Source organism: Rhodococcus sp. SJ-2, from assembly GCF_053750035.1.
Map to the genome: position 1 here is coordinate 2,462,178 of NZ_CM132340.1, position 56,710 is coordinate 2,518,887.

Consider the following 56,710-nt stretch of genomic DNA (forward strand, 5'->3'; position numbering starts at 1 on the left):
GTTCATGGCGGTCATGTCGATGACGAGCCCACCCGCGTTCTGCGCGGGATCGCCGTAGGAGCGGCCGAGACCGCGCGCGATGACACCGCGGCGCAGGTGCGTCGGCTTCGACTCGTTCTGCTCCGCGACCTGCGCCACGGCCTTGGCAATCAGCTCGACGTCGGGTGTGGAGAGCACCTCGGCGGTGGTCGGCGCGGTGCGCCCCCATCCGGTCAGGGTGCGTGTCTGGGTGGGGAGAGGCTCGCTCGCCTGCTCTTCAGCTGTCGTAGACATCGAGGTAGAGGCTACCTGCGTCAGCTCACTACCCGGCAAGATGCCGTAGGTCACTCGTTGCGTTTCGGTGAGAATCTCCATGTAGTGGCGGTGCGGATTGTGGCGCGCCGGACGCTACCCTCGACTCCGTGCCCGAACCCCACGACCACGTTCAGCCGCTGCCGGAACACCACGCTCCGCTCGCTCCCGAGCTGCCGCTGACCGACTCGACCGCCGACGAAGCGCTCGATCTGAAGACGCAGCTGGTGCGGTTCGTGATCACCGGAGGGCTGTCGGCCATCGTCGACTACGGCCTGTATGTGCTGCTCATGGCGCTCGGTGTCACCCGTGATCTTGCGAAGGCGCTGTCCTTCATCGCGGGTACCACCACCGCATACCTCATCAATCGGCGCTGGACCTTCCAGGCGCCGCCGAGCCGGTTGCGGTTCGCCGCTGTTGTGATCTTGTACGCGGTGACGTTCGCAGCCCAGGTCGGGATCAACAGGGTGCTCAACGAGTCGCTCGGTGACGATTGGTGGGTCACCCCGTTTGCCTTCGTCGTCGCCCAGGGCGTGGCGACGGTGATCAACTTCGTCGTGCAGAGGGTCGTGATCTTCCGGATCCGCTGAACATTTGGTGTTCTCGACGGCGTATATCGCTGTTGAGAACACCAAAGCTTCGGTGCGGTGGAACCGGGTGGGGCCGGGCTGCGTCGAACCGGGTATGCCACGTCAACGAATTCACGTGCTCATGGCCCGACAGGACGGCGTCATCATCCGCGACCAGGCGGTCGGGTGCGGGCTGAGCATCGCGACAATCGACCACTATGTACGGGCCGGAGAGTGGCGGTCACTTGCGCCCGGTGTGTATCTGCGCGCGGACCGGGAACAGACGCCGGCCGCCTGCCTGTGCGCAGCGGTGTACGGCGCCGGCGAGGGAGCGACGGCATGGGGGCCGAGCGCTGCGTGGTGGCACGGACTCCTCGATCGCGCACCGAAACGGCAGTACGTCACCGTGCCGCACCGTCGTGCGATCAAAGCGCCTCACGGCGTGAAGTTGCGACGACGAGACCTACTGCCTGAGGACGTGACGTCGGTGCGTCGTCTCCAGGTCACGGGGTTGCCGCTCGCCGTGGTCGAGGCAGCTGTCGAACTGGACAACGGATCGGTCTTCATGGACAGGGCGCTGCAACGGCACACCACACTGGGGTTGTTGGAGCGTGCCCATCGACGTAACCCCGGGCGACATGGGTCGCGGGCCGCCGAGCGTCTCCTCTGTACTGCGCGCAGCGGCGGACACTCCGAGGCAGAGCGAATCCTCTACAGCCTCTTGAAGGCCGCAGGTCTCACCGGATGGCGACCGCACGTGAAGAGTCATGGTTTCGAGATCGACGTGGCGTTCGAGGCGCAGCGCGTCGCCATCGAGATCGACGGATGGGCATGGCACCGAGACGCCGCGCGACACCGGCGTGATGCAGAGCGCCAGAACATACTGGTCAACGCAGGCTGGCACGTACTTCGCTTCACATGGCACGCGCTCGCCCACGACCCGGACGAGGTGATTTGCCATATCCGTCGGGCACTGGCCCGCTGAACTTTGGTGTTCTCGACGGCGTATATCGCTGTTGAGAACACCAAAGTTCGGGTCACACCCGCGGCAACCGTCCCGCAGCATGCGCTTCGGCGAGTGAGGGCGCTGCCCGGTCCTTGGGAGAGAGTTCGTACTCGAGCACACGCCCGCCCGGCCCGACCGTCGGCCATTCGATCCCGATGGCCGGATCCAGCGGGTGAACCTCGTGCTCACGTTCGGGGGCATAGCCCGTCGAGCACAGATACATCACCGTCGAATGGTCCTCCAACGCCAGGAACCCGTGCCCCAACCCCTCTGACAAGAAGATCGCACGACGATCGACGGTGTCGAGCAGCACCGAATCCCACTGCCCGAACGTCGGCGACCCCACACGAAGGTCGACGACGACGTCGAGCACCGACCCCGACGCGCACGTCACGTATTTTGCTTGCCCCGGCGGCGCATCCGCGTAATGGATTCCGCGCAGCACTCCCGCGGCCGACACCGAGCAATTGGCCTGCGCGAGATCGAGTTCCCGGTCGGTCGCTTCGATAAAGCTGGACTGCTTGAACCATTCGAGGAACACGCCGCGGTCGTCGCCGAACTGCTTCGGGGTGATCTCCCATGCGCCCGCGATCTTCAGTTCTCGGTACTGCATTTCCTCAGGAGTCCTTTCCCCTTGCGACCAGATCCAGCAGGTAGGTGCCGTAACCCGACTTCACCAGAGGGTGTGCCAAGGCTGCCAATTCGTCGTCGGTGATGAATCCGCGTCGCCACGCAACCTCCTCGGGCACTCCGATCTTCAAGCCCTGACGCTGTTCGATGGTGCGCACGAAGTTCGACGCGTCGAGCAGGGAATCGAAGGTGCCGGTATCGAGCCACGCGGTGCCGCGGGGCAGCACCTCGACCTGAAGTCTGCCGGTCTCGAGATATGCGCGGTTGATGTCGGTGATTTCGTATTCGCCTCGCGCGGAAGGTTTCAGCGACCGCGCGATCTCGACGACGTCGTTGTCGTAGAAATACAGTCCCGGTACCGCGTAGTGCGATTTGGGATCGGCCGGTTTCTCCTCCAGCGACAGTGCGCGACCATCGGAATCGAACTCGATCACCCCGTAGGCCGACGGGTCCGAGACCCGGTACGCGAAGACGGCACCGCCGTCGAGATCGTCGAACCGTTTGAGCTGTGTGCCGAGCCGCGGCCCGTAGAACATGTTGTCGCCCAATACCAGAGACACGGTCTCACCGCCGATGTGATCGGCGCCCAGAACGAACGCTTGTGCCAGTCCGTCGGGCTCGTCCTGGACCGCGTAGGTGATGTCGATGCCGAACTGCGACCCGTCTCCGAGTAGATGCCGGAATTGGCCGGCGTCGTGCGGGGTGGTGATCAGAAGGATGTCGCGGATTCCAGCGAGCATCAAGGTCGAAAGCGGGTAGTAGATCATCGGCTTGTCGTAGACGGGAGTGAGCTGCTTGCTGATCCCCAGGGTGATGGGGTGCAGCCGCGAACCGGTCCCGCCGGCAAGGATGATTCCGCGCATGCCGGTCAGTGTCCCATGGGTAGGGTTGGCGTAATGAAGCTGCTCGTCACCGGCGGCGCCGGATTCATCGGCGCGAACTTCGTCCACCAGACCGTGGCCGACCGACCCGACGTCGAGATCACCGTCCTCGACAAGCTCACCTACGCGGGCAACCTCGAGTCCCTCGAACCCGTGACAGACGCGATCACCTTCGTCCACGGCGACGTCGCCGACACCGGGCTGGTCGACAAACTCGTCACCGACACCGACCTCGTGGTGCACTTCGCCGCCGAATCCCACAACGACAACTCGCTGGCCGACCCCTCGCCGTTCGTGCAGACCAACCTCCTCGGCACATTCGCCCTGCTCGAAGCCGTCCGCAAGCACGACGTGCGCTATCACCACATCTCCACCGACGAGGTGTACGGCGACCTCGCACTCGATGATCCGGCGAAGTTCACCGAGGACACGCCCTACAACCCGTCGAGTCCGTACTCGTCGACCAAGGCAGGCTCCGACCTGCTCGTCCGCGCCTGGGTGCGTTCGTTCGGTATTCGCGCGACCCTCTCGAACTGCTCGAACAACTACGGGCCGTACCAGCATGTGGAGAAGTTCATTCCCCGTCAGATCACCAACGTGCTCACCGGGGTGCGGCCCAAGCTGTACGGCACCGGCACGAATGTGCGCGACTGGATCCACGTCGACGACCACAACCGTGCGGTGTGGACGATCATCGACAAGGGTGTCATCGGTGAGACCTATCTCATAGGCGCAGATGGTGAAACGGACAATCGCACGGTCGTCGAGACCGTCCTCGAACTGTGCGGGAAAGACCCTGCCGGCTTCGATTTCGTTCCCGACCGCCCTGGCCACGACCTGCGTTACGCGATCGACGCGACCCGGCTGAAGACCGAACTCGGGTGGGAGCCTGTGTACAGGGATTTCCGATCCGGCCTGCACGCGACCATCGAGTGGTACCGCGCGAACGAGAAGTGGTGGCGTCCGCACAAGAGCGCGACCGAGGCCGTCTACCGCCGAACGGAACGCGCACTCGACGAGTGAGGGCGGTGCCCGTCAGGACGCAAAAGGTGCATTTCCCGCGATCCTCACCAATCGGTCGCAACTCTCACGTGATCGGCGAATGGCAGCGTTCCCGCTGATAATGTCGCATCCGGACCAACAGGATCGAGGAGATCGGGGAGTTACTCGATGGAGCAGGCACCTGCCGGCGACACGACAACTGACGGAAGCAACGTCGACGCGCTGGAGGAGGCCCTCATCGAGCCCGCACGTCGTGATCGGCTGATCGTTCAACGCGGACTGTTCGGGTCGCTCTCGCCGCGCGTACCCGAGAAGATGTACGTGGTCACCAAGGGCGACGCAGCCGCCGACCGGCACGGGCTCCAGCTCGCCGAGGGCGCGACCGCCCACACCAACACCTACTTCGGCCGGTTCGCCGCGACCTTCTGGCAACGGTGGACCGATGTGAAGACGGTGAACCTGCAGCTCACCTATGCCTCCTCGGGCAGTGCGACCTTCACGGTGTCGGCATCCGACGCTCGCGGTCGCGAGCGCGTCGTCACCACCTCGAAAGTATCGGGTTCGGGCGACCTCGATCTCGAACTTCCCATCGAGCGGTTCGTCGACGGCGGCGCGATGTGGTTCTCCGTGGAGTCCGGCAACGGCTCGCTGCTCATCTCCGACGCGCGCTGGACCGTCGCCGCTCCCGAGCACCTGCGACCGGCCGCCGTCGTCATCTGCACATTCAACCGCGCCGACGACTGCACCGTCACCGTCGGCACTCTCGCTTCCGACGACGACGCGATGTCCGATATCGACGCGGTATGCATCGTCGACCAGGGCACCGACCAGGTGCGTTCGCGTCCCTCGTTCGCGGAGGTCGAAGAGAAGCTCGGCAAGAAGCTGATCTACCTCACGCAGCCGAACCTCGGTGGCGCGGGCGGATTCTCCCGCGGCATGTACGAGATCACCGGCTCTCCGAACTCGGCGCACGCCAACGTGATCGTCATGGACGACGACATTCTGTGCGAGCCGGAATCCGTGCTGCGACTCAACGCGTTCGCGAACATGACGGTGCAGCCCACGATCGTCGGCGCCCAGATGCTGTCGCTGAGCAACCCGCAGATCCTGCATGTCAGTGCCGAGCGTGAGGTGCTCGACGAGATCACTGCGGGTGAGCTCACCCCCGGTGCGAAGATGGGCATCGATCTCATCAAGAAGAAGCAGGATCCCCGCTTCGACGCAGGCTGGAACGGCTGGTGGACGTGCCTGCTGCCCGCCGAGATCATCGCCGAGTGTGGCCTGCCGATTCCGCTGTTCTTCCAGTGGGACGACATCGAGTACGGGATCCGAGCCCGCTTCGCCGGGCATCCCACCGTCACGCTGCCCAACGCGGGTGTGTGGCACGCCGATTTCCACCTCAAGGACTACGACGACTGGGCGCGGTACTTCAGCATCCGCAACGGTCTCGTCGTATCGGCGCTGTACGGCCGGTTCGACGGCAACGACATCTCGAAGTATCTGTTCCGCAAGATCAGCGAGCTGATCGTGTCGATGCAGTACGGCTTGGCCGCGACCTTCATCAAGGCCGCCGAGGACTTCCTCGCGGGGCCCGACTTCCTCTACGACGGAGGGCAGTCTGTGCTGAAGGAGCTGCGCGAACTGCGCGACCGCTATCCCGAGACGAAGCCGCTGCCGGCGTCGCAGGTAGGCAAGGAATCGGATCCGCATACCCAGATGAAGGTGTGGGACTTCGAGCCCGACAAGAAGCGTGAGGGGCTCGTCCTCGTGAAGCGTGCGGTGCAGCAGTTCCGGGGTAAGGTCGACCGCCGTCAGGTCACAGTGCCTGCGCACTTCGCGAATTGGTGGCACGTGTCGTTGTTCGACACCGCCGTGGTCACCGACGCGTCGCAGAACGCGGTGCGGGTGCGCCGCCGCGACAAGGACACCGCCGTCGCACTCGCGAAGCATGCCGCGAAGGTGTGCTGGCAGCTCCGCAAGGAAGCGCCGCAGATGAAGAAGACGTGGCACGACGCCATGCCCAAGCTGACCAGCCGTGAGAATTGGGCGCGCCTCTACGGCATCGGCGAGTAGTAGCACGTGAGGGCATGGCCGCTTCCCCTGATCGTCGGGGGAGCGGCCGTGTTCGTAGGTGCGGCTTTTTCGTGGGTTCCGTCGTTCTGGTGGGACGAGGCCGCCACCGTCTCGGCGGCGAATCGTCCCCTCGGGGCGCTCCTCGAACTGCACGCCCAGCGCGATGCTGTGCACGGGCTGCACAACCTGCTTCTGCACTGGTGGTTCTCGCTGGCGGGAATCAGTGAGTTCACCGCCCGGATCCCAGGTGCGGTGGCGCTCGGGGTCGGCGCGGCCGCAATCACCGCGACCGGACACAAGCTCGGCGGGCCACGAGTCGCTGTCGCGTCGGGTGTGTTGTTCGCGATCACACCGCGGGTGACGTGGGCAGCAACCGAAGCGCGCTCCTATGCTTTCGCGATCGCAGGGGCAGCGCTGTTGACCCTGCTGCTGGTGAAGGCCCTGACCGCGGGCCACACACGCTGGTGGGTGGCGTACGCCCTGCTGGCTGCGGTTTCGACGGTGCTGTTCGTCTACTCCGCGACAGTGGTCCTCGCGCACGCGGTGACAGTCCTGCTGCTCTCGCGTGACCGTGTGAGGTTCGCCGTCGCAGCGGTAGCCGGAGCGGCGCTGTCGGCGCCGTTCATGGTGCTGGCGTCGACCCAGATCCAGCAGGTGTCGTGGATCCCGCCGCTCGACGCCACTGTGGTGCGCACGATCCTGGTCGACCAGTGGTTCCCGCAAGCACCGTGGGCGGCGGCACTGTGCGCGGTGATCGTCGTCGCGGGTGGGGTCGTTGCGGTGCGGGCGGGCGTGACACCGGGGGAGCGGATGCTGCTGGCGGTGGCGCTCCCCGGATTCGCCGTACCGATGACGGTGCTGCTCGTGGGTTCGCTGGTGTCGCGCAATCTGTATCTCGACCGGTACCTGTCGTTCACGGTGCCTGCGATGGTGCTGCTGGTGGGCTGGGCGCTGGCTCGGGTCGCGACTCGGTGGTGGACGCTGCTCGTCGTGTTCGTCGCGCTGGCTGTGGCAGTGTCACCGGCCTACATCGCGCAGCGTCAGCCGTTCGGGAAGGCAGGTGGGATGGATTACAGCGCGGTCGCCGACCGGCTCATCGAGGTGTCGGAGGCAGGCGACTGCGTCGCATTCGAGCCGACCATCTCGTGGGCACCGACCTCCCCGCGAGCGGTCATGGATGCGCGGCCGGATTCGGTGGTGGGTCTCGATGATGTCGGGCTGGGGCGCAGCGCGGCCGAGCGAACTCAACTGTGGTCGAGTGATGCGGCGCCATCCGAATCGGCCGTTCGTGCGGCCGCCCGGTGCACGGTGCTGTGGGTGATCGCGGATCGTGAGCGCGATACCCCCTGGAAGCTGTGGCATCCCAACAATGTGTGGTGGCGATTCGAGCCGTATCGATTCACCGACACGGAGACCTTCCACGAACTGGCCGCGGCGGGATTCGAGATCACCGACCGCGACGTGGTCCACCGGTTGCAGCTGATCAGGCTGCAGCTCGGTCAGACCCAGTAGGCGACGCGTGCGCGGTAGTTGCGCATCGCGAGCAGGGCGAGTCCCCAGCCGAGCACGGTGATCACGAGGACGATGACCCAGTGGTAGAGCTGCTGGTCGCCGCCGAGCAGCGGGGTGCGGACGATATCGAGGAAGTGATAGAGGGGATTGATCTCGGCGATCTTTGCCCGGCCCTCGTTGCCCGTGCCGACGAGGGTCTGCTCGGTCCAGATGATCGGCGTCATGAAGAACAGCAACTGGACGATGCTGCCGAGCAACGGTGAGATGTCGCGGTAGCGGGTAGAGAGGATGCCGAATACCAACGACACCCACACCGCATTGATGGCGATCAACGCCAGCGCCGGGATCGCCGCGATGGCGGTCCAATGCAGCGGCTGCGGAAAGACGATGAGAATGCCCACGTAGATGACGATGTTGTGCGCGAACAAGATCATCTGTCGCCACACCAGGCGATACACGTGCACGCTCAGCGGCGTCGGCAACTGTTTGATCAGGCCCTCATTGGACATGAACACGTCGGCGCCCTCGAGGATCGAACCGCTGATCAGGTTCCAGATGATGAAGCCGAGGGCCACATACGGCAGGAACGTGGGTACGTCGAGGTTGAACAATGTGCCGTACAGCACGCCCATCGCGATCGCGGAGACGCCCGTCGCAATGGTGATCCAGAACGGGCCGAGCACCGAGCGCCGGTACCTCTGTTTGATGTCCTGCCATCCGAGGTGGAACCACAGCTCACGATGCGCGAACCCATCGCGGAGGTCCTCGAATGCACGCTTGAATGTGCGGGAGGACGATTCGATCGGCTCGTCATCGACGGTGAGGGCATCAGACACGGGTCCCGAGCCTACCCGCGCTGAAATGACGTCTGTTCGGTGTGGTGGTCGGCGGCTCCGTCCAGGAGCGTCGCGAGTGTCCGGAGTCCGCGCTCGGTGTCAGCGGGATCGGCGTGACTGAAGTTCAGCCGCATGGTGCCGAGCTGTGGACGGTCGGGGAAGAACTCCTCGCCAGGCATGAACGCCACGCCGCGATCGATTGCCGTGTGGAGAAGCGTTCGGGTGTCGAGTGGCCGTGTGAGGCGGAGCCAGAAGAACAGCCCGCCTGCGGGGGCCTGCCACTCGGCGAGCCCGCCGAGGTGACGGCGTAGTGCATCGTCGAAGACGTCGCGGCGCTTTCGGTAGAACGACGCGAGGTCGTCGAGGCGTCGCGCCCAGCTCGGGTCGGTGACGGCGCTCAGCACGAGTCGCTGCGACAAGGTGGAGCTGTGCAGGTCGACAGCCTGCTTGAGCATCACCAGATGCGGGAACAGATCCTCGGACGCTGCGAGGAACCCGAGGCGAAGTCCGGGTGCGAATGTCTTGGAGAACGAACCCTGATACACCCATGATCCGCCGCCCATGCGGGCCGCGACGGGCACTCGGTCGCACGGTTCGTACGTGAGCTCGCGGTACGGGTCGTCCTCGAACAGCGTTGTGCCGCTGTCCAGGCAGGCGCGGGCGAGGCTGTCACGCTCGTCGCGTGTCGCGCACCTTCCGGTGGGGTTCGCGAAGGTAGGCACGACGTAGGCGAGGTGCGCGGTCGGTGCGCGGTCCCAGTCGAGGTTTGTGAAGTCGGCGCCGTAGAGGCGGAAGACCTGCAGTGCCGCGAGGTAGGTGGGGGATTCGACGGCCACGGGCGTGCCGGGATCGATGAACAGCTTCGAGACGAGGTCGATGCCCTGCTGACTGCCGGACAGGATCATCACGCGCTCGGTGGGTGCGTCGAGGCCGAGCGCGCGTAGTTGCTCGGACACGGCGGCCCGCAGTTCCGGGTCGCCTTCGCTCGGTCCGTACTGGAGTAGGGCGGGGTCGTCGGAGTGGGCCAGGTGCGGAAGGGTTTCCGATGCGGGGAGCCCGCCCGCGAACGACACCATGCCCGGCCGGTCGATGACGGAGAGAATTTCGCGGATCGGTGATGGGCGAAGCGAAGCGATGCGTTGGGAGAGCATGGGCGATTCCCATCAAATAGGTCAATGTTGTTGACGTACTCTAGGGCATGAGTGAGAATAAGGTCAACGTGTTTGACCCAAATCGTGAGGCGGAGTTGAGAGAGGCGATCGAAGATTTCTTCTTCGGTTACCGAGCCTTCACCGCGCTACCCGATCGACTACTCGCTGAACGCGGACTCGGCCGGACGCACCACCGCATCCTGCACTTCGTCCGCCGCGACGACGGGCTGTCGATAGGCGAACTCCTCGACATCCTCGGTATCACCAAGCAGGCACTGCACCGGCCCATCAAGGACCTCGAAGGGCAGGGGCTGATCGCCATCGCACCCGATGTGAACGACCGGCGTGTCCGTCGGCTCACGATCACCGACGACGGACGCACCCTCGAAGCCAAGCTGACCGCTGCGCAGATGCGCCTTCTCGACGACGTGTTCCGTCAGGCAGGAAGCGGTGCGGAAACGTCGTGGCGGGCGGTGATGGAGTTGCTGCGCGCAGACCCTCTCGATCAGGACGCTCGAGCACTCTCGACATTCACGACAACTGCTGCGCACGCACCGATCTCGGGGGGATAGTAAGTCATCGACCCGCGCGGTCGACGAAGCTCTGCATGCAAGGAGTACTGGTTGACCGACGCAGAACCGCCGCATCCGAGAATCGAACGCAGCCAATTCGGAGTACCCGAACGACGCAGGGAGCCTGCGCTCGAAGATCTGCCCCCGATCTCCAGCACCGAGTTGAGCAAGGGGCCGACCGAGCTCGCCGAACACCGGGGACCCCGCGTCAATTGGCGCGTCTTCGTCATCTCGGCTGCCGTCGTCCTGGCGTTCTCCATCTGGGCCATGGTGATGCCCGATCAGGCCAAGGAGACCATGCACACGGTCGTGACGTGGATCGCGACCAATGTGGGCTGGTTCTACGTCGTCACGGTCACTCTGGTCATCATCTTCGTGCTCTGGGTTGCGCTTTCGAAGGAGGGCAGCGTCAGGCTCGGACCTGATCACTCGCGTCCCCAGTACAAGCTGTTCACCTGGGTGGCGATGCTCTTCGCTGCCGGCGTGGGCATCGACATGCTTTTCTACTCCGTCACCGGACCGATCAGCCAGTTCATCGCCCCACCGGCGGCGAGCCCGGAGTCTGCGGAGGCGATCCAGGACGCCGTGGTCTGGACGATGTTCCACTACGGCATCGCCGGCTGGTCCATGTACGCGCTACTCGGTATGGCAATGGGCTATTTCGCTTATCGCTGGGGGATGCCGTTGTCCATCCGCGCTGCGCTCTATCCCCTGCTGGGTAAGCGGGTGCGAGGAGTGACGGGTGACGTCATCGACATCTTCGCACTCGTCGGCACCGTCTTCGGTGTCGCGACGTCGATGGGCATCGGTGTCGTCCTGCTCAACGTCGGGTTTTCGACCATGTTCGGTCTCCCGGAAGGCCTCGCGCTGCAGATCGCGCTGGTGCTGGTTGCTGTGCTCATGACCGTCGCTGCGTGCACCTCGGGCGTGGACAAGGGCATCCGTCTGATCTCCGAGCTCAACCTGTGGTCGGCGGGCGCGATGATGCTGTACATCCTCGTCACCGGTAAGACTTCGTTCCTGCTCAATGCCATGGTCGAGAACATCGGCCGCTTCGTGTTCACCCTTCCCGAGCGGACCCTTCAGACGTTTGCCTACGAGAATGACGGTTCGGCGTGGATGGCCAGTTGGACCCTGTTCTTCTGGGCGTTCTGGCTCGCGTGGGGACCTTTCGTCGGCCTCTTCCTTGCCAGGATCTCCCGCGGCCGCACGCTGCGCGAGTTCGTCATCGCCGCGATCACCGCGCCCGTGCTCTGCGACTTCTTCATCGTGTCGATCTTCGGCAACAGTGCCATGCGCGAAGTCCTCGACGGCAATGACGAATTCGCGGAGCTGGCCGTCGAGAGTCCGGAACACGGTTGGTACAGCCTACTGGAGATGTTCCCGGGGGCGCCTTTCCTGATCGGTCTGGCCACGCTGTCCGGACTGCTCTTCTATCTCACCAGCGCCAACTCCGGCGCCATGGTGATGTCGAACTTCTCGTCGTCGATCCCCGACCCCGCCGTCGATGGCGCGAAGTGGCTGCGGATCTTCTGGGCCCTGGTCACCGCGGTTCTCACGATCGCCATGCTCGTCGCAGGAGGGGTGACGACCATGGAGTACGCAACCCTCATCTTCGCGCTGCCGGTCACGATCATCGCGTACCTGGTGATGGCCTCCTTCTCGAAGGTGCTGCGGATGGAACGTGCCGAGCGCGAAGGCCACATGCTGCGCCGAAGGACGATGGCTGTGCACGGCGGGCAGACACCGGAGAAGACCTGGCGACAACGGTTGGGCAGTTTGAGGTCGTACCCGTCGAACAAGGTGGTGGCCCAGTTCTCGACCCGGGTGATCGAGCCGGCCCTACGGGAAGTGGCCGACGAGTTCGGCAAACTCGGTTACGAGGCCGGCCTGACCACCACTCCCGACGCGAACACCGGTATCGACGCGCACACACTCGTCGTCAACATGGACGAGCATCGAGATTTCCACTATCAGGTGGCCGGTGTCGAGGCTCCTGTGCCGACCTTCGGCGGACGCAGCATGTCCAGGCAGATCGACGTCTACTACCGGCTCGAGGTGTTCACCCAGACCGGGTCGGAGGGCTACGACCTGATGGGACTCACCAAACAACAGGTCATCAACGACGTCCTCGACCGCTACGAGGCCCACCTCGGCTTCCTCAGCTACTCGGCCGAACACGACTATGCATCGAAGCTGACGCCACCCACGGTCCCCGCTATCGAGGGAACTCCGTCGATACCCGTCACCGCCGACGACGTCGAGCGCATCGATGACGACAAACCCGGCGAATAACGTCGGCTGTGACTCTAAGGCCCTTCGACCTCTTCTGCGGGAACGCGCATGGCCACTGGGGCCGACTGCTTGTCGTCGGTCGACGCATGCTCTGCCGGATCGACGACGAGGACCGGTACGGGGCAGTGCTCGGTGAGATACGCGGCGACGCTGCCCAGCATCCGGTTCGACATGCCCCGGCCGCGCTTGCCGATCACCAGTACATCGGCATGCTGTTCGGTCGCGAACCATCGCAGGCTCTGCCCTGCCGGACCGGCGATGACCGCGTAGCCGACCGGGATCTCCTCGGAGCCGGATGCTGCCGCTTCCAGCCGTTCCTTCGCCCCGGCGAGTACTTCGGAGTCGATGTCGGATGCGTCGTCGTATGACACCACCGCGACGAGTTCGAGTACCCCGCCTCCCGGCGCGAACAGTTGCCGCGCGGTATGCAGAGCCTGTTCGGCCTCCTTCGATCCGTCGAATCCCACCATCACGCGCAGACCGCCGGACTCCTCGCCACCGGCACCCCACATCGCGACCGGCTCCGACGTCACGGACCGGGGATTCCGTTCGATGCGCTCGAATGCGATGGGTACGAACAAGGGGCCGAGGATCACCGCGATGAGTGTCCATCGTGGGTCGTGCCCCTTGCGGGCCATCCACAGTCCGGTGGCGAGCCCGGTGAGCACCCACACGCCGATGAAAACCCACAGTGCCGTCCAGTTCACGGCGCCCTCCTCCTGAAATGTGACGGAACGAAGATCGGCCGGGAGGTGATCATCGTCCCTGGTGGATGTCGGGGATTCCATGGCCGTCGTCGTCGACCCGATCGTGCTCGGCGATGCGCCGGTACGCACGGTTACGGATGGTGAGGACGATCGAAGCCAGAACAGCGCTCAGTACCGATCCACACAGCACAGCGACCTTGGCGTGATCTGCCTCGACCGATCCCGCGCCGAACGCAAGATCGCCGATCAGCAGGGAGACCGTGAATCCGATGCCGCCGAGTAGCGCCACACCGAGGACGTCGACCCAGCGCACATCGTCGTCGAGGCGCGCTCGGGTGAATTTCGCCATCAGATAGGTGGTTCCGAAAATCCCGATGACCTTGCCGACGACGAGGCCGGTCGTTACTCCCACGGAGACGGGATCGGTGATCGTGGAGGTCAGGCCCGAAAGGCCTCCCACAGTGACGCCGGCGGCGAAGAACGCGAATATCGGCACAGCGATTCCCGCAGACAGCGGGCGGACCCGATGTTCGACATGTTCGGCGACCGCGATCTTCTTGCCGTTCACGTGCCGCGACACGGGAACGAGGAAGCCGAGCAGCACACCGGCGATGGTGGCGTGCACCCCGGACTGGTGGACGAGCCACCACGTGATGACGCCCAAAGGCACCAGAACCCACCACGCAGTCACCCCGCGTTGCATCGCGAAACCGAAGGCGGCCAGCGGAATCAGGGCACCACCCAGATACAGCAGGTTCAGTTCGTCGGTGTAGAACACGGCGATCACCGTCACTGCGAGCAGGTCGTCGACCACCGCGAGGGTGAGCAGGAAAGTCCGCAACGCTGTGGGCAGATGCGACCCGATCACCGCGAGAACGGCCACGGCGAATGCGATGTCGGTGGCGGTCGGAACCGCCCAGCCGTTCAGTGCTGCGGCACCACCCTGCAGGTTGATCGCAACGAAGATCAATGCCGGGGCCATCATCCCGCCGACTGCCGCGACGATGGGCATCGCCGCGCGTCGGAGATCGCGCAGATCACCCTCGACGAATTCGCGTTTGAGTTCGACACCGACGATGAAGAAGAAGATTGCCAGCAGTCCGTCGGCGGCCCACGTGCCCAGCGACAGATGGAGATGCAACGACTCCGGACCGAACGTGGTGTCGCGCAGCGTGTGATACGAATCCGACCACGGGGAGTTCGCCCAGATCAGCGCCGCGAGCGCAGCAAGCAACAGCAGGGCGCCGCCGACCGTCTCCTTGCGCAGTATGTCCGTGACGCGACGTGACTCTTCCGAGGAACCGCGTGACAGCAAGGGAAGTGACGAGAAGATTCCGGGCATCACACGCCTCCGGATACGGACAAGGAATCGTTGCGATGGCACGACGGAATCATGAGACCTCCGGTTCGACAGCAGAAAACACTCGCCGACCAGACTTCCCGGCACACCGCACGTAACCGTACCGCACCGGCGGCCACCGGTGCGGTACGAGAGTGTCCGACGCCGAGAAGAATCTACGGGGTGGTGTCGTAGAGACTCGCAATCTGCTCGGCGTACTTGGCGTCGATCGGCTTGCGCTTGAGCTTCATCGTGGGGGTCAGTTCGTCACCCGACGGTTCCCAGATGGTCGGCAGGACCGTGTACTTCTTGATCTGCTCGACCCGCGACAGCTTCGAATTCGCCACCTGCACTGCTTTCTCTATCGCATCGAGGACGACGGGATCGTCGGCAAGTTCCTCATGGGTGCCGGACAATCCGTGCTCCTGTGCGAAGGCTGCGAGTGCGTCGGGGTCGAGTGCGAGCAATGCGACGTTGAACGGCCTGTCGTTGCCGATGGCGACGGCCCCTCCGAGCATCGGGCACGCTGCGCGGAGGACACCTTCGATGTTGGCGGGCGACATGTTCTTTCCCGCGGCGTTGACGATGAGTTCTTTCTTGCGGTCGATGAGTCGAACGTAGCCGTCGGCGTCGATCTCTGCGATGTCGCCGGTGTGCAGCCATCCCTCGGAATCGATCGCGTCGGCGGTCTTCTCCGGATCGTTGCGGTACCCCTTCATGAGCAGAGGGCCTCTGACGAGGAGTTCGCCGTCCTCGGCGGTCTTGATCTCCACGCCGGGGACCGCTCGGCCGACCGTCCCGATGCGAATGGCGTCGGGCCGGTTCATGGTCACCACGCAGGACGTCTCCGACATACCCCACACCTCGGAGCACGGAATTCCCAGTGCCAGTACGAATTCGAGAACCTCGGGTGAGATCGCGGCGGCGCCGGTGACGGCGGCGCGAACCTCGTCGAGTCCGAGCTTCTGTCGGATCTTCGACAGCACCAGCTTGTCAGCGAGACCATGCTGCAATTCGAGCGTCCTCGGGACGGGCTTGCCGTCGGACTGCAGCCGCGCGCGCGTGCGGCCGACATCGATTGCCCACAACGCGAGCTTCTTCTTGACCGGGCTGGATTCCTCGGCGAGTGTCTTGTCGATCGCGGCCTTGAGCTTGTACCAGACCTGCGGCACGGCGCCGAACAGCGTTGGGCGGACACTCGGCAACACCGCGATCGCCTGTTTGAGGTCGTCGAGTGTCGTGATCTGCATACCGCCGTAGATGCTCGAGTAGTGTGAACCCCACCGGTTCGCGATGTGCGCATCCGGTAGATACGACACGATCCGGTCGGCGACACCGGTGGGCAGGAACGTGGTGGTCGCTTTCAATTCGGCAAGCAGATTCGCATGGGTCAGTTCGACACCCTTCGGGGGTCCTGTGGTGCCGGACGTGTAGATGAGAGTGAGCAGGTCCGACGGTTGCACGGCCTTCCACGCCGCCTCGAAGTCGAATTCTGCATCGGCGGCAGCTTCCAGATCGTCGAGCGACAGCGTTCCCTCGGGCTTTGCGTCGATGCACACCAGGTGCTCGACCTTCGTGGTGCCGATCGCTTCCGTCAATACCGGGACGAACTGCTCTTCGCAGATCATCACACGGTTGCCTGCATTGCCGAGCACGTACGAGATCTGTTCGGCGGTGAGCGAATTGTAGATCGAGAAGGGGGTTGCGCCCAGGTGGAATGCTGCAGTGTCGACGAGATGGAACTCCGGCCGGTTGGTGAGCATCAGGCCGACGGTGTCGCCGTGCCGAACGCCTAGGCCGGCGAGTCCGGCGGCGAGCTTCTCGACGCGGTCGGCGTATTGGCTCCATGTGTACCGGACAGAATCGTCCGGTGTGCGCAGCGCGATGCTGTCGGGGTACGCCGCGGCGGTGGACTGGAAAGCATGGCAGAGGGTGGACGGTGCACTGTCTCGATTTGTCATGATCGCTCCAGGGAAGAATGGTGCGAAAAGTGTAAAGGGGACTGCACACGTTCGTGGGCGGATTGGTGTGAATGGCTGGAGCGCTACGGATCCGCGCTCAGGGACGCTCGAACTTCTCCTCGCGTCCCAACTTGCGTAGCCGCACCCACTCACGCAAACCGGCCGGGTCGCGTCGGGTCACCAGGAAGTACCAGCCGAACCGCACCCACTCCTGCGGCAGCAGTCGTCGCAGACCGGGTTGTGACAGCAGATAGCCGCGGTTGCGGTAGGTGAAGAAGCGTTTGACATCGTTGTCGGGGAACTGGGTGTGCATCCGTCCGCCGAGGATCGGCTTGAATTCGTCGGCGCCATCAGGATGCAGGTAGGCGGTCTGCAGGCACGTCCCGAAAGGAAGCCCCGAACGTACCAGCCGTCGGTGGACCTCCACCTCGTCGCCGCGCACGAACAGCCGCAGGTCGGGGACGCCGACAGCGTCGATCGCATCCGCGGTGAACAATGCGCCGTTGAACAGCGACGCGATACCCGGCAGCAGATCCTCGTCGCCGAGTTCATGACGCCACCGCCGCCACACCACTCCGCGGCGAAGGGGGAACGCCAGCCGGTCCGGCTCGGCGATGTCGCAGACGACAGGGGAGACTTCGGCCAGCCCGTTTCGCTCCGCGCAGTCGAGCAGCCTCGCGAGAACCTCATCACCCTCAGGCCGACCGTCGTCGTCGGCGAGCCACACCCGGTCGGCCCCCAGCGACAGCGCGAACAGAATGCCGAGCGCGAAGCCACCGGCACCCCCCAGGTTGTGCTTCGACCCGAGATAGGTCGTGGGTATTTCGACCGCGTCGACGAGCACACGCACCTCGTCTTCGTCCGCGTTGTCCACCACGACGAGATGATCGAGGGGGCGCGTCTGCGCAGCCAGCACCTTCAGCGATTCGGCCAGAAGTTCGCGGCGACGGTGGGTGACGACGACGCCGATGATGCGTTCGTCAGGCACCGTTGCCGCCCGTCGGGTCCGCATCGACGACAGAAGCCGATCCGGCGGTGCGTTCACGTTCGAGTTCTTCGAGGACAGTGCGCACGTGATCGCCCGCGTCGTTGCCTTCATAGGCGCGCACCACGTCCTCGATGCCGCCTTCCTGCCGGATCTGGCCATGATCGATCCACATGGCCCGGTCGCACAACTGCGCGAGGAACTCGTTGGAGTGGCTCGCGAAGACGAGGATGCCCGAGCGCGCCACCAGTTCCTGCAACCGGATGCGAGCCTTTTTCATGAACTCGGCATCGACTGCGCCGATGCCTTCGTCGAGGAGCAAGATCTCCGGGTCGATGCTGGTGACCACACCCAGCGCGACACGCACGCGCATGCCCGTCGAATAGGTGCGCAGCGGCATCGACAGATAGTCGCCGAGCTCGGTGAACTCGGCGATCTCATCGACCTTTGCCAGCATCTGCTTGCGGCTCATGCCGAGGAACATGCCGCGGATGAGGATGTTCTCGTAACCGGAGATCTCGGGGTCCATGCCCACACCGAGGTCGAACACCGGCGCGACACGTCCGCGCACCCGCGCCGCGCCGCGCGTCGGCTCGTAGATGCCCGACAACAGGCGCAGCAGTGTCGACTTTCCAGCTCCGTTGTGGCCGACGAGGCCTACTCGGTCGCCTTCCTTCAACGACATGGTGATGTCGCGGAGCGCTTCGACGACGACGACGTCGGAGTCGTTGCGGCCGATCGAGCCGCCGGCCTTGCCCAGGAACGCCTTCTTCAGCGACCGGGTCTTGGCGTCGAAGATCGGAAAGTCGACGCATGCGTTTCGGGTTTCGATGCTGACTCGGCTCACGATGCTGCTCCAGACGCTGACACGAGTTTCGAGCCTACCGGTCCGCTTCTGATGTCCGACGCCTACAGGTACTGGCCGGTGCCCGTGTGGCCGTGGCCTTGCTGGTCGTCCGGTCCGGCCTGGATGTTCAATCCGGGCGGCAGCGCGCCCTGGCGCATCTGTTCGAGCTGCGCGCGGGCCGCCATCTGCTGAGCGAACAGAGCCGTCTGGATGCCGTGGAACAAGCCCTCCAACCACCCGACGAGCTGAGCCTGGGCGATACGGAGTTCGGCGTCGGACGGCACGGAGTCTTCGCTGAACGGCAGCGCGAGCCGCTCGAGTTCTTCGCGCAGATCGGGCGCGAGACCTTTTTCGAGTTCCTGGATCGAGGAGTGGTGGATCTCCTTGAGCCGTGCTCGGCTCGCGTCGTCGAGGGGCGCGGACTTCACCTCTTCGAGCAGTTGCTTGATCATGGTGCCGATACGCATGACCTTCGCGGGTTGCTCGACCATGTCGGCGAGGGTCTCGCCGGAACCGGCCTCGTCCGCGGACGCTTCTTGTGATCCCGGCACCTCGGGCTGCCCCACTTCGCCGCGGGGAATACGGACGGGCTGTCCGTCCGGGCCGATCACCAGAACATCGTCATTCTCGGGATGCGTCATGGGTCAATTCTGGCCTTTCCGGGCGAGCGCTGGGGCATCGGCCCGATCTGTGCGTGGAATGTCCGCGATTTCCCCGTTCGAGCGTACCGACCGGTCGAGCGTTGCCCGGGGAGCGAACAACCGCCGGTTGACTCCAAGATTTAGAGTGTCTGCCATGGCTTACGACGTTGCCCGGATTCGGGGGTTGATCCCCTCGCTCGGCGACGGTTGGATCCACCTCGATCCTCAGGCAGGCATGCAGATCCCTGACGCGGTGTCGCGCACCGTGTCGACAGCGTTCCGAAATGCTGCAGGATCGGCGGCGGGCCGGCATGTCTCGAACCGTCGAAGCGCAGGGATTCTCGACGCGGCACGCACCGCGATCGCCGACGTTGTGGGCGGCGATCCTGCCGCCGTGGTCCTCGGACCGAGTCGCGCCGTGCTGCTCGCCTGGCTGGCCGAATCGCTGAGCCCGCGACTCGGGCTCGGTACCGGCATGGTGCTGTCGCGTCTCGATGATGAGGCGAACGTGGCGCCGTGGCTGCGGGTGGCGAGCCGTTACGGCGCGCAGGTGCGGTGGGCCGAGGTCGAGATCGAGACATGCGACATGCCGGCCTGGCAGTACGAGGAACTGATCACCCCGACGACGCGTCTGGTCGCTTTGTCGGCGGCCTCGTCGATCGTCGGCTCGGCGCCCGACGTCCGGGCGGTGGCCGACCTGGTCCACGACGTGGGCGGCCTCATGGTCGTCGATGCCGCAGGTGCCGCACCGTACGCCCACCTCGACATGGCCGATCTCGGCGCCGACATCGTCACCGTCGACGCGGCCGCCTGGGGTGGACCCCAGATCGGCGCGTTGGTCTTCGCCGACGCTGCGCACCTCGACCGGGTCCCGGCTATGTCACTCGACCCGCAGGCCCGAGGACCGGAACGGCTCGAAGTCGGGGGCCATCAATACGCGCTGCTCGCGGGCGTCACCACGTCGATCGATTTCCTGTCCTCGCTCGACGACGAAGCCACCGGTACCCGACGGGAACGGCTCGAGATTTCCATCAGTTCGATGCAGCACTACCAGGACAGGCTCTTCGAGCGGCTTCTGCGCCAGCTCGACAGTCTCACCGGTGTCGTGGTGCTCGGACGTGCGTCGAGTCGGGTGCCCACGATCAGCTTCACGATCGACGGTGTGCCCGCCGACAAGGTGGCTGCGCACCTGGCCGATCGCCGCATCGCGACTGTCGCAAGCACTCGCGGGACGAGCCGGTTGCTCGACTCACTGGGTGTGAGCGACGAGGGCGGCGCTGTCAGCGTCGGCCTCGCGCCCTACACCACGGCGTTCGAGATCGACCAGCTCGTCCGCGAACTCCGCAACCTCTGAGCTCACCTGCGGTCGATCTCGAGTACCACCTTGCCCACTGTTTCCGGGGAGTCGAGGAGTTCGTGGGCCTTGGCGGCTTCCGCGATGTGGAGCTCGGCGTGCACGATGGGTTGGACCTTGCCTTCGGCAACCAGCGGCCAGAGATGTTCACGGACCGCTGCGACGATCGCGCTCTTACCCGATTTCCCGGTATCCGGTCGGCCGCGCAACCCCGTTGCAACGACGTGTCCACGCTTGGCGAGCAGCTTGCCGAGATTCAATTCGCCCTTGGTGCCGCCCTGCATCCCGATCACCACGAGCGTGCCATCGGGGGCCAGGACGTCGATATTGCGCGACAGGTACGCCGCGCCCATGTTGTCGAGCACCACGTTCGCGCCGCCGTAGGCCTTCTTCACTTCGGCGACGAAATCCTGGGCACGGTAGTCGATCGCCAGGTCTGCACCGAGTTCACGGCAGCGATCGAGTTTGCCTGCGGACGCCGTGACGGCCACCGTTGCGCCGAGGGCCTTACCGACCTGGATGGCATGCGTACCGATACCGCCGCCGCCGCCGTGCACGAGCAGGACATCTCCGCGGGTCAGGCCGGCGCTCATGACGACGTTCGACCACACCGTGCACGCGACCTCGGGCAGAGATGCTGCCGCAGCGAGGTCCATGCCGATAGGTACCGGAAGCAGCTGCGAGGAGGGAACCACAACCTGTTCCGCGTACCCGCCGCCGGTGAGCAGCGCGCAGACGCGATCGCCGATCTTCCACCCGGAGACACCCTCGCCCAGCTCGGCGATCACACCGGAACATTCGAGTCCGAGGATCTCACTGGCCCCGGGCGGGGGCGGATACAGACCCCGACGCTGCAGCAGGTCGGCTCGGTTGACCGCGGTGGCGGCGACATCGAGAAGAACCTGGCCGGGACCGAGCTCCGGGTCCGGTTGTTCGATCCACTGGAGAACCTCGGGCCCACCGGGTTCGGTGGCGACGATTGCGTGCATGCCGACGACGTTATCGTGACGGGCTCGAGATAGGGCAATGACTCGCGAACATGCTCTCCGCGGAGTACCTGGCGGTAACTTCTCGGGTAGGCACGTGATTACACTTCCCGCGTGACCGGCGAACATGACACACCGAACTGGCTGACCGCGGAGGAGCAGAACGCCTGGCGACGGTATATGGACGGCAATAGCCGGTTGATGGAAGTGCTCAATCGGAACCTGCATGACCAGCACGGGTTGTCTCTTGCCGAATACCGGATCCTTGTCATGCTGACCGAAGCTCCCGAGGGTTCCCTGCGCATGAGTGAACTCGCCGACGGTGTGCTGTCGTCCCGTAGTCGCCTCACCCATCAGATCCGGCGTATGGAGACCGACGGAATGGTCGTGCGGAGCTCGTGCCCCGACGATGGTCGCGGCGTGCTGGCCACCGTCACCGATGAAGGTCGTCGTCGCCTCGCGGAAGCCGCTCCCACCCACGTCGATGATGTGCGTACCAACCTCATCGATCTGCTGAGCAAGAGCGAGCTGAAGACCCTTGCCCGGATTTTTGCGCGCGTGGACGGGGCCCTCGCTGAAAAGTAGTTCGGGGATGCAGTTAGGATTTGGCACGGAAGCGTGGCAGAGCGGCCGAATGCACTCGCCTTGAAAGCGAGCGTCGTGAGAGCGACCGGGGGTTCAAATCCCTCCGCTTCCGCCAAGGCCCCGACCTGATGCTTGCAGGTCGGGGCCATATCCTACGCAATCCGTTCCGCAGGCCTGACAGCCACCGCTTCCGGGGCACACGGGTGCCCTGGTGACGGTGGCTGTCTTTGTGTTCTGTTGCCGAACTACGCGCCGGTGACTGCGTCGAGGTCGGCTTTGATCACGATGCGTCCGTGCAGTGTGGTGGAGACGAACAGTGCGTTGCGGTCGGTGTCTTCGCCCGGTGGTGGCCCGTCGCCGGTGCCGAACAGAGTCTCGAGTTTACGAATGACCGCCCGCACGGTGGCTTTGGTGGCGATCTTCTGGCTGACGTGGTCGAGCAGGATGGTGCGGGCTTTCGCGAAGTCGCAGGGGTTCATGGTTGTGGGGTAGTGCTGGCAGAAGTAGGCGATCTGCCGGGCTTTCTCGGCATCCAACGCGCCTGACGAGTGGGCGGCGTGGACTTCGGGTTCCGAGTCGCAGGAGTTGCGCGAGTGACGTGATGCGCTGGCATTCGCCGATTTCGAGGTGTGTGGCTGCGGCGAGCCAGTGGGCGGGGCTGCGGTAGCCGTGTTCTTTCACGGTGTCGCGTTCGACCATCGCGATGATCAGGTCCACCCGCTGCACTTGCAGGGCGTGGATGTCGGCGGAGATGGCGAGCGTCTCGGCCATCAGTTGTGTGTCGTTGAGTTTCCAGAGTTCCCCACCCATGATCGAACTGTATGGAATACATTTTCGAATGACAATAGAAACTCGATCGTTTGTTCGAAAGTGCAACGTCATCCGACCTGCGTTGTGGCGGTGACGGCACCGTCTCCGGATCGCATCCGTATCGGGATTCCGCTGGGGTCCTGCGGTATCTCGACTGTGGTCGGTCCCGTCGCAGATACGGCGTCCACCGCGTAGCTGCCGGGCCCTGCGGCCAGCATGACGTCGCCGTATCGGGATTCGAGGGCGACGGCCGCACGGGTATCGGTCACCGCCAGGTCGCCGAACTTGGAGCTGCCGTGGACGACGGTGCCGTAAGGGACGGCAATCTCGTAGCGGGCGACGCAGGTGGGGCTACCCACGGCGAACCTGTCGGGGCACCGCGCGCTGATCGTCAGACCCGACGAATCGGTGTCGATCGTCTCATCAGGCTTGTCGCCGTCGGTGAACTCGAGGGTGCGCCGGACCTCGATGTCGTCACGGTCGGAGCCGATCACCTGTGCGCTCAGCGACGCGGTGGTGACACCGAGTTGCTTCGCGCCTGCATCATCGAGCTCGAGTGTGACGGAGGCGATCGCGCCGCTGTAGCTGTCACTCAGCTGTTCCTGACTCGTCGAACCGGCGGTGCATCCGGCGAGTACAAGAGCCGAGAGTGTCAGTGCTGCAACCCCGGCGGGCAGAAAGGACTTCCGGGTCAGGTTTTCAACGACGGGCATGACGAACCTCCAGAACGAGTAGGGAAGCGGCGATCAACACTGCGCTGATACCGAGTGAGAACAGTGGGGACGGGCCACTGAGTGACCCGTCGGTGCGGAGCGCGCCCATGACGTCGACGGCGGCGACCCCGTTGAGTACGGCGTACCAGATCACCAGGTAGACCGCCTGGAATACACGTGCGCCCCGTCCGATCGACCCGATCAGCAGTGCAAGGGCAGGAATCAGCGCGGCGCCCGCAACCCACGCGGCTACGCCGGCCGAGTCCAGTGCGAGGAGCATCTTCGCCAGGGGGCCCGCACCGGCGACGACCGCAATGAGCACACCTGCACCCCACTCGGCGATGAGACGGATGCGCGACGAGACACCGCACTCCACAAGGGGATCGACGCCCTGTTCGTGTGTGAGTGTGCCGAGTCGCGACCACAGCAGTACCGGCAGCAACCATGCGAAGAGCAGAGCGGTGCCGACGCGATCAGCGGGAACCGCGAGGGCTGTGGCGGTCACGATCGCGAGCGTGAGCCACCACCACCGCGACACGCTGCCGAGATGGATACGTACCTCGCCGATCAGCAGCCCCAGGAACGCGTGTCCGTGCTCGGCCGGGGAGAGTCCATGTACGGTCTGTGAAAATGACGGCGCTGCAGTCGGTTCCGGAATCGGATCGAGTGGCTGGGTGGAAGCTTTCGGCAAGGAGATCTGCAGTCGTGACGGATCGAACCGGCTGAACCAGAACGACGGCGCGACCGCGACGAGCGTCGATATCGCAAGCAATCCCACACCGGCTGCGACGAGAGCCGGGTCGAAGTCCATGCCGGACCACGTGAACTGTCCGAGCGCACCGGGTTCCGCGGTGAGCCCGATCGAGATCTCGTCATCCGCACCGGGGTACTGCATCGCCAGGTCGGCTTGGAACCCCGCGGTGATCGAACCGTAGACCAGCGGAATGCCGGCGAGAAACATCGACGGATAGACGAAGAACCACAGGATGTTTCCCGCCCCTCCTCGCAAGAACGGAATCGTCTCGAAGACAACGGCGGCTGCTGCGGCCACGGTCAGAACGGGAAGGCAGAACGCCGCGATCGGAAGCCAGAGCGCCGTCATGTCGAGGCCTGTGGATTCCCCACGGAGGAGCTGCATCACCGGTGCGATGAAGGCGAGTGCGGCAGCCATCGCTGCCAGCACCAGCAGGTTGCTGAGGTACTTTCCCAACAGATACATCGGCGTACGCAGCGGGGAGACAGCAAGCGTTTCGCCCACGCCGGTGACGACGTCGCGCGTGATGCCGCTACGGACGACGTAGAACCCGAACAGTGGCAGCCACAGGCTGCCGATCATGGCGAGCATCATTCCGATGTATGCGCTGTCGTATACGCCCCGGAACGACCCGACTTTGACCATCGCGTACGTGGCGGTGGCGGGCGGGACGGCAACATACCCGAGGGCGACGGCACCGAGGACCGTCACCAGGAACGCGGGGCGCCGCGCACGATCCCGGAAATCTGCCATCGCGACGGCAGCAGCCGCGCGGGTCATCGTGTCACCCCGGCAGGTGCTGTCGGGGTATGGACCGCACTGACGTACGCGTCTTCGAGGTCGGGTTCGACAGGACACGCGCTCGGAACCGGAGGGGTATGTGCGACCGCACGAACACGCACGCCCCTCGATGTTCGGACGGTGCGGGTGATCGTCGCACGCAGCCGGATGTCGGCTACGGCATCGATGGGTACGACGGCTTCCCACACCAGACCGTTCGCGGAGCGGAGGAGTTCTTCAGGGGTGCCGCGCCGACGTAGTTCGCCGGCGGTGAGGATTGCAATGTCGTCGGCGATCGCCTCGATATCCGACACGATGTGGGTGGACAGGATGACGATCCGGTCGGCCGCCAGATCGGCAAGGAGGTTACGAAAACGCATGCGTTCCTCAGGATCCAGCCCGACCGTGGGCTCGTCCACGACGAGGAGTTCAGGGTCGCCGAGCAGTGCCTGCGCGATGCCGACGCGCTGTCGCATACCGCCGGAGAATTTGCCCACCGGTCGCGATCGGGCGTCGGTCAGGTTGACGAGTTCGAGGAGTTCGTCGACCCGCTCCTTCGCAGACCGCGTGCTCAGTCCCTTGACTGCGGCGAGATACCGGAGGAACTCTCGGGCACTGAGATTCGGATAGACTCCGAAATCCTGTGGGAGGTAACCGAGGACGCGTCGGAGCGGTTCCGGCCGAGCGACGATGTCGGTGCCGTTCCACGTGACGGTGCCTGCAGTCGGCCGGGTGAGCGTGGAGAGAATGCGCATCAGCGACGACTTGCCTGCTCCGTTGGGTCCGAGGAGGCCGAGAACTCCAGGCCCGATCCGCATGCTGACGTCGGTGATCGCCTGTTTACCTCGATAGGCTTTGGTCACATTGTTCAGGTCCAATTGCATGACTACAGACGACCATTCGGCAGGGGGTGCAGTCACTGGGTCCACATGGCCGATCGAAGGTGGTGCCAGCACCACCATTCGGCTGCACTTGGCGTCATCCCGAAACACCGGCCGCGTCGATAGGCTCACTCGTGTGTCCTCCGATGAACCGACCACGGTACTCACCGCGATCACACGGCGGCGCTTCCTGCTGTCGGGGTGGCCATGGCGGTCGCTGAGTTATCTGCTGACCGGTGTCCCGGTGGTGTGTGCGGTGGCGCTGCCGTTCGCGGCGTTCTGCGTACCGTGGTTGGTCCTGATCGTGTGGGCGGGCGACGGCATGTATCCGCAACCGCTCGGCAGGGTGTTGCTCCTCGGTGTTCTCGGCGTGGTGCTGGTGTTCGGGCTCGGCCCGCTGGTGGCGATACCGCTGGCGACTCTGGAACGTATGCGGCTGCGTCTGGTGAGCAGCGATCGGGCACTCTCGGCGCACCGCGCTCCTCCCGCCGCGGGTCTGTGGCCGTGGGTGCGCACCCGCTACACCGAGGCCGCGACATGGAGGGAGCTCGGCTACACAGTCCTGCTGCTCACATTGATTCCCGCGTTGTTGCTGCTGGCCGCGGTGATCGTCGGACTCATCGTCGTGATGGTGGTCAGTCCCCTGGTGGTGGGTGACGGTGAAGAGGCGGTGGCGCTCGGCTTCAGCCAGATCACCTCGGTCGATCAGGCTGTCCCCTACGCGATCGCAGGTCTGCTTCTGCTGCCGGCGGTCCCGTATGTGATTGCTCTGATCGCGGGACTGCACGGTGCGCTCGCCCGGTCGTTGTTGTGCGGCGACGACCCGGACGCGCTCCGCGCTCGGCTTGTCGAGGTGTCTCGGTCCCGGGCCCGACTGGTCGATGCTTTCGAAGCGGAGCGTCGCAGGATCGAGAGGGATCTGCATGACGGCGCGCAGTCGTTGCTCGTCAATCTCACCCTGCAGTTGGGTATGGCCAAACTCGACCTTCCACCGGGTTCCGCCGCCGCGAAGAGTGTGTCGCAGGCACACGACCAGGCGAAGAGATTGATGGCAGAACTGCGGCAACTCATCCGGGGAATCCATCCCAGGGTGCTCACCGACCGCGGTCTACCCGACGCCCTGCGTGAACTGACCGAGGACTTCGGCGTCCCGGTCTCCGTCACCGCGGAGGTTTCGCCACGCCCGGCGCCGGACGTCGAGGTCGCAGCCTATTTCGTGGTGGTCGAGGCGCTCAACAACATCGCCAAACATGCGGATGCGACGGCCGTCGGGGTGACTGCCCGGCGCGCCGGGGATCTGCTTGTCGTCGAGGTTGTGGACGACGGCTGCGGCGGTGCGGATCCGGAACGGGGCAGTGGTCTGACGGGGCTGGCCGACCGGGTCGCGGCGATCGACGGCAGAATGCTGCTGTCCAGCCCGCGAGGCGGGCCTACCGTCGTCCGTGTGGAGTTGCCGTGGATCGAGAGCTGACCGTCGTGCGAGTGATCCTCGCGGAGGATGGCGCACTGCTGCGCGAAAGTCTCGCCGCGATGCTCGAGCGATTCGGATTCGATGTGGTGGCCTCGGTCCCGGACGCTGTCACGCTGAAATCGGCTGTGGCCGAGAATCGCCCCGACCTGGTTGTGACCGATGTGCGGATGCCGCCGGGATTCACCGATGAAGGTTTGCGCGCGGCAGTGGAATTGCGACGCAGCTATCCCGGACTGGCTGTGGTCGCTCTCAGTCAGTACGTCGAACTGAGCTACGCCGATGAGCTTCTCGGGGCAGACGGAGGGCGCGTCGGCTATCTCCTGAAGGACCGTGTCGTCGATGTCGAGGAGTTCGTCTCCACCTTGCGTCAAGTGGTGTCCGGCGGCACGGTGATCGATCCCATGGTCGTACAGCAGTTGTTTCGCCGCCGACGAGATCCGTTGGCGCAGTTGTCGCCGCGCGAGCGGGAGGTGCTCGCCTCGATCGCAGAGGGGCATTCGAACGCGGCCATCGCCGCTGAGCTGTTCATCACGGAATCGGCCGTCGGCAAGCATGTCGGCAACATCTTCGGCAAATTGGCGTTGCCGCCGACCGACGACACGAATCGCCGCGTGCTGGCGGTCCTCGCGTATCTGCGTCGAGATGAGCTCGACTGAGTCGCTGCGACGTCCGAATCGTCCGAGATGGTCGGAATTCGCACGGTGTACGGCGCCGACTACTAGGGTCGCTTCCAGTTGACTTGACCCGGACATGCCGGACGGGTTGAGATCGAACTCCGGTCGTCGGGGGACGAGGAGCTGTATGCACAAGAGGTTCATCGCTGCGCTTGCCGTGGCGTTGTTGCTACCACTGTCCGGTCCTGCGGTCGGGCACGCTCAGCCGTCGTCTCAGGCGGCGGTGATCGATCACACCGAGCACATCACCGACAGCCGCACGGCGCTGTTCGTCTTCTCGCCCTCGATGGGCCGGATCGTCCAGGTTCAGGTGCTGCATCCGGCGTGGGACGGGCCCCGCCCGACTCTGTATCTTCTCGACGGCGTCAGCGCAGGTGAAGAATCCGATTACCGCGAAAGCACCTGGACGCAGGAAACCGACATCGTCGATTTCGTTGCGGACAAGAATGTGAACGTGGTGCTGCCGGTGGGGGGTACGGGCAGTTACTACACCGATTGGAAGCAACCGGACCCGATTCTCGGGGTCAACCGGTGGGAAACTTTCCTCACCGAGGAACTCCCCCCGATCATCGATGCGCGATTCAACGGCAACGGAACCAACGCGGTTGCCGGGCTGTCGATGGGCGCGACTGCAGCGATGATGCTGATCACCCGCAATCCGGATTTGTACGAGGGAGTGGCGGCGTTGAGTGGCTGCCTCGACACCCAGCAGGACTCGACCCGAAACTCGGTGCGCGCCACGGTCGTCTACAAGGGTGGAAACCCTGACAACATGTGGGGTCCGCCGGACGACCCGGATTGGGCTGCGCACGACCCGTACGTGCACGCTGGACAGCTGCGCGGCAAAGAAGTGTTCATCAGCACCGGCAACGGACTGCTGGGTCCCCACGATTTCGCGGCCGCCGACGAGCCGATGTCGACCGGTGTCCCTCTCGAGATGGGGGCGTTCATCTGCACCCTCACCTTCGACCGCAGACTTCGCGAGCTGCACATTCCTGCGACCGTCGTGTATCGACCGTGGGGCACGCACTCGTGGGCGTATTGGGAAGAAGACATCAAGACGGCATGGCCCACCCTCGAGGATGCGCTCGGGCTCTGACGTCGAGGCGTCCGCCGGACGTCAATGGAGGCGTATGCGGTCGCGGGCCGGGGGGCGGCTCGGGGCAGGATCCGACAGGAACGTAGTAAGAGCAGTGAGTTCCTCGCCTGCCCCGACACGCGACCGGGCCTCGGTGAATACAGAGAATCCGTCGCTGCCACCGGCGAGATAGTCGTTGACTGCAACGGAATAGGTGGCTCCGAGGTCGAGAGGCGCACCCGAGACAGTGATGTCGCGGACTCGCTGTCCTGGGGCAGCCGACCTGTCGAGGGTGTAGCGCAGATTGTGCGACGGTGCCAGGACCCGCTCCAGGGCAGCGCCGGTGATGTCTGTCTGGAACTGCTGTTCGAGAACCGCGGTGAGCTGAGCGCCGGTCATCTCGAGAATCTGGAGGAAATTCCCGAACGGCTGAACTCCGTAGGCCTCGCCGTAGGTGACGGCGCCGTCGTCGTCGAAGTACAGGTCGCCGCGGAGTCCGCCAGGGTTGGTCAAGGCGATCTGCGCTCCGAGCGGCGCGGTCGCTGCGAGTTGGGCGTCTGCGACGAGGTTTCCGAGTGACGATTCACCGCTGGGCGATCGGTCGCGGGTGATGTCCGCTGCGATGTGCCCGACTTCCTGGGCGGCCGTGTCGGACGACCTGTCGGCCACCTTGGCAACGAAATCTTCGGTGCGCGGATCGGGCGTGATGTCGTGGGTGATCACCTGGTTGAACGCGACCGTCCGGTCGCGCACGACGTCGCGGGTCGCCCGGTCGATCATGATATCTGCGACAGAGAGGATCCGCCCTCGCGAGGCGCCCTGCAGCACTGTGCGTTGCTGTCCGGACGGATCGGGATAGCTGCAGTTGAACTGTCCCTCGCCGTCGGAGGTGACAATGAGATCGACATGCGACGAGACGGTGGTGGTGACCTCCTTGGCGCGTCCGTTGTCGAGGCTGCACGGATCGGCGTCGCTGCCTGCGGCGATATCGCCCTTGTACAACAGGATGATGGAGCGGATCCCGAGTGCGTCGAGAGTGTCGGCAGTGCGGTTCACCGCCTCGATCTCGTCGCCGAAATGCAGATTCTCGATCGAATCGCTGCGAATGTATTCCGGAGTGTTGCGGGGTAGGACCCCGATCGCACCAACAGGAATTCCGTCTACATAGCTGACATCGAAGGGCAGTGCAGCCGGCGCGCCGTCGGCGGTCGTGACGTTCGCGCCGAGGAAGGGAAAGTTCGCGCCCTCGTAGGACTCGCTGAACCGGCAGCCGTCTTCGGGGTGACATCCGCCGTCGCGTAGTCGTTGCAACTCCGTGAACCCGTTGTCGAACTCGTGGTTGCCGAGCGCCGCGGCCGTGACATCGAGATCGTTGAGGAATTCGATTGTCGGTTCGTCGTGGAACATCGCCGATTCGATCGGCGACGAACCCCAGGAGTCGCCCACTGCATACAGCACCGAATCGTCGGCCTGTCCGCGGAGCTGGTCGACATATGAGGCGAGATAGGCGGCGCCGCCTGCGGGTACCGACTGGCCGTCCGAGCGAACCACTTCGCTCTGCGGGCCTTGCGGCGGCAGCAGGTTGCCGTGGAGGTCACCGAAGGTGATCAGACGCAGTGGAACCGCATCGGGGGGTAGCGCTCCTGCATGCCCGATTGTGGCAGAGGCCACGGCGGAGAGTGCCGCGGCGATGGACAGGGCACGTCGCAGTGCAGCGCGTCCACCCATCCGTTCCTCCGTACTCGCCGGTCATTGCAACCGGTCGAGTCTGACAGCGGCGAATAACGCGTCCGATACCCAGCGATAACGGTTGGGTCTCGCCAAGATCAGGCGACGCCCGCGATTTCCCGGCCCGCGCCGGTTGCATAGGCCACGAACAGGTCGTTCTCGTGTGGATCGCCGATCGAGATCCGGGCGCCTTCCCCTGCGAAGTTGCGCAGGATCACACCGGCCTCAGCGGCGGCAGCCGAGAACGTCGCCGATTTCTCGCCGAGCGGAAGCCATACGAAGTTCGCCTCGCTGGGCGGTACCACGTAGCCGGCCTCGATCAGGGCAGCGCGCACGCGTTCCCGTTCGGAGACGACACCGTCGGTGCGTGCGAGCAGTTCGCCCGCTGCCTCGAGCGATGCGATCGCGGCTTTCTGGGCGAGTGAGTTCACGGAGAAGGTTGTGTGGACCTTGCTCATCGCGACGATGATTTCCGGATCGGCGACGGCGTAGCCGACCCGGAGGCCGGCCAGGCCGTAGGCCTTCGAAAAGGTCCGCAACACCACCACGTTGCGGCGCCCCGCAGCGAGCGGGATTCCGTCCGGGAGATCCTCGCCGGGGGCGGCGCGCATGTACTCGAAATACGCCTCGTCGAGGGCCACGACGATGTGGGACGGGACGGCGTCGAGGAACTGTTCCAACTCGTCCTTCCCGAGGCACGAACCCGTCGGGTTGTTCGGATTGCACACGAAGATCAGCCGCGTGCGGTCGGTGATCGCCGCGAGCATGGCCTTCAGGTCGTGGCCGTGGTCGGGGGTGTTCGGTACCGGCACCGCCGTTGCACCCGCGACGGCACAGACCACGGGGTAGGCCTCGAACGATCGCCACGAGTAGATGACTTCGTCACCGTCGTTGCAGGTGATCTGCACGAGCTCCTGGCACAGGCTCACCGATCCGCACCCCGCAGCGATACGGTCGGCGGCCAGGTCGAGACGTGCCGCGAGCGCCGCGATCAGCTCGGCGGAGCCACTGTCGGGATACCGGTTGACGGTGGCTGCTGCTTCCAGGATCGCGTCGCGAACACTGGGTAGCGGACCCAGGGTCGTCTCGTTGCTGGCGAGCTTCACCGCGTTCGGAACGGTGCGCCCGGGAACGTAGGCAGGGATCGATGCAAGGTCGGGGCGGGTACGCGGAGTCACCAGCCGATTATGCTCCCGAAGTTTGCGTGCGCGACTCGGATGGTCATGTCATCGTGGACACCATGCCGGAAATCAGCAAGGATGCTGCACCGTTGGCAGGGGACGCGGGGGAGTTGCCGCTCACCGTCGTTCGTCCGGACGTGACCCCCCGGGGCTGCATCGTGCTGCTGCATCGCGCGCGCGTGTTCTCGCCGGAACTTCTCGACTTCATGCAGGCTCTCGCCGACGAACGCTGGTTGATCGTGGCACCCGACCTTCACAGCCGGGGACCAGGCTCCGATGAGGCGGCTCTGTTCGCCGAGGCAGGCCGTGTCAACGCCGACGCCACGTTCGCATGGATCGCCGATGCCGGAATCCGGATGGACACGGTGGGCCTCCTCGGCTTCGACGAGGCGGGCACTGTGGCGACGTGGGTCGGAACCACGCGGCCTGTCGGTGCGGTCGTCAGTGTCGCCGCTCCGGGTATCGTCCGGTCGCTGCGCCCGGTCGTCCCCCCACTTGTCGATCTGGTGCGTTCGTTGCGTGCCCCGTGGCTCGGTCTGTACGGCACCGACGACCCGAACACTCCCGGCGGTGAGGTCGAGCAACTCAGTGAATCCGCGAGCAAATCGGATGCGCCGACGCTCGTGGTGAGCTACGAGGGTCTCGAGCACCGTCCCGACGAACCACCGGTCGTGCATTCCGGCGTCGATCCGGACGAGGATCCGCGCGAGGCCGCGATCGTCGACGCGAGGCGCAGAATCTTCGACTGGTTCGACAGCAACCTCCGCTGATCAGGCGTTTTGCTTTTCTGTGGAGTGGTTGTGTAATGTTTTGCCCCGGCGGTTCGAGAGAATCGAAACCCCGCAAGGAGGCGTGCCAGAGCGGCCGAATGGGACTCACTGCTAATGAGTTGTCCCCCTTACAGGGGACCGGAGGTTCAAATCCTCTCGCCTCCGCCACGATGGTGTAGCGTCACCGTCGATAGAAAAACTGAATGCGCATGCGCCCGTAGCTCAACGGATAGAGCATCTGACTACGGATCAGAAGGTTAGGGGTTCGAATCCCTTCGGGCGCACACAGAAATCCCCACCAGCAGTAACGCTGGTGGGGATTTTCTTCGTCGGTGGGGGCTCGACACCTTCCCGCCGTGAATGGACCGCCCAGCGGGAGAACCCGTATCCGACCGATTGATGGGGTCTCTACCGTCGCGGCCATGACACAACCAGCAGATGTGGACGTCGTCGTGGTCGGCGCTGGTGTCGCCGGGATGTATGCGGTACACCGATTCAACCGCGACGGGCTCTCGGTCCGCGGTTTCGAGGCAGGGGACGACGTCGGTGGCACGTGGTTCTTCAACCGGTACCCGGGCGCGCGGTGCGACGTCGAGAGCGTCGACTACTCGTTCTCGTTCTCGGACGAACTGCAGCAGGACTGGGACTGGAGTGAGAAGTACGCGACCCAGCCCGAGATCCTGCGCTATCTGAACCACGTCGCCGACCGTTTCGATCTGCGTTCCGCGTTCACGTTCGGTACGCGTGTGGTGTCGGCCGTGTACGACGAGGACAGCGTCGTGTGGGAGGTGAGCACCGACAGCGGTGAGCGGGTGCGCGCCCGGTTCTGTGTCTTTGCGACAGGAAGCCTCTCGACTGCGAACACTCCAGCGATCCCCGGCAGTGACCGATTCGCGGGCTCTGTGTTCCACACTGCCGCCTGGCCGCACGAGGGTGTCGACTTCAGCGGCATGCGGGTGGGAGTGATCGGCACCGGTTCGTCGGGAATCCAGTCGGTTCCTGTGATCGCTGAGCACGCGGAACATCTGACCGTGTTCCAGCGCACCGCCAATTACTCGGTGCCCGCGGGCAATGCACCGTTGACCGATGAGCAGCGGCGTGAGCACAAGGCGGGGTACGCGGAGCGGCGCAGGTTGTCGCGGCTCAGCGGAGGCGGGTCCCCATTCCATCCGCACCCGAAGGGCGCACTCGAAGTCGGCGAGGAGGAACGTCGTGCCGCCTACGAGCAGCGCTGGAACATGGGTGGTGTCCTGTTCGCGAAGACCTTCCCCGACCAGACTTCGAACCTGGAAGCCAACGACACCGCCAGGGCGTTCGTCGAGGGGAAGATCCGCGCGATGGTCGACGACCCGGAGGTCGCCGATCGTCTGATCCCGAAGGATCATCCGATCGGTACCAAACGGATTGTCACCGATTCGGGCTACTACACGACTTTCAACCGCGACAACGTCTCTCTCGTGGATCTACGCAAGACGCCGATCACCGAGATCACGGGCACCGGGGTTCGTACCACCGAGACGCATCACGATCTGGATGCTCTCGTCTACGCGACCGGCTTCGACGCCCTCACCGGCACACTCGACCGGATCGATATCCGCGGGCGCGGCGACCGGAAGCTGCGCGAGCATTGGCAGGGCGGCCCACGGACCTATCTCGGGCTGGGCGTCGACGGTTTCCCCAACCTGTTCCTCGTCACCGGGCCGGGCAGCCCGAGTGTGCTTGCGAATATGATCCTCGGAGCCGAGGACCACATCGACTGGATCGCCGACGCCATAGCCCACGTCGACATCAACGGCCACCGTGGTCTGGAAGCGCGTGCCGATGCTGTCGACCGGTGGCAGGCCGAACTGGCCGAGCGCGCCGACCGGACGCTGTTCCCACGCGCGGACTCCTGGTACACGGGAGCGAACATTCCCGGCAAGCCCCGCGGTTTCATGTTGTTCATCGGTGGATTCGCTTCCTACCGGGAGATTTGTGCGCGCGTCGCAGAAACTGGGTACGACGGATTCGACCTTGTCGGGAGTCGGAACTTCGACATCGTTGCGGCGGTGACCGAATGACGGGGCGTCTGGACGGCGCCGTCGTTGCGGTGACGGGTGCAGCCGGCGGCATGGGGACGAGTCACTGCGTCCGGATGGCGCAGGAGGGCGCAGACATCGTGGCACTCGATCTTGCCGGCACCGACATCGATTCGGTCGCCGAGGCTGTTGTGCGCACCGGACAGCGATGCGTGACTGCCACTGTGGACGTGCGCGACCGGGCGGCGATGGCCGAGGCGATGGCGTCGGCGTCGGCGGCTCTCGGTCCGCTGACCGCCGTGGTTGCCAATGCCGGCGTCTACGACACGCCCGGTCCGGCGTGGACGATCGCCACCGATGACTGGCAGCGGGCACTCGATGTCAACCTCACCGGCGTGTGGAACACCGTGTCGGCCGCCGAGCCGCACCTGGCCGACGGAGGGGCGGTGGTGATCATCGCGTCCACTGCGGGTTCCAGAGCGATCGCGACGGCCGCGCCGTACAGTGCCGCCAAGCATGCCGTGATCGGACTTGCCCGCACCCTTGCGAACGAACTCGGTGGCCGGGGTATCCGGGTGAATACGGTGCAACCGGGGTCGGTACGCACACCGATGATCATCGATCCGCGGGTGTTCGCGCGGCTGTGCCCGGACATCGCCGACCCGACGGAGACCGACGCCGCGGCAGTCCTCGCCGCACGGAACATCCTGCCCGTCCCGTGGGTGGATCCGGTGGACGTGAGCAACGCCGTGGTGTTCCTCGTGTCGGATGAATCCCGCTACATGACCGGCACGTGCCTCCCGGTCGATGCAGGTCTGACGGAGAAGGTGTGAACGTGACGAAACCGAGTGTGCAGAAACGTAATGCGGGCAGGGTGCAGGGTAGGGTCGCGCTCGTCACGGGCGCGGCCCGAGGAATCGGGCGGGCGCAAGCGGTGCGGTTCGCCGAGGAAGGCGCGGACGTGATCGCGCTGGACCTGTGCGGCGCAGTGGAGTCGGTCGTGACTCCGCCGGCGAGCGTGGACGACCTCTCCGAGACCGCCGAGATGGTTCGTGCCTGCGGCGCGAGAGTACGGACCGCGGTGGTGGACGTGCGAGATCGCGACGGTATGGCCGCTGCGGTCGACGAAGCGGTCTCCGAATGGGGCGGGCTCGACATCGTGTGCGCAACAGCGGGTATCACGTCGTCCGCGCCTGCCGTCGAGCTGTCCGAAGAGCAGTGGCGCACTATGCTCGACGTGAATCTGACCGGGGTGTGGATCACGTGCGCAGTGACCGCCGAGCACCTCGTTGCGCGCGGCGGTGGGGCGATGGTGCTGACGAGCTCGATCGCGGGTCTTCGGGGTCTGGTGGGCGTCGCCCACTACACCGCAGCGAAGCACGGTGTGGTCGGTCTCATGCGATCGCTCGCAAAAGAACTTGCACCGCATGGAGTTCGGGTGAACACAGTGCACCCGACAAATGTCGACACCCTGATGATCCAGAATCCGGCTGTGCGGGCGAAGTTCTGCCCGGACACAACAGAGCCGAGCAGGAAAGAGTTCGCCGAGGCTGCACGCACCATGAACCTTCTCGACGTGCCGTGGATCGATCCGGTCGACGTGGCCAACGCTGCTCTGTTCCTCGCTTCGGATGAGGCCCGCTACATCACGGCGGTGGCGCTGCCCGTCGATGCCGGCAGCACTCAACGCTGAGCACATGACCTACATCGATGCCGGGCCGGTGGTCAGTGGTCTCCGGCGTCGACGCGGCTGAAGCGGACCGGTGGCGGATCGTGGCGCAGTGTCTCACCGATACGACCGGATTCGCAGGCGTCGTCGATCGCGCGCCGCAGCGACGGGCAGGTCGGGTTCCAGCCACCGGGCGTCTGCTCGTGGACGAGCTGAGGGCACACCGTGCGTGCGGGCCACTGCACGCTCGTATGGGCTGCACTGAACTTTTCGACGAACACGGTGGTGCCGCAGCCGCACGACACGGGTTCCATATGATCAGGTCGTTCCATCATGCCTGGTCACGGTACGGACAGAGTGGTTCGGTGTGACCCCCTTTCTCCCGCCCAGCGGACGTGTTCGCTCAGCGGTCGATGAGGTCCTCCGGTTCGCTCGGCGGTTGTTAGGCTCGGATGGATGTCGGATCACCCGGAATATGTCGAGCCTTCGTATCCGTCGCTACCTGCGACGAGCTGGGCTGTGCTCGGCATGCTCTCGTTCGGTGAGGAGCTGTCGGGCAACGATCTGAAGAAGTGGGCGGATTGGAGCATCGGCTTCTTCTATTGGAGCCCGTCGGTCAGTCAGGTGTACGGCGAGCTCAAGAAGCTGGAGAACATGGGGCTCGTGGAGTCGCGCGCGGTCGCGGAGGCAGGTGTGCGCGGACGCCGGGTGTACAGCGTCACGGCAGCGGGCAAAGACGCGGTCGGGGCATGGTCGCGTAGCGCCCCGGTGGAAATCCCGGTCCTCAAGCACGGCGTGATGCTCCGAATGTGGTTGGGTCACCTCAACGACCCCGAACATCTCAAAGAGCTTGTCCGAGCTCACATCGACAACATGGAAGAACTGCGCGATCGCGCAGCACTGCACGCCGAGCATTCGTCACGCGAGCCGGCGTGGGCATTTCCCCGCATGAGCTTGCAGTGGGCGGTCCGCTACTTCGATGCGGAGATCGAACTGTCGCGTACTCTTTTCGGTGAGATCGACCAGGCAGCAAGAGAGTTCGAGCAGGCCCGCCTCACCGGATCGGGCAGCATAGTGCCGCTCGACCCGGGATCGTGGCGCAGTGTCGAGGAGATCGTGATCGGACTTCAGCGCGGGAGCGAATGAGAAGGGGCCGGGGTGAGAAGCTTCCGGAATGCCGCCCAGACGGCGTCGGCGGCCGCGGTGCTTTCAGCGAGCGACGGAAACGACAGGAATCCGTGGAACAGTCCTGGAAAATCCAAGTGCCGCACCGGAACGGAATCCGAGCGTAGCCGCTGCGCGTAGGCGACCCCTTCGTCGTGCAACGGGTCGAGGCCCGCTGTGACCATCACGGCCTGGGGGAGGCCGGTGAGCGTATCTGCGCGCATCGGTGACACGTCCGCTGTGAGTGCGCCGCCTGGTGCGTATTGCTGCCAGTACCACTGCATTGCCGCGCGCGTGTTGTAGTAACCGTCGGCGTAGCGTCGATAGCTGTCGGTGCCGAAGTCGTCGTCGATCACCGGATACAGCAGTGCTTGTGCGCGCAGATGTGGCCCGCCGCGGTCTCGTGCTGCTAGGGCCACCACCGCGGCGAGGTTTCCGCCTGCGCTGTCGCCCGCGACTGCCAGCCGCGCCGGATCGGCGCCGAATTGTGGTGCACGGTCGTGGGCCCATTCGAGCGCGAGATACACATCTTCTGCGGCCGTAGGGGCGCGATGCTCCGGGGCGAGCCGATACTCGACCGAGACCACGACGGAGGCGGTGGCATTGCACATTGCCCGGCAGATCCCGTCGTGCGAGTCGAGATCGCAGAACACGAACCCGCCGCCGTGCGCGAATACGATCAGCGGGGCGGGTGCGGACGTGTCGGGCACGTAGACACGCACTCGTACTCCGGAGCCGATTCGGTGGTCCTCGATGCGGCCGACAGGCTGGGGCGACGGATTCGGTGCGCGGCGTGCGGCCACCGCTGCGCGGGCGGCCGGGCCGGTCATGGTGTGCACTGCGGGAAAATTCGCATTCAGTGTGTCGAGCATCGCGCGGACCGGCGGTGAGGGGGACGTGTGCGGGGCGTCGGTCATGCCGGCTCCATGACCCGGTGCGTACTCCACGCCCGGTTCCGGCCGAGGACGGGGGAGACACCGACGAGTTGGTCCTGGTAGTCGCGCCAGATTCGGGTGGCGGCGGCACGCACAGGGTTGGCGAGGCGATGATCGAACGGCATCGAACGTACCGGACCGCACACCGAGATGGCCGCAACAGGATCGTGTTCCGGTCCGATCGACGCTGCGACACAGCCGAATCCGCGCAGCGATTCTTCCTTCTCGAAGGCGAAGCCCGATTCTCGTACTCGTACGAGATCGGCGTCGTCGAGTGCGGTGGCGGCGAGCATCGCCTTGCCCGCCGCGGTGTGCCGTGCCGGCCGGCGGCCCCCGACCCTGGTGGGTACCGACCCGGCGAGGCGTCCACCGATCTTCTCGAGATAGACGATGTCGGTGTCGTCGAGTACGGCGAGATGGACGACGCAGCCGGTCATCCGATGCAGTTCGTGCAGGACGGGGACGGCTGCGCGGTGCACTCGGTCCTGGTCGAGCGCGATCGATCCGAGTTCGATCAGCCGCATGCCGAGTTCGTAGTCACGCCCGTCGCGTCGCAGCCAGCGCATTCTGACGAGTTGGTCGAGCATGCGGTGCGCCGACGAGCGCGGTAGCCCGGTGCGGCGGACGACGCCCGAGAGGGTCAACCGTCCGGGTCCGTCGAAGGCGTCGAGGACCGAGGACAGTCGGTCGAGGGTTGCTGTGGGCACGGGCGGGTGCGAGCTTTGAACGGTCACGGATGCTCCCTTGCGATCACCAAGCGAATGTGTAGCTTGACGTGGCAATTTCTAATCGAAATAGTGGCACATTCGTTGCGCGAAGGGAAGGGTATTCGTGAATTCGGTCACAAACATGCAGGCCCCGCGGTTCCGGTGGGAACCGCGGGGCCCGACGACACCTCCCGGTGCGGGATCCGCCTACATCGCCGCCAGCGGCTCGCTGCCCGACCAGTCGTGACCCCAATAGCTGTCGGCGGTGATCTCTTCCGAGCTGTAGTGCGCCTCGTCGACCTTCATCCCCTCGGTACCGAACTCGATGTCCCAGCCGCCGGGTGCGCGGGTGTAGAACGAGACCATCTTGTCGTTCGTGTGCCTGCCGAGAGTCGACGAAACGGAGAACCCGTCCTTCACGACACGGTCGAGCGCCTGGCCGACGGCGTCGAGTGAATCCACCTCCACCATCACGTGGATCAGACCCGGCGCGCCCCCGTGCGCGGCGGGGCACAACGCGAGACTGTGATGCCGCTCGTTGATGCCGAGGAACCGGATCCTCATCGGCCCGACCTCCGGCGGAGTGGGCAGACGGAAGGCGCCGCGGGGCAGGAAGCCGAGGGTCTCCGTGTAGAACTCGAATGACGCGTCCGGATCCGTGACCGGCAGTACCACATGGCCGAGCCCTTGCGTTCCGGTGACGAAACGTGCGCCGAACGGTGTGACCACCGGCGAATGATCGAGAACAGCGCCATGGAACACCTCGAGGACCGCACCGCTCGGATCCTGGAACGTGATCACCTCCTCCACGCGCCGAGCGTCGGCCTCCTCGAGAGACAACCGCTTGACGGCGACACCGGCCAGTTCGAGTTTCTCGGTCACGCGTTGCAGCGCAGCATGATCACGTACCTCCCAGCCCACGGCGACAACCTCGTCCGTGTCACCGGGAACGACCACGATGCGTGCGGCGCGTTCGTCCATCCGCAGATACAGCGCGTCGGGGTCGGGTCCGGAACCGGGCGCGAACCCGAGGACGTCGAACGCGAACGTTCGCCAGCGGTCCATATCGTTCGTCTGGACCTTCACGTAGCCCAGAGCTTTCAAATCCGGCATCGAAAAATGCCCTTCCGATGAGATGAGTATGAGTGGGTCGGTCAGATCATTGCCCGCAGAGGACCTTGTGGTTCGACACCGAGGCGACTGAGCGACGACGCGTGGAAGACCGTGCTCGGCACGTGGATCGCGTGGTGCAGTCCGGCGTGCGCATCGCGCCAGAAACGCTGCAGGGGCTTGTCCATGCGCAGAGCGTTGCCGCCGCAGCGGGGGTAGATCTTGTCGATCGCGTTCACCGCACGCCACGCGGCCTGCACCTGGGTGCGCCGCCCCTCGGCGCGTTGCGCGAACGTCGGTGTCTTCCCGGAATCGACGAGGTCCCACATCCGGTCCACGTTCGCCAGCAGTGTGTCGCGGGCGGCCTGCAGGTCGGCGACGGCTTCGGCGATGGCGAACAGGGTGTAGGGGTCGTCCTTGATCGCGGTACCCTGCGCGTTGATCCGGTCGCCCTGATACACCTCGGCGTGATGGACCATCCCTTCGGCGATGCCGACGGTCGCGGAGGTGATGCCGAGGGGGAACATCGTCGACCACGGCATGAGATAGAGCGTCTCGGTGCGCCCGTATCGGCGTACCGCGGTTCCGTCGATCACCTCGTCGCAGTCCATGACCCGGTAGTCCGGAACGAATGCGTTCTCGACCACGACGTCCTTGGACCCCGTACCGCGCAGTCCCATGGTGTCCCACGAGTCCTCGATGATCGTGTAGTCGGTGCGCGGGATGATCACGTGGAGCATGCGCATCGGTTCTTCGGGCTTGCCGTCCGGTGTGCAGGCCAGAGCACCGAGGAACGCCCAGTCACAGTGGTCGGTGCCCGAGGAGAACTGCCAACGTCCGGAGAACGTGTAGCCGCCGTCGACCGGTACGCACAGTCCGCCCGGCATGTACGGCGACGCCATCCACGTGTTGTCGTCCTCGCCCCACACCTCTTCCTGTGCGCGCGGATCGGCGAATGCCAGCTGCCACGGATGGACGCCGACGATGCCGTGGATCCATCCGGCCGACGGATTCAGCGACGCCGTGCGCATCACCGTCTCGGCGAATTCACGAGGATGTGCCTCGTGGCCGCCGTACTGCTTCGGCTGAAGCATCTTGATCGAGCCGGCTTCCTTCATCCGCTTGGCCGTTTCGTCGGCGAGCTTGCCGATGCGCTCGGCTTCCTCACCTTCGGTGAACAATTCGTCGGCCATCGCATCGACGCGGCTCAGTACTTCGTAGGTCATCGGGTGTTCCTGTTCTTGCTGCGGGCGCCGGGTCAGGGCGCGGTGGAGTTGATGACGCGGCCGGCGGCGATGTTCTCGTCGACTTCCTGACGCCAGTTGGAGACCGCGCGGGTGGTGTCGATTTCGAACTCGAAGCGCGTCGTCATGTCGTCGGTGACGTCGGTGACGTCGACGTAGAACTGCTTGTACCAGCGACGGAGCTGATAGACCGGGCCGTCTTCCTCGGACAGCAGCGGATTGTCGATCGGGGCCTTGTTCTTCCAGATCTCGACGTCCTGTTCGAATCCGAGCTGTACACCGTCTGCGAACTGGGCGGCCATACCCGCGGCTGCGTCGTCGGACAATCCGGGCAGCTTCTTCACGATTGCGCCGTACTGCAGCACGAATTCGTCGTTGCTCACGGGATAGTGGCAGTTGATCAGCACGGTGTTGATGGTCATCCCGTTGGCCTGGGATTCGAGCCAGTCGATCATGTACGACGGCCCGAAGTAGGTGGCTTCGGACTGCAACTCGGCATTGGGATCGTCGTAGTTCGTGCCGACGATGACGTCCTCGCGTCCGGTCGAGCGCATGTACTGCGTGGCGGTGTGTCCCTCGAACACGTTCTTGAAATAGCGTGGGAACGAGTAGTGCACGTAGAAGAAGTGCGCCATATCGACGACGTTGTCGATGATCTCCCGGCAGTGGGAACCCTTGATACGGATGGTCTTCCACGACCAGTCCGTCCATTCATCGGTGCCGTAGCCCTCGATGTGCGGAATCGTCACGTCCGCCGGCGGCGGGTTTCCTTCGGGGTCGTTCCATATGAACAGCTGACCGTTGCGTTCGAGAGTGGTCCACGCTCTGGTGCGGGCCAAGGGCGGGACCCGGCGAGCGTAGGGAATGTCGCTGCATTTGCCTTTGCCGTTCCAACGCCAGTCGTGGAATGGGCATGCGATCGAGTCGCCCTTGATGGTGCCCTGTGCCAGGTTGCCGCCCATGTGCCGGCAGTATGCGTCGAGAACGTTGAGTTTCCCCTGGCTGTCGGCGAATACCACGACGCTGGTGCCGAAGATGTCGATCTGGTGGGGCTTGCCGTCGGCGAGGTCGCGAATCAGTCCGATGCAGTGCCATCCGCGTGCGAATCGCTCCGGGGGAGCGGCTGCTTCGATGACGCGGATTTCCTCATCATTCGAGGTGGGTGTGTCGGGTTGGCTGGAGAGTGCGGTCATGCAGGCCTCCGGGGTGGGCTGTGAATGTGATGTATTGCATGGTCCGGAGTGAGGAGAAGCGAAGGGAACCGTGGCTCCCGCTGGGCGGGCGGAAATTCACAGAAGGCATTTCGAATTAGGTTTCCCTAACCTATATTGGGCTGATGGGTGACTCCGTCTCGCTTGGCGAAATTCAGGAAACGCTGCTGATCCCGCTCTACGGACGGGCGCTCGACGCGCGTCGCCGTCACAGCGTGCTCGGCGACCGCAAGGCCGCTGAGCTCGTCGACACCCTCGACTACGACTTCGCCAAGTTCCGCGGTCCGTCGCTGTCGGGATCGGTACTGCGTGCGTCGATCTTCGACGGCTACGTGCGCAGCTTTCTCGCCGAACATCCCGATGGCACAGTCGTAGATCTCGGATGCGGGTTGTCGACAAGATTCGAACGACTCGACAACGGTCGCGTGAACTGGTTCGATCTCGACGTCCCCGACACCATGGAACTGCGCAGGCGTTTCTTCTCCGATTCGGACCGCTACACGACGACTGCGGGTTCGCTCTTCGACACCGACTGGTTCGAGCAGGTCAAGGAGCGTGGCGGGCCCGTCTTCCTGCTGAGCGAAGCGGTGCTCCTGTACTTTCCGGCGGATCAGGTGCATACGGTGCTCGAACGCATCGTGGAGGAATTCCCCGGGGCCGGTATCTCATTCGACACCGGTGGCCGGGCAATGATGAACAGCCAGGACCGCAATCCGGTCTTCAAAGCGGTGCCCGCCCGGATGGTGTGGACGTGCGATGAGCCGCACACGCTCGAACCCCTCGGATTGACGTTGCTCGAATCGAGGACGTTCGCGTCACCCCAATCCGAGGTGGGGCGGACGTGGCCGCTGCGGTACCGGTTGGGACTCAAAGTCTTGCGCTATCTGGTGCCGCCGCCGGTGACCACGTACAAGCTCAACCGTTTCGAGACGGCGCCGGCGAAGTAGGGGGACGGGCCAGTTCAGGTCAGCCGGTCGATGATCTTCTCCCGGAAGTCGGCGATGGGGGCCCGGTAACTTTCTGCGCTGCCCAGCAGATGGTTGTGGTCGCCGGAGTGCGTGCGCTCCCAGTTCGCCCACGGCGACACCATCACACCGGTGACGCCGATCTTCTCGGCCTGTTTGTACAGTTCGAGGGACGGGGTGTCGCGCAGTCCCATGATGATGTCGAACGGTTCGTGCTCGCGTCCGTACTCGCGTCTGAGATCGTTGATGCGCTGAATCCAATGCTCGGCGTCGTCGAGGGTGTAGGCGGTGCCGACCCAGCCGTCGCAATATCGTGCGGCCCGCCGCAGGGCTGCCTTCGATTCTCCGCCGCACAGGATCGGCACCGGTTCGGGCGGATGAGGCTCGATCATCATCTCGGGGATGTCGTAGTACTCACCCTTCCATGACACCCAGCCGCCCTTCCACAGTTCGCGCAGTGCCTGGATCATCTCGTTGAGCCGAGGGCCGCGGTTGTCGAAGTCCTGGCCGAGGAGCTCGAACTCTTCGCGCATCCATCCGGCGGACAGCCCGATCGACACGCGTCCGCCTGCGATCGTTGCTGCAGTGCCGACCTGCTTGGCGACCTCGATGATGGGGCGTGAGGGCGCGATGTAGACGTTGTTCCCGAAGTGCAGGTTCTCGGTGACTGCTGCCATAGCGCCGATCAGCACCCATGCATCCGGCCACTCGGTGTCGGCGGGCCAGAACATCTTGCCACTTTCGTGGCCGGGGTAGATCGTCGTCATTTCCTTGGGAAAGACGAGGTGGTCGGAGATCAGCATGCCGTGGAAACCCGCTTCGTCGAGCATTCGTGCGACCCCAGGCATCTCTGCGGTTTTCATGAACGCTGTGCCGCTCCAGAACTTCATGTGCTCGACTCCTGTGTGGGTGTGCCTGCCAGACGTAAGAGCTCCCGTGACGAGAGTCACTATAGGCGAATATCAGAATTCTGTTCTGGACCGTCGGCCCTGCAAGGCTGCTGAAGCAATTACGTGAACGCCGGGTCTCACCTATTCTGACGGTTGAACCTGATGTGGGAATCATGGATTCCCTGTTGACGTTCGGGTACGCGCGCCAGTAATCTCCGTTCGATCCTGAAAAGTTAACGGCAATTCGCACCAAAAGGTTGCGGCGAGCGACCCTGCTGGGAGACAACATGGAACTTGCGTGGTCAGCGGCCGAAGCCGCATTCAGAGACGAGGTCCGCTCGTTTCTCGATGAGAAGCTGACACCCGAATTGCGTCGTGCCGGCACGCTTGCAACGAGCGTGTACTCCGATCACGAGGCCAGCATGGAGTGGCAGCGGATCCTGCACGAACGTGGCTGGGCCGCCCCCGCCTGGCCGGTCGAGTACGGAGGTTGCGATTGGACGCAGACACAGCACTACATCTTCGGCCGCGAGTCGGTCCTCGCCGGTGCTCCGACGCTGTCGCCGATGGGGATCAGAATGGTCTCGCACGCGATCATCGCTTACGGCACGCAGGAGCAGAAGGACTTCTTCCTCCCCGGAATCCTCACCGGTGAGGTCTTTTTCTGCCAGGGCTACTCCGAGCCGGAGTCCGGGTCGGACCTGGCGTCGCTCACGATGGCAGCGGTCGACGACGGCGACGACCTCATCTTGACCGGCAGCAAGATCTGGACGACGCATGCTACCGAGGCGAACTGGATGTTCGCGCTCGTGCGCACGACGAAGTCCGAGAAGAAGCAGCACGGCATCACGTTCGTGCTGATCGACATGTCCGCGCCGGGCATCGAGATCCGTCCGCTGGTGATGACCTCCGGTGAAGAAGTGCAGAATCAGGTCTTCTTCGACGAGGTGCGGGTGCCGAAGAGCAACGTCCTCGGCAAGATCGACGAGGGATGGTCGGTCGCCAAGTATCTGCTCGTCTTCGAACGCGGTGGCGCAGCCGCAGCGCCCGCCCTGCAGGTGATGGCCGAGCGGATCGCGACGGCCGCAGCAGAGCAACCGGGCCCCTCCGGTGGCAAGCTCATCGACGATCCGTCGTTCTCCGCGGCGCTCGCGGACGCGCGCATCCGCACCGAGGTCCTCGAGATCCTCGAATATCGCACGCTGGCAGCATTGGCGGCGGGAAAGGATCCGGGACCCGCGTCGTCGATGCTCAAGGTGCTCGGCACCGAACTCAGCCAGACGCTCACACGGCTCACGCTCGAAGCAGCCGGTCCTCGCGGCCGCGTCTACCAGCCGCACGCGACGAAGCCTGGCGGCCCGGTCGCGGATTTCGTGCCGCCCAGCGGCGACTACCTCAGTGGCGACGAATGGCAAGCGGTCGCGCCGTTGCGCTACTTCAACGACCGCGCCGGATCGATCTACGCCGGTAGCAACGAAATTCAGCGAAACATTCTCGCCAAAGCAGCATTGGGGCTCTGATGGACTTCGGTTTGAGCAAGGAGCAGGAGCTCCTTCGTGATTCGGTCGCCAAATTCCTCGCGAGCCGGTACGACCTCGGCCGCAGCCGGAAGGCCGCGACCACGGGAGCGGGCTGGCAGCCCGAGGTGTGGCGCGCATTCGCCGACGAACTCGGCATCCTTGGTGCGACTCTTCCCGAAGACGTCGGTGGCATGGGTGGTGGCCCGGTCGAACTCATGGTGGTGGCGGAAGAACTAGGCCGGGCGCTCGTCATCGAGCCATATGTCGACACAGTGGTTCTCGGGGGCGGACTTCTCGGACGCGCAGGGGGCGACCGCGCGAAGTCCGCCCTCGAACGGATCGCGGCAGGCGACGCCGTCACTGCGTTCGCAGCGACCGAGGCGACTTCCGGATACGTACTGCACGACGTCACCACGACAGCGCGGCGTGACGGCGACGAATGGGTGCTCGACGGCGCCAAGATCGTGGTGGGCAGCGCGCCGCTGGCCACCCACATTCTCGTCACCGCGCGTACCGAGGGCGATCGATTCGATACCGACGGGATCTCGCTGTTCCTGCTCGAGTTCGATGCCGCAGCTCCTCCCGCCGGTGTGGCGGTTCACTCGTATCGGACGATCGACGACCGCCGCGCAGCCGACCTCGAGTTCACCGGACTGCGACTCCCCGCCGATGCACTGTTGGGCGAGCAGGGTAAGGCCTGGAGTGCAATCTCCAGGACTGTGGACGAGGCGATCACGGCGATCGCCTCGGAATCCGTCGGACTGATGCGCAAGGTGCTCGCCGACACCGTCGACTACTGCAAACAGCGTCAGCAGTTCGGCCAGCCCATCGGCAGCTTCCAGGTCCTGCAGCATCGCATGGTCGACATGTACATGGAGCTCGAACAGGCCGTTTCTGCGGTGTACCTTGCGGTGTTGCACCTCGACTCCGACGACGTAGGCAGGGCTCGCGCAGTCTCGGCCGCGAAGGCGACAACCAGCCGTGCGGCACGGTTCATAGGCCAGAACGCAGTCCAATTGCACGGTGGGATGGGCATGACCGAGGAACTTGCCGTCGGCCACTACTTCAAGCGGCTGACGGCAATCGAGTACGAGTTCGGCAGCGCCGAACAGCACATCGCTCGATACGCAGAGCTGGTCAAGCCGTAACCTAAAGCCGTAACCACAGCGACGGCGGCCTACCGTGAGGGCGTTTCCCTATTCGAGGGAGCGCTGGACACGGTCGGCCGCCGTCGTCGCATCTTCGTGTTCCCATACCCGCACGACGGTCCACCCCGCCTCGGTCAGTCGTGCATCCGTGTCGCGGTCGCGTCGAACATTCGCCGCGAGTTTGGTGTCCCACCACTCGGCATTGTTCTTCGGGGCAGTCGCATGTAGAGGGCACCGATGCCAGAAGCACCCGTCCACGTAGACAGCAACGTGTCGCCGGGGGAAGACCAGGTCGGCGCGTCGTCGCATACCTGCTATCGGGGCGCGATCGACGAAGAACCGCAGCCCGCGTCGGTGTAGCTCCCGCCGGAGCGCAATCTCGGGTGCCGTGTCGCGGCGACGCTGCCTGCTCATTCGTGCGCGCGTGCGAGCATCGGTGGGCGGTCGGTCGGACGACGCCATACGAACCCCCTGTGCTCGAATCCCTACGCTGCGACTGTCGGGAAGCCGCCCATACGGTCCAGATGATTCTCGACGTCGTCGAGGAAGCCCGGAGGAAAGCGCAGCTTGCCGGAGCGCGCGCGGCGCAGGAACCCGGCGGTGGCTCTTGCCGACAGCAACCGGGACTCGTCGAGGAACCCGCCGAGATCCTCGTACGGAGAGTGGACCGGCCACAGTGATTCGTGGACGCGGAAGGTCTTGCCCTGCATACCCCAGGCCGCACTCGGCCAGGCATCGCCCGTTGCCAGAGGCGTCTCGTGGTCGGGGGAGTACTCGATCCGATGGCTGAGCCGGTGACCCACCCACGACGCCATCCGTACGCTCACCGCATTGCCGACGAGTCGCCACCGGTGTCCGGGCCGGACGCCGGTAGCCTGGACGGCCGGTGCTGTCCAATCGGGGTCGAAGCCCTGGAGTCGTTCGGCGTCGATCAGGCCGGGGGTCACTATCTCGCCCGACGGCAACCGCACCGCAGGCGGACTTGCGATACCCAGCGTCGAGCCGCCCTTGAGAGTGGGGACTGCATTGATCGCCCATCCGAGGCCGCGGACACCCTCAGTCCAGTAGAACCCGCACGGATAGAGGTCGGGATTGCCTTCGACGGGCATGCCTGCGTCCTCGCCGAACAGCACGGTTCGAGGATCCTCGGTACGGGAGGCGACCATCAGAACACGCTGCCTGCGCTGCGGTAGACCGAAAGCGCGAGCGTCGACGACGCGGTACGCCCACATGTACCCGAGCTCACCCAGCGCGTCGGTGATGTGCCGCATCGCAGCACCCCGGCCGAGCTGCAGCATGAACGGCACATTCTCGATGACCAGCCAGCGGGGACCGTTCTTCCTCTTCACAAGCCGGAAGACCTCATCGACGAGGCTGGACTTCGACCCCGTGATCCCCGCGGTCCGGCCTGCCTGAGAAAGGTCCTGGCAGGGGAAGCCTGCCGCCACCAGTTCCGTGTTCTGGGGAAGAGAGCGCAGGCGCGTCACATCAGGGTGCAGAGGAATGTCCGGAAACCGCGTGCCGAGGACAGCTTGTGCTCCTGGGTCCACCTCGCACAGAAGCTCGGTGTTCCAGCCGTGCTCCGTCAGCCCCAGCTCGAGGCCACCGATTCCGGCGAACAACCCGACCATGTTCCCCGTCGACGTCACGGCACCCTTCCTCGCTCGGCTCAAACGGAGACGTTACTCGAGAGTTGTACTGATCCGTGAGTCGACGCATGAACACGGTGTCGTCCCGCGATGAACACCCTCACCGAGGCTTCGGTCCTTCGCTACGGTGATTTCGTGGTTGTACACGCCGAACCCCCGCTCGTGGTGATCCGTGGTGCTTCGGGGTCGGGTAAGAGCACAGTGACCAAGGCCCTACGGCACCGCTTCGGTAAGGCAGAGTGCGCGGTCGTCGCCCAAGACAACGTCCGTCGCACGATCTTGCGTGAGCGCGATGAACCGGGAGGTCTCAACATCGACCTCATCGAGATGATCGCGACGGAGTGCATGAAGCGGGGGCGGTTGACCATCATCGAGGGGATTCTCGACCCCGACCGGTACGGCGAAATGCTCGAGCGTCTCGCGAGGTCGACCGACCGCTCCTTCTTCTATGTCTTCGACCTCTCGTTCGAGCAGACTCTTGCCCGACATGCCACGCGTCCGGAGGCAGCCGAGTTCAGTCCTGCAGACATGGGCACGTGGTACCGGGGGCTCCAGCTCCTGCCTTTCGTGGCGGAGACAGTGTTCGACGTGTCCTGGTCTGCGGATGCGGTGGTGGGCCGTATCCACGACGACCTTCGGTCCTCCACTGACCGATTCGGTGCCGATGACGGGCGCACTTCCGGACAAAAACCCATTTGACCTGGCGATTTGGTGTTCCGGCAGGACCTCGCGTAACTTATTCCAGGTCAGAGCGACACGGACACCGACCCGGACCGCACGGTCAGGGACAACGAGGTTGGACGAAGACGCCTGAATTTCACTGGTACGACACCTTCTGGTAAGGTTTCGCACCGCCCCTGGTTCCGAACCGCACACGGATTTGCGTCCGTGAGTGAAACGGTCTAGGCTGGAACAGTTGCCTCGGAACGAGCCGGATGTGTCCGGTGAGTGATGATGTGTGCGTGTTCTTTGAGAACTCAACAGTGTGCCGATGAATGTCAGTGCCAATTATTTTGGTGCGATCACCGATGATGTTCGGTGGTCGAATTTGCTGATCATCACATTCTTCCGTCTGTGGTGGTCAGTGTTTTGCTAGTTTGAGTTTTTTTGCTAGTGATTTGGCTCGATGTCTTTGACTGATCAGCCCTTCGGGGTTTTGATTATGAGTCTTTAACGGAGAGTTTGATCCTGGCTCAGGACGAACGCTGGCGGCGTGCTTAACACATGCAAGTCGAACGATGAAGCCCAGCTTGCTGGGTGGATTAGTGGCGAACGGGTGAGTAACACGTGGGTGATCTGCCCTGCACTTCGGGATAAGCCTGGGAAACTGGGTCTAATACCGGATATGACCAAAGGCTGCATGGTTTTTGGTGGAAAGTTTTTCGGTGCAGGATGAGCCCGCGGCCTATCAGCTTGTTGGTGGGGTAATGGCCTACCAAGGCGACGACGGGTAGCCGGCCTGAGAGGGCGACCGGCCACACTGGGACTGAGACACGGCCCAGACTCCTACGGGAGGCAGCAGTGGGGAATATTGCACAATGGGCGAAAGCCTGATGCAGCGACGCCGCGTGAGGGATGACGGCCTTCGGGTTGTAAACCTCTTTCACCAGGGACGAAGCGCAAGTGACGGTACCTGGAGAAGAAGCACCGGCCAACTACGTGCCAGCAGCCGCGGTAATACGTAGGGTGCGAGCGTTGTCCGGAATTACTGGGCGTAAAGAGCTCGTAGGCGGTTTGTCGCGTCGTCTGTGAAATCCCGCAGCTCAACTGCGGGCTTGCAGGCGATACGGGCAAACTCGAGTACTGCAGGGGAGACTGGAATTCCTGGTGTAGCGGTGAAATGCGCAGATATCAGGAGGAACACCGGTGGCGAAGGCGGGTCTCTGGGCAGTAACTGACGCTGAGGAGCGAAAGCGTGGGTAGCGAACAGGATTAGATACCCTGGTAGTCCACGCCGTAAACGGTGGGCGCTAGGTGTGGGTTTCCTTCCACGGGATCCGTGCCGTAGCTAACGCATTAAGCGCCCCGCCTGGGGAGTACGGCCGCAAGGCTAAAACTCAAAGGAATTGACGGGGGCCCGCACAAGCGGCGGAGCATGTGGATTAATTCGATGCAACGCGAAGAACCTTACCTGGGTTTGACATGTACCGGACGACTGCAGAGATGTGGTTTCCCTTGTGGTCGGTATACAGGTGGTGCATGGCTGTCGTCAGCTCGTGTCGTGAGATGTTGGGTTAAGTCCCGCAACGAGCGCAACCCTTGTCCTGTGTTGCCAGCACGTAATGGTGGGGACTCGCAGGAGACTGCCGGGGTCAACTCGGAGGAAGGTGGGGACGACGTCAAGTCATCATGCCCCTTATGTCCAGGGCTTCACACATGCTACAATGGTCGGTACAGAGGGCTGCGATACCGTGAGGTGGAGCGAATCCCTTAAAGCCGGTCTCAGTTCGGATCGGGGTCTGCAACTCGACCCCGTGAAGTCGGAGTCGCTAGTAATCGCAGATCAGCAACGCTGCGGTGAATACGTTCCCGGGCCTTGTACACACCGCCCGTCACGTCATGAAAGTCGGTAACACCCGAAGCCGGTGGCCTAACCCCTTGTGGGAGGGAGCCGTCGAAGGTGGGATCGGCGATTGGGACGAAGTCGTAACAAGGTAGCCGTACCGGAAGGTGCGGCTGGATCACCTCCTTTCTAAGGAGCATCTGTCCATGCATCCCGAAGAGTCGGTGAATGTGTGTGACCAGAGGCCGTTTGTCTCCGTATGTGGGACACGGTTGCTCATGGGTGGAACGCTGGCAATCATCACTGCGATGCGAGGAGGCCATGTTCTTCTCGGCGGTGGTTATATCGGTGCGCTGTTGGGTCCTGAGGGAACACGTTTTCGTGTTTTTTCAGCGACGATGATCCACGAAACAAGACACGGTGTGTGTTCTTGCGGTAGGGGTTGTTGTGTGTTGTTTGAGAACTGCACAGTGGACGCGAGCATCTTTGTTGTAAGTGTTTATGAGCGTACGGTGGATGTCTTGGCACCAGGAGCCGATGAAGGACGTGGGAGGCTGCGATATGCCTCGGGGAGCTGTCAACCGAGCTGTGATCCGAGGATTTCCGAATGGGGAAACCCAGCACGAGTGATGTCGTGTTACCCGCGCCTGAATATATAGGGCGTGTGGAGGGAACGTGGGGAAGTGAAACATCTCAGTACCCACAGGAAGAGAAAACAATATGTGATTCCGTCAGTAGTGGCGAGCGAACGCGGAAGAGGCCAAACCATGGGTGTGTGATACCTGGCAGGGGTTGCACTTGTGGGGTTGTGGGGCTTTTCTTCTCATCACTGTCATGATGAGCGAGAGTAAGAAACCGGTGGATTAGTCGAAGTGGTCTGGAACGGCCTGTCGTAGAGGGTGAGAATCCCGTAGACGAAAATTTGCCGGCTCTCGTGAAAGGTACCCAAGTAGCACCGGGCCCGTGAAATCCGGTGTGAATCTGTCGGGACCACCCGATAAGCCTGAATACTCCCTGGTGACCGATAGCGGACTAGTACCGTGAGGGAAAGATGAAAAGTACCCCGGGAGGGGAGTGAAATAGTACCTGAAACCGTGCGCTTACAATCCGTCAGAGCCTGTGCAGTCTTTGGTGGCTGGTGGGTGATGGCGTGCCTTTTGAAGAATGAGCCTGCGAGTTAGTGGCATGTCGCGAGGTTAACCCGTGTGGGGTAGCCGTAGCGAAAGCGAGTCCGAATAGGGCGGTGCAGTGGCATGTTCTAGACCCGAAGCGGAGTGATCTACCCATGGCCAGGGTGAAGCGATGGTAAGACGTCGTGGAGGCCCGAACCCACTTAGGTTGAAAACTGAGGGGATGAGTTGTGGGTAGGGGTGAAAGGCCAATCAAACTCCGTGATAGCTGGTTCTCCCCGAAATGCATTTAGGTGCAGCGTCGCGTGTTTCACTCTGGAGGTAGAGCTACTGGATGGCCGATGGGCCCTACAAGGTTACTGACGTCAGCCAAACTCCGAATGCCAGGGTGTGAGAGCGCGGCAGTGAGACTGCGGGGGATAAGCTTCGTAGTCGAGAGGGAAACAGCCCAGATCGCCGGCTAAGGCCCCTAAGCGTGTACTAAGTGGAAAAGGATGTGGGATCGCTGAGACAACCAGGAGGTTGGCTTAGAAGCAGCCACCCTTGAAAGAGTGCGTAATAGCTCACTGGTCAAGTGGTCCTGCGCCGACAATGTAGCGGGGCTCAAGTACACCGCCGAAGCCGCGGCATTCGCATGACACACGCTTGTTTCTGCGGAAACTTGTGCAGTGGTGTGGATGGGTAGGGGAGCGTCGTGTGGCCGTGGAAGCAGCAGTGTGAACTAGTTGTGGAGGCCATGCGAGTGAGAATGCAGGCATGAGTAGCGAAAGACGAGTGAGAAACTCGTCCGCCGAATGACCAAGGGTTCCTGGGCCAGGTTAATCCGCCCAGGGTGAGTCGGGACCTAAGGCGAGGCCGACAGGCGTAGTCGATGGACAACGGGTTGATATTCCCGTACCCGTGTGAACGCGCCCCTGATGAATCACTGGTACTAACCGTCCTGAAGCAGGTCTGTTCCCTTCGGGGGATGGGTGTGTGGATGCACGGGACCTTCGGTGGTAGTAGTCAAGCGATGGGGTGACGCAGGAAGGTAGCTGGGCCGGCTGGTGGAATAGCCGGTGTAAGCCTGTAGGGCGAGTGGTAGGCAAATCCGCCACTCATGTGCCTGAGAGGTGATGCGTAGCCGTTGTGGTGAATTCAGTGATCCTATGCTGCCGAGAAAAGCCTCTAGCGAGCTTTCACATGGCCCGTACCCCAAACCGACACAGGTGGTCAGGTAGAGAATACTGAGGCGATCGAGATAACTGTGGTTAAGGAACTCGGCAAAATGCCCCCGTAACTTCGGGAGAAGGGGGACCTCGTCTGGTGATCGCCTTTACGGTGTGAGCTGGGTGGGGTCGCAGAGACCAGAGAGAAGCGACTGTTTACTAAAAACACAGGTCCGTGCGAAGTCGTAAGACGATGTATACGGACTGACGCCTGCCCGGTGCTGGAAGGTTAAGAGGACCGGTTAGCTGCCCTTGTGGTGGCGAAGCTGAGAATTTAAGCCCCAGTAAACGGCGGTGGTAACTATAACCATCCTAAGGTAGCGAAATTCCTTGTCGGGTAAGTTCCGACCTGCACGAATGGCGTAACGACTTCTCTGCTGTCTCGACCACAGACTCGGCGAAATTGCATTACGAGTAAAGATGCTCGTTACGCGCGGCAGGACGAAAAGACCCCGGGACCTTCACTATAGCTTGGTATTGGTGTTCGGTTCGGTTTGTGTAGGATAGGTGGGAGACTGTGAAGCGGGCACGCCAGTGTTTGTGGAGTCGTTGTTGAAATACCACTCTGATCGTATTGGATGTCTAACCTCGGGCCCTGATCGGGTTCAGGGACAGTGCCTGGTGGGTAGTTTAACTGGGGCGGTTGCCTCCTAAAATGTAACGGAGGCGCCCAAAGGTTCCCTCAGCCTGGTTGGCAATCAGGTGTTGAGTGTAAGTGCACAAGGGAGCTTGACTGTGAGACTGACAGGTCGAGCAGGGACGAAAGTCGGGACTAGTGATCCGGCACCGGCATGTGGAAGCGGTGTCGCTCAACGGATAAAAGGTACCCCGGGGATAACAGGCTGATCTTCCCCAAGAGTCCATATCGACGGGATGGTTTGGCACCTCGATGTCGGCTCGTCGCATCCTGGGGCTGGAGTAGGTCCCAAGGGTTGGGCTGTTCGCCCATTAAAGCGGCACGCGAGCTGGGTTTAGAACGTCGTGAGACAGTTCGGTCTCTATCCGCCGCGCGCGTAAGAAACTTGAGGAAGGCTGTCCCTAGTACGAGAGGACCGGGACGGACGAACCTCTGGTGTGCCAGTTGTCCCGCCAGGGGCATGGCTGGTTGGCTACGTTCGGAAGGGATAACCGCTGAAAGCATCTAAGCGGGAAGCCTGTTCCAAGATGAGGTTTCTCACCCTTTATTGGGGTAAGGCCCCCGGCAGACCACCGGGTTGATAGGCCGGAACTGGAAGCGCAGTAATGTGTGGAGGTGACTGGTACTAATAGGCCGAGGACTTATCATGAAGGTGTTACGCGTCCACTGTGCGGTGTCTGAAACAGCACCCGATTCGTCAGAATTGGGTGGGCGGAGCTCCTGATGTGAGGGGGCTGTGTTCACTCGGTTCGACACGCGTGAGCGTGGGTATAGTTTCATAGAGTTACGGTGGTTATAGCGATGGGGAAACGCCCGGTCCCATTCCGAACCCGGAAGCTAAGCCTGTCTGCGCCGATGGTACTGCACTCGTCAGGGTGTGGGAGAGTAGGTCGCCGCCGTGCATTTGTTCCGAGAGGGGCCCCACGTTGTGGGGTCCCTTTCGTGTTTTCGTAGGTGGAGAGAGTTCAGGGAGGGCGGGGATGGTGTCCCTGTCCTCCCTGGCTCTTGTTGTTTTCAGTGTGTGGGTTTCGTGTGGGGTCGGGTGGTGTTCGGTCGGGGTGCCGGTTTCGGTTTCGGGTGCCCACCGGGCGTCGGAAGTGCGCGGGTGAGGCGTGGTGCCCAACCACTCGTCGGCCAGCGTTTGAGTCCGAGACGATCCGGAGTCAGACGTGTATTGACAAAGGCTGTTTCGAGCTCGGGGTCGGCTTCCCCGCGGAACCGGTAGAGAATTGTGCCGCCGTTTTCTTCGGTGCGGGCACCCGCTTCCCAACCTGTCGCTCGATATACACCGCGCACTATGTTGTCGGCGACGACGATGATCGGCAGTCCGTCGATTCCTCGGGCTGCGGTCCCTGCCGGCCAGGGACGCGACGCGAGTTCACGTACGGCCTCCGTCGACGCCTTCTTTGCCTCGTTGATACGCAGAACCACACACGGCGTGGGAGGTTCGGGCGCGGCCTGGGCCGAGTACTGACGCACGATCTCCGAAATCGGAATTGCGGTGCGGTCGGCTTCGGACTCCTCGTTCGTGCCTGCGAGGTTCGTCAGTACCGGTTCTCCGCGATGCGGTTCGAGCAGCCCGAGCGAGCTGATGACTGCCTGCGCGACGTCACTTGCCGTGTGCTCCGGATCGGTCGCGGGGCGCAGCGCATCGGCGATGATGAAGTGTTCGACCGAGTAGCCGGAGTCGTACACCGCCTTGATGCGACGGAGTGCCGCCTCGGTCTCAGGCGTCGCGACGGGCGCCTTCTCTTTCGACTCCTCGAGTTTGTGGGTTTCACCGAGCGCTGTCCAGGTGAGTGTGAAGATGCGATTGGCTCTACCGATTCCGACGTAGAGGATGCTGCGGTCGCGGGAGTCCACAATCGCGTAGACATAGGCACCGAGCTGGTCGATCACGTTCTTCTGGAGCGGTCTGGGTGTCGGCGTCCGGTCGTCG

49 protein-coding genes, 3 tRNA genes and 3 rRNA genes (2 of these 55 only partly in view) are annotated in these 56,710 nt (G+C 63.8%); 27 read left to right on the forward strand and 28 right to left on the reverse strand.

Annotation, left to right across the window (positions count from 1 at the left end):
- A protein-coding gene (locus tag ACSYG9_RS11480; protein ID WP_454842528.1) for an FAD-binding protein crosses the window boundary here: on the reverse strand, positions 1 to 273 show its 5' portion. Its footprint begins 1,152 nt before the window's first position; 273 of the gene's 1,425 nt are visible here — the first part of the coding sequence; it begins with the start codon at positions 271 to 273; its stop codon lies off the left edge, out of view.
- Between the two features lie 128 nt (positions 274 to 401).
- Here ACSYG9_RS11480 and ACSYG9_RS11485 point away from each other — a divergent pair, with 128 nt between their 5' ends.
- Together ACSYG9_RS11485 and ACSYG9_RS11490 are read left to right on the forward strand one after the other, a co-directional pair.
- Positions 402 to 881 carry a GtrA family protein gene (locus ACSYG9_RS11485; RefSeq protein ID WP_440127269.1) on the forward strand — a complete coding sequence of 160 codons (480 nt, stop codon included), beginning with the start codon at positions 402 to 404 and terminating at the stop codon, positions 879 to 881.
- Between the two features lie 121 nt (positions 882 to 1,002).
- Positions 1,003 to 1,845 (forward strand): DUF559 domain-containing protein, encoded by an 843-nt coding sequence (locus ACSYG9_RS11490; protein ID WP_454842530.1) that lies wholly within the window; start codon positions 1,003 to 1,005, stop codon positions 1,843 to 1,845.
- Between the two features lie 52 nt (positions 1,846 to 1,897).
- Here ACSYG9_RS11490 and ACSYG9_RS11495 read toward each other — a convergent pair whose 3' ends face one another.
- The gene (locus ACSYG9_RS11495; RefSeq protein WP_440127271.1) at positions 1,898 to 2,479 is read right to left on the reverse strand and encodes a dTDP-4-dehydrorhamnose 3,5-epimerase family protein; all 582 of its coding nucleotides are present in this window, start codon (positions 2,477 to 2,479) and stop codon (positions 1,898 to 1,900) included.
- Between the two features lie 4 nt (positions 2,480 to 2,483).
- Positions 2,484 to 3,359, reverse strand: coding sequence for a glucose-1-phosphate thymidylyltransferase RfbA (gene rfbA / locus ACSYG9_RS11500; RefSeq protein ID WP_454842533.1), 876 nt, complete (start codon positions 3,357 to 3,359; stop codon positions 2,484 to 2,486).
- A gap of 33 nt (positions 3,360 to 3,392) precedes the next feature.
- Between rfbA and rfbB the strand changes: the two genes are divergently transcribed.
- From rfbB to ACSYG9_RS11515, 3 genes are all read left to right on the forward strand, one after another.
- A complete protein-coding gene (gene rfbB / locus ACSYG9_RS11505) occupies positions 3,393 to 4,400 on the forward strand; it encodes a dTDP-glucose 4,6-dehydratase (protein WP_454842535.1) in 1,008 nt (335 codons plus the stop codon).
- Between the two features lie 147 nt (positions 4,401 to 4,547).
- The gene (locus ACSYG9_RS11510) at positions 4,548 to 6,452 is read left to right on the forward strand and encodes a glycosyltransferase (protein WP_454842536.1); all 1,905 of its coding nucleotides are present in this window, start codon (positions 4,548 to 4,550) and stop codon (positions 6,450 to 6,452) included.
- 6 nt (positions 6,453 to 6,458) lie between these two features.
- On the forward strand, positions 6,459 to 7,964 hold the full coding sequence (locus ACSYG9_RS11515; RefSeq protein WP_454842537.1) for a glycosyltransferase family 39 protein: 1,506 nt from the start codon (positions 6,459 to 6,461) through the stop codon (positions 7,962 to 7,964).
- On the opposite strand, the gene wzm is transcribed toward ACSYG9_RS11515, so the two are convergent.
- On the reverse strand, positions 7,952 to 8,800 hold the full coding sequence (gene wzm, locus ACSYG9_RS11520) for a galactan export ABC transporter permease subunit Wzm/RfbD (RefSeq protein WP_440127276.1): 849 nt from the start codon (positions 8,798 to 8,800) through the stop codon (positions 7,952 to 7,954). The two genes, ACSYG9_RS11515 and wzm, sit on opposite strands and share 13 nt — an antisense overlap.
- An 11-nt stretch (positions 8,801 to 8,811) precedes the next feature.
- Positions 8,812 to 9,951, reverse strand: coding sequence for an aminotransferase-like domain-containing protein (locus tag ACSYG9_RS11525; RefSeq protein WP_454842539.1), 1,140 nt, complete (start codon positions 9,949 to 9,951; stop codon positions 8,812 to 8,814).
- A 47-nt stretch (positions 9,952 to 9,998) separates the two neighbouring features.
- Here ACSYG9_RS11525 and ACSYG9_RS11530 point away from each other — a divergent pair, with 47 nt between their 5' ends.
- Entirely contained in the window at positions 9,999 to 10,523 is a 525-nt protein-coding gene (locus ACSYG9_RS11530; protein ID WP_454842540.1) for a MarR family winged helix-turn-helix transcriptional regulator, read from the forward strand.
- Between the two features lie 51 nt (positions 10,524 to 10,574).
- Positions 10,575 to 12,818 (forward strand): choline BCCT transporter BetT, encoded by a 2,244-nt coding sequence (gene betT / locus ACSYG9_RS11535; protein WP_454842542.1) that lies wholly within the window; start codon positions 10,575 to 10,577, stop codon positions 12,816 to 12,818.
- Positions 12,819 to 12,832: 14 nt separating this feature from the next.
- On the opposite strand, the gene ACSYG9_RS11540 is transcribed toward betT, so the two are convergent.
- The 6 genes from ACSYG9_RS11540 to ACSYG9_RS11565 form a co-directional block, all read right to left on the reverse strand.
- Positions 12,833 to 13,525: a universal stress protein gene (locus ACSYG9_RS11540; RefSeq protein WP_454842544.1), complete on the reverse strand. Its 693-nt coding sequence runs from the start codon at positions 13,523 to 13,525 to the stop codon at positions 12,833 to 12,835.
- 49 nt (positions 13,526 to 13,574) lie between these two features.
- Positions 13,575 to 14,867 (reverse strand): Na+/H+ antiporter NhaA, encoded by a 1,293-nt coding sequence (nhaA, locus tag ACSYG9_RS11545; protein WP_454842545.1) that lies wholly within the window; start codon positions 14,865 to 14,867, stop codon positions 13,575 to 13,577.
- A gap of 173 nt (positions 14,868 to 15,040) precedes the next feature.
- Positions 15,041 to 16,825, reverse strand: a complete 1,785-nt coding sequence (locus ACSYG9_RS11550; RefSeq protein WP_440127281.1) for an AMP-binding protein — start codon at positions 16,823 to 16,825, stop codon at positions 15,041 to 15,043.
- 97 nt (positions 16,826 to 16,922) lie between these two features.
- Complete coding sequence (glfT1, locus tag ACSYG9_RS11555) at positions 16,923 to 17,813, reverse strand: galactofuranosyltransferase GlfT1 (RefSeq protein ID WP_440127282.1); 891 nt, start codon at positions 17,811 to 17,813, stop codon at positions 16,923 to 16,925.
- A complete protein-coding gene (gene wzt / locus ACSYG9_RS11560; RefSeq protein WP_440127630.1) occupies positions 17,806 to 18,660 on the reverse strand; it encodes a galactan export ABC transporter ATP-binding subunit Wzt/RfbE in 855 nt (284 codons plus the stop codon). The genes glfT1 and wzt overlap by 8 nt, the downstream gene beginning before the upstream one ends.
- 59 nt (positions 18,661 to 18,719) lie before the next feature.
- Positions 18,720 to 19,298, reverse strand: coding sequence for a bacterial proteasome activator family protein (locus ACSYG9_RS11565; protein ID WP_440127283.1), 579 nt, complete (start codon positions 19,296 to 19,298; stop codon positions 18,720 to 18,722).
- 154 nt (positions 19,299 to 19,452) lie between these two features.
- On the opposite strand from ACSYG9_RS11565, the gene ACSYG9_RS11570 reads away from it, so the two are divergent.
- Positions 19,453 to 20,652, forward strand: a complete 1,200-nt coding sequence (locus tag ACSYG9_RS11570) for a cysteine desulfurase-like protein (RefSeq protein WP_440127284.1) — start codon at positions 19,453 to 19,455, stop codon at positions 20,650 to 20,652.
- Between the two features lie 2 nt (positions 20,653 to 20,654).
- Here ACSYG9_RS11570 and ACSYG9_RS11575 read toward each other — a convergent pair whose 3' ends face one another.
- The gene (locus ACSYG9_RS11575; RefSeq protein WP_454842547.1) at positions 20,655 to 21,641 is read right to left on the reverse strand and encodes an NAD(P)H-quinone oxidoreductase; all 987 of its coding nucleotides are present in this window, start codon (positions 21,639 to 21,641) and stop codon (positions 20,655 to 20,657) included.
- Positions 21,642 to 21,752: 111 nt separating this feature from the next.
- On the opposite strand from ACSYG9_RS11575, the gene ACSYG9_RS11580 reads away from it, so the two are divergent.
- Both ACSYG9_RS11580 and ACSYG9_RS11585 read left to right on the forward strand, forming a co-directional pair.
- Positions 21,753 to 22,223 (forward strand): MarR family winged helix-turn-helix transcriptional regulator, encoded by a 471-nt coding sequence (locus ACSYG9_RS11580; protein WP_346777576.1) that lies wholly within the window; start codon positions 21,753 to 21,755, stop codon positions 22,221 to 22,223.
- A gap of 27 nt (positions 22,224 to 22,250) precedes the next feature.
- Positions 22,251 to 22,338, forward strand: a tRNA-Ser gene (locus ACSYG9_RS11585).
- A 130-nt stretch (positions 22,339 to 22,468) separates the two neighbouring features.
- Here ACSYG9_RS11585 and ACSYG9_RS11590 read toward each other — a convergent pair.
- From ACSYG9_RS11590 to ACSYG9_RS11605, 4 genes are all read right to left on the reverse strand, one after another.
- Complete coding sequence (locus tag ACSYG9_RS11590) at positions 22,469 to 22,702, reverse strand: hypothetical protein (protein WP_454842550.1); 234 nt, start codon at positions 22,700 to 22,702, stop codon at positions 22,469 to 22,471.
- 399 nt (positions 22,703 to 23,101) lie between these two features.
- Positions 23,102 to 23,746 (reverse strand): hypothetical protein, encoded by a 645-nt coding sequence (locus ACSYG9_RS11595; RefSeq protein WP_454842552.1) that lies wholly within the window; start codon positions 23,744 to 23,746, stop codon positions 23,102 to 23,104.
- Positions 23,733 to 25,280, reverse strand: coding sequence for a hypothetical protein (locus ACSYG9_RS11600; RefSeq protein WP_454842553.1), 1,548 nt, complete (start codon positions 25,278 to 25,280; stop codon positions 23,733 to 23,735). Before ACSYG9_RS11600 ends, ACSYG9_RS11595 begins: the two co-directional genes overlap by 14 nt.
- On the reverse strand, positions 25,277 to 26,164 hold the full coding sequence (locus ACSYG9_RS11605; protein WP_454842555.1) for an ABC transporter ATP-binding protein: 888 nt from the start codon (positions 26,162 to 26,164) through the stop codon (positions 25,277 to 25,279). The genes ACSYG9_RS11600 and ACSYG9_RS11605 overlap by 4 nt, the downstream gene beginning before the upstream one ends.
- 133 nt (positions 26,165 to 26,297) lie before the next feature.
- Here ACSYG9_RS11605 and ACSYG9_RS11610 point away from each other — a divergent pair, with 133 nt between their 5' ends.
- The 3 genes from ACSYG9_RS11610 to ACSYG9_RS11620 all read left to right on the forward strand — a co-directional run bounded on the left by ACSYG9_RS11610 (position 26,298) and on the right by ACSYG9_RS11620 (position 29,405).
- Positions 26,298 to 27,632, forward strand: a complete 1,335-nt coding sequence (locus ACSYG9_RS11610) for a sensor domain-containing protein (protein ID WP_440127290.1) — start codon at positions 26,298 to 26,300, stop codon at positions 27,630 to 27,632.
- A gap of 59 nt (positions 27,633 to 27,691) precedes the next feature.
- Complete coding sequence (locus ACSYG9_RS11615) at positions 27,692 to 28,288, forward strand: LuxR C-terminal-related transcriptional regulator (protein ID WP_454842941.1); 597 nt, start codon at positions 27,692 to 27,694, stop codon at positions 28,286 to 28,288.
- Positions 28,289 to 28,433: 145 nt separating this feature from the next.
- Positions 28,434 to 29,405, forward strand: coding sequence for an alpha/beta hydrolase (locus tag ACSYG9_RS11620; RefSeq protein ID WP_454842557.1), 972 nt, complete (start codon positions 28,434 to 28,436; stop codon positions 29,403 to 29,405).
- Positions 29,406 to 29,426: 21 nt separating this feature from the next.
- On the opposite strand, the gene ACSYG9_RS11625 is transcribed toward ACSYG9_RS11620, so the two are convergent.
- Both ACSYG9_RS11625 and hisC read right to left on the reverse strand, forming a co-directional pair.
- On the reverse strand, positions 29,427 to 31,112 hold the full coding sequence (locus ACSYG9_RS11625) for a bifunctional metallophosphatase/5'-nucleotidase (RefSeq protein ID WP_454842559.1): 1,686 nt from the start codon (positions 31,110 to 31,112) through the stop codon (positions 29,427 to 29,429).
- Between the two features lie 98 nt (positions 31,113 to 31,210).
- Positions 31,211 to 32,290, reverse strand: coding sequence for a histidinol-phosphate transaminase (gene hisC / locus ACSYG9_RS11630; protein WP_454842560.1), 1,080 nt, complete (start codon positions 32,288 to 32,290; stop codon positions 31,211 to 31,213).
- Positions 32,291 to 32,352: 62 nt separating this feature from the next.
- On the opposite strand from hisC, the gene ACSYG9_RS11635 reads away from it, so the two are divergent.
- From ACSYG9_RS11635 to ACSYG9_RS11660, 6 genes are all read left to right on the forward strand, one after another.
- The gene (locus tag ACSYG9_RS11635; RefSeq protein WP_440127295.1) at positions 32,353 to 33,063 is read left to right on the forward strand and encodes a dienelactone hydrolase family protein; all 711 of its coding nucleotides are present in this window, start codon (positions 32,353 to 32,355) and stop codon (positions 33,061 to 33,063) included.
- Positions 33,064 to 33,139: 76 nt separating this feature from the next.
- Positions 33,140 to 33,231: transfer RNA gene (locus ACSYG9_RS11640), tRNA-Ser, on the forward strand.
- 43 nt (positions 33,232 to 33,274) lie between these two features.
- Positions 33,275 to 33,347, forward strand: a tRNA-Arg gene (locus tag ACSYG9_RS11645).
- Positions 33,348 to 33,485: 138 nt separating this feature from the next.
- A complete protein-coding gene (locus ACSYG9_RS11650) occupies positions 33,486 to 35,123 on the forward strand; it encodes an NAD(P)-binding domain-containing protein (protein WP_440127296.1) in 1,638 nt (545 codons plus the stop codon).
- Positions 35,120 to 35,914 (forward strand): SDR family oxidoreductase, encoded by a 795-nt coding sequence (locus ACSYG9_RS11655; protein ID WP_440127297.1) that lies wholly within the window; start codon positions 35,120 to 35,122, stop codon positions 35,912 to 35,914. The genes ACSYG9_RS11650 and ACSYG9_RS11655 overlap by 4 nt, the downstream gene beginning before the upstream one ends.
- 17 nt (positions 35,915 to 35,931) lie before the next feature.
- Positions 35,932 to 36,774, forward strand: coding sequence for a mycofactocin-coupled SDR family oxidoreductase (locus ACSYG9_RS11660; RefSeq protein ID WP_454842942.1), 843 nt, complete (start codon positions 35,932 to 35,934; stop codon positions 36,772 to 36,774).
- Positions 36,775 to 36,806: 32 nt separating this feature from the next.
- Here the strand turns inward: ACSYG9_RS11660 and ACSYG9_RS11665 are convergent, their stop codons facing one another.
- A complete protein-coding gene (locus ACSYG9_RS11665) occupies positions 36,807 to 37,085 on the reverse strand; it encodes a hypothetical protein (RefSeq protein WP_247273605.1) in 279 nt (92 codons plus the stop codon).
- Positions 37,086 to 37,206: 121 nt separating this feature from the next.
- On the opposite strand from ACSYG9_RS11665, the gene ACSYG9_RS11670 reads away from it, so the two are divergent.
- Positions 37,207 to 37,896: a helix-turn-helix transcriptional regulator gene (locus ACSYG9_RS11670; protein WP_440127298.1), complete on the forward strand. Its 690-nt coding sequence runs from the start codon at positions 37,207 to 37,209 to the stop codon at positions 37,894 to 37,896.
- Here ACSYG9_RS11670 and ACSYG9_RS11675 read toward each other — a convergent pair.
- The 5 genes from ACSYG9_RS11675 to ACSYG9_RS11695 all read right to left on the reverse strand — a co-directional run bounded on the left by ACSYG9_RS11675 (position 37,878) and on the right by ACSYG9_RS11695 (position 43,103).
- Complete coding sequence (locus ACSYG9_RS11675) at positions 37,878 to 38,831, reverse strand: alpha/beta hydrolase (protein ID WP_454842562.1); 954 nt, start codon at positions 38,829 to 38,831, stop codon at positions 37,878 to 37,880. The two genes, ACSYG9_RS11670 and ACSYG9_RS11675, sit on opposite strands and share 19 nt — an antisense overlap.
- A complete protein-coding gene (locus tag ACSYG9_RS11680; protein WP_440127300.1) occupies positions 38,828 to 39,583 on the reverse strand; it encodes an IclR family transcriptional regulator domain-containing protein in 756 nt (251 codons plus the stop codon). The genes ACSYG9_RS11675 and ACSYG9_RS11680 overlap by 4 nt, the downstream gene beginning before the upstream one ends.
- A 180-nt stretch (positions 39,584 to 39,763) precedes the next feature.
- Positions 39,764 to 40,669, reverse strand: a complete 906-nt coding sequence (bphC, locus tag ACSYG9_RS11685) for a biphenyl-2,3-diol 1,2-dioxygenase (RefSeq protein WP_454842563.1) — start codon at positions 40,667 to 40,669, stop codon at positions 39,764 to 39,766.
- Positions 40,670 to 40,710: 41 nt separating this feature from the next.
- Positions 40,711 to 41,892 (reverse strand): acyl-CoA dehydrogenase family protein, encoded by a 1,182-nt coding sequence (locus tag ACSYG9_RS11690; RefSeq protein WP_454842564.1) that lies wholly within the window; start codon positions 41,890 to 41,892, stop codon positions 40,711 to 40,713.
- 32 nt (positions 41,893 to 41,924) lie between these two features.
- The gene (locus ACSYG9_RS11695; protein WP_454842566.1) at positions 41,925 to 43,103 is read right to left on the reverse strand and encodes a Rieske 2Fe-2S domain-containing protein; all 1,179 of its coding nucleotides are present in this window, start codon (positions 43,101 to 43,103) and stop codon (positions 41,925 to 41,927) included.
- A gap of 143 nt (positions 43,104 to 43,246) precedes the next feature.
- Here ACSYG9_RS11695 and ACSYG9_RS11700 point away from each other — a divergent pair, with 143 nt between their 5' ends.
- Positions 43,247 to 44,068 carry a class I SAM-dependent methyltransferase gene (locus tag ACSYG9_RS11700; protein ID WP_454842568.1) on the forward strand — a complete coding sequence of 274 codons (822 nt, stop codon included), beginning with the start codon at positions 43,247 to 43,249 and terminating at the stop codon, positions 44,066 to 44,068.
- A gap of 14 nt (positions 44,069 to 44,082) precedes the next feature.
- On the opposite strand, the gene ACSYG9_RS11705 is transcribed toward ACSYG9_RS11700, so the two are convergent.
- Entirely contained in the window at positions 44,083 to 44,976 is an 894-nt protein-coding gene (locus tag ACSYG9_RS11705; protein ID WP_440127305.1) for a TIGR03619 family F420-dependent LLM class oxidoreductase, read from the reverse strand.
- Between the two features lie 287 nt (positions 44,977 to 45,263).
- Here ACSYG9_RS11705 and ACSYG9_RS11710 point away from each other — a divergent pair, with 287 nt between their 5' ends.
- Complete coding sequence (locus ACSYG9_RS11710; protein WP_440127306.1) at positions 45,264 to 46,496, forward strand: acyl-CoA dehydrogenase family protein; 1,233 nt, start codon at positions 45,264 to 45,266, stop codon at positions 46,494 to 46,496.
- Positions 46,496 to 47,644, forward strand: a complete 1,149-nt coding sequence (locus ACSYG9_RS11715) for an acyl-CoA dehydrogenase family protein (RefSeq protein WP_454842571.1) — start codon at positions 46,496 to 46,498, stop codon at positions 47,642 to 47,644. The genes ACSYG9_RS11710 and ACSYG9_RS11715 overlap by 1 nt, the downstream gene beginning before the upstream one ends.
- A 48-nt stretch (positions 47,645 to 47,692) precedes the next feature.
- On the opposite strand, the gene ACSYG9_RS11720 is transcribed toward ACSYG9_RS11715, so the two are convergent.
- Positions 47,693 to 48,106 carry a DNA mismatch endonuclease Vsr gene (locus ACSYG9_RS11720; RefSeq protein ID WP_440127308.1) on the reverse strand — a complete coding sequence of 138 codons (414 nt, stop codon included), beginning with the start codon at positions 48,104 to 48,106 and terminating at the stop codon, positions 47,693 to 47,695.
- 23 nt (positions 48,107 to 48,129) lie between these two features.
- Complete coding sequence (locus ACSYG9_RS11725) at positions 48,130 to 49,275, reverse strand: DNA cytosine methyltransferase (protein WP_454842943.1); 1,146 nt, start codon at positions 49,273 to 49,275, stop codon at positions 48,130 to 48,132.
- Positions 49,276 to 49,383: 108 nt separating this feature from the next.
- On the opposite strand from ACSYG9_RS11725, the gene ACSYG9_RS11730 reads away from it, so the two are divergent.
- From ACSYG9_RS11730 to rrf, 4 genes are all read left to right on the forward strand, one after another.
- The gene (locus tag ACSYG9_RS11730) at positions 49,384 to 49,992 is read left to right on the forward strand and encodes an AAA family ATPase (RefSeq protein WP_454842573.1); all 609 of its coding nucleotides are present in this window, start codon (positions 49,384 to 49,386) and stop codon (positions 49,990 to 49,992) included.
- Positions 49,993 to 50,463: 471 nt separating this feature from the next.
- Positions 50,464 to 51,985, forward strand: a 16S ribosomal RNA gene (locus ACSYG9_RS11735).
- Between the two features lie 300 nt (positions 51,986 to 52,285).
- A 23S ribosomal RNA gene (locus tag ACSYG9_RS11740) occupies positions 52,286 to 55,420 on the forward strand.
- A 136-nt stretch (positions 55,421 to 55,556) separates the two neighbouring features.
- Positions 55,557 to 55,673, forward strand: a 5S ribosomal RNA gene (gene rrf, locus ACSYG9_RS11745).
- The 16S, 23S and 5S rRNA genes sit together here, the layout of an rRNA operon.
- Positions 55,674 to 55,785: 112 nt before the next feature.
- Here rrf and ACSYG9_RS11750 read toward each other — a convergent pair.
- Positions 55,786 to 56,710: the 3' portion of a GIY-YIG nuclease family protein gene (locus tag ACSYG9_RS11750; protein ID WP_440127310.1), read on the reverse strand. 278 nt of this gene lie beyond the right edge of the window; the window shows 925 of its 1,203 coding nt (coding positions 279-1,203); the start codon falls outside the window, past its right edge; it ends in the stop codon at positions 55,786 to 55,788.

What these genes read in the sequence shown, in the direction of transcription:
- bphC (WP_454842563.1), bottom strand. Translation starts at nt 40,669, where the DNA reads ATGCCGGATTTGAAAGCTCTGGGCTACGTGAAGGTCCAGACGAACGAT.
- ACSYG9_RS11605 (WP_454842555.1), bottom strand. Translation starts at nt 26,164, where the DNA reads ATGCAATTGGACCTGAACAATGTGACCAAAGCCTATCGAGGTAAACAG.
- ACSYG9_RS11510 (WP_454842536.1), top strand. Translation starts at nt 4,548, where the DNA reads ATGGAGCAGGCACCTGCCGGCGACACGACAACTGACGGAAGCAACGTC.
- ACSYG9_RS11690 (WP_454842564.1), bottom strand. Translation starts at nt 41,892, where the DNA reads ATGACCTACGAAGTACTGAGCCGCGTCGATGCGATGGCCGACGAATTG.
- ACSYG9_RS11695 (WP_454842566.1), bottom strand. Translation starts at nt 43,103, where the DNA reads ATGACCGCACTCTCCAGCCAACCCGACACACCCACCTCGAATGATGAG.
- ACSYG9_RS11650 (WP_440127296.1), top strand. Translation starts at nt 33,486, where the DNA reads ATGACACAACCAGCAGATGTGGACGTCGTCGTGGTCGGCGCTGGTGTC.
- ACSYG9_RS11665 (WP_247273605.1), bottom strand. Translation starts at nt 37,085, where the DNA reads ATGATGGAACGACCTGATCATATGGAACCCGTGTCGTGCGGCTGCGGC.
- ACSYG9_RS11565 (WP_440127283.1), bottom strand. Translation starts at nt 19,298, where the DNA reads ATGACGCATCCCGAGAATGACGATGTTCTGGTGATCGGCCCGGACGGA.
- ACSYG9_RS11570 (WP_440127284.1), top strand. Translation starts at nt 19,453, where the DNA reads ATGGCTTACGACGTTGCCCGGATTCGGGGGTTGATCCCCTCGCTCGGC.
- ACSYG9_RS11600 (WP_454842553.1), bottom strand. Translation starts at nt 25,280, where the DNA reads ATGACCCGCGCGGCTGCTGCCGTCGCGATGGCAGATTTCCGGGATCGT.
- ACSYG9_RS11620 (WP_454842557.1), top strand. Translation starts at nt 28,434, where the DNA reads ATGCACAAGAGGTTCATCGCTGCGCTTGCCGTGGCGTTGTTGCTACCA.
- ACSYG9_RS11625 (WP_454842559.1), bottom strand. Translation starts at nt 31,112, where the DNA reads ATGGGTGGACGCGCTGCACTGCGACGTGCCCTGTCCATCGCCGCGGCA.
- ACSYG9_RS11635 (WP_440127295.1), top strand. Translation starts at nt 32,353, where the DNA reads ATGCCGGAAATCAGCAAGGATGCTGCACCGTTGGCAGGGGACGCGGGG.
- ACSYG9_RS11705 (WP_440127305.1), bottom strand. Translation starts at nt 44,976, where the DNA reads ATGAAGTTCTGGAGCGGCACAGCGTTCATGAAAACCGCAGAGATGCCT.
- ACSYG9_RS11495 (WP_440127271.1), bottom strand. Translation starts at nt 2,479, where the DNA reads ATGCAGTACCGAGAACTGAAGATCGCGGGCGCATGGGAGATCACCCCG.
- nhaA (WP_454842545.1), bottom strand. Translation starts at nt 14,867, where the DNA reads ATGCCCGGAATCTTCTCGTCACTTCCCTTGCTGTCACGCGGTTCCTCG.
- ACSYG9_RS11655 (WP_440127297.1), top strand. Translation starts at nt 35,120, where the DNA reads ATGACGGGGCGTCTGGACGGCGCCGTCGTTGCGGTGACGGGTGCAGCC.
- ACSYG9_RS11720 (WP_440127308.1), bottom strand. Translation starts at nt 48,106, where the DNA reads ATGGCGTCGTCCGACCGACCGCCCACCGATGCTCGCACGCGCGCACGA.
- ACSYG9_RS11715 (WP_454842571.1), top strand. Translation starts at nt 46,496, where the DNA reads ATGGACTTCGGTTTGAGCAAGGAGCAGGAGCTCCTTCGTGATTCGGTC.
- ACSYG9_RS11670 (WP_440127298.1), top strand. Translation starts at nt 37,207, where the DNA reads ATGTCGGATCACCCGGAATATGTCGAGCCTTCGTATCCGTCGCTACCT.
- rfbB (WP_454842535.1), top strand. Translation starts at nt 3,393, where the DNA reads ATGAAGCTGCTCGTCACCGGCGGCGCCGGATTCATCGGCGCGAACTTC.
- ACSYG9_RS11550 (WP_440127281.1), bottom strand. Translation starts at nt 16,825, where the DNA reads ATGACAAATCGAGACAGTGCACCGTCCACCCTCTGCCATGCTTTCCAG.
- ACSYG9_RS11575 (WP_454842547.1), bottom strand. Translation starts at nt 21,641, where the DNA reads ATGCACGCAATCGTCGCCACCGAACCCGGTGGGCCCGAGGTTCTCCAG.
- ACSYG9_RS11590 (WP_454842550.1), bottom strand. Translation starts at nt 22,702, where the DNA reads ATGAACCCCTGCGACTTCGCGAAAGCCCGCACCATCCTGCTCGACCAC.
- ACSYG9_RS11675 (WP_454842562.1), bottom strand. Translation starts at nt 38,831, where the DNA reads ATGACCGACGCCCCGCACACGTCCCCCTCACCGCCGGTCCGCGCGATG.
- ACSYG9_RS11490 (WP_454842530.1), top strand. Translation starts at nt 1,003, where the DNA reads ATGGCCCGACAGGACGGCGTCATCATCCGCGACCAGGCGGTCGGGTGC.
- ACSYG9_RS11700 (WP_454842568.1), top strand. Translation starts at nt 43,247, where the DNA reads ATGGGTGACTCCGTCTCGCTTGGCGAAATTCAGGAAACGCTGCTGATC.
- rfbA (WP_454842533.1), bottom strand. Translation starts at nt 3,359, where the DNA reads ATGCGCGGAATCATCCTTGCCGGCGGGACCGGTTCGCGGCTGCACCCC.
- ACSYG9_RS11530 (WP_454842540.1), top strand. Translation starts at nt 9,999, where the DNA reads ATGAGTGAGAATAAGGTCAACGTGTTTGACCCAAATCGTGAGGCGGAG.
- ACSYG9_RS11525 (WP_454842539.1), bottom strand. Translation starts at nt 9,951, where the DNA reads ATGCTCTCCCAACGCATCGCTTCGCTTCGCCCATCACCGATCCGCGAA.
- ACSYG9_RS11615 (WP_454842941.1), top strand. Translation starts at nt 27,692, where the DNA reads ATGCTCGAGCGATTCGGATTCGATGTGGTGGCCTCGGTCCCGGACGCT.
- ACSYG9_RS11710 (WP_440127306.1), top strand. Translation starts at nt 45,264, where the DNA reads ATGGAACTTGCGTGGTCAGCGGCCGAAGCCGCATTCAGAGACGAGGTC.
- ACSYG9_RS11725 (WP_454842943.1), bottom strand. Translation starts at nt 49,275, where the DNA reads ATGGTCGGGTTGTTCGCCGGAATCGGTGGCCTCGAGCTGGGGCTGACG.
- ACSYG9_RS11730 (WP_454842573.1), top strand. Translation starts at nt 49,384, where the DNA reads ATGAACACCCTCACCGAGGCTTCGGTCCTTCGCTACGGTGATTTCGTG.
- ACSYG9_RS11595 (WP_454842552.1), bottom strand. Translation starts at nt 23,746, where the DNA reads ATGCCCGTCGTTGAAAACCTGACCCGGAAGTCCTTTCTGCCCGCCGGG.